Origin of the sequence: Pseudomonas sp. 14P_8.1_Bac3, assembly GCF_025466085.1 — a bacterium.
Lineage (GTDB): Bacteria > Pseudomonadota > Gammaproteobacteria > Pseudomonadales > Pseudomonadaceae > Aquipseudomonas.
The window spans coordinates 115,343-173,013 of the sequence record NZ_JANLOD010000078.1; the positions used below are offsets into that span (position 1 = coordinate 115,343).

The 57,671-nt window shown below is 61.2% G+C and carries 47 protein-coding genes (2 of these 47 running past the window's edge); 20 read left to right on the forward strand and 27 right to left on the reverse strand.

Translation table 11 applies throughout. The annotated features are described in order from the left end of the window. Both NTD84_RS29105 and NTD84_RS29110 read left to right on the forward strand, forming a co-directional pair. Positions 1–1,668: the 3' portion of a circularly permuted type 2 ATP-grasp protein gene (locus NTD84_RS29105; RefSeq protein ID WP_262172502.1), read on the forward strand. Its footprint begins 819 nt before the window's first position; 1,668 of the gene's 2,487 nt are visible here — the last part of the coding sequence; the start codon falls outside the window, past its left edge; the stop codon is at positions 1,666–1,668. After that, positions 1,668–2,558: a transglutaminase family protein gene (locus NTD84_RS29110; protein ID WP_262172503.1), complete on the forward strand. Its 891-nt coding sequence runs from the start codon at positions 1,668–1,670 to the stop codon at positions 2,556–2,558. Before NTD84_RS29105 ends, NTD84_RS29110 begins: the two co-directional genes overlap by 1 nt. 216 nt (positions 2,559–2,774) lie before the next feature. Here NTD84_RS29110 and NTD84_RS29115 read toward each other — a convergent pair whose 3' ends face one another. Beyond that, positions 2,775–2,966, reverse strand: a complete 192-nt coding sequence (locus NTD84_RS29115) for a hypothetical protein (RefSeq protein ID WP_017336270.1) — start codon at positions 2,964–2,966, stop codon at positions 2,775–2,777. A gap of 68 nt (positions 2,967–3,034) precedes the next feature. Beyond that, complete coding sequence (locus NTD84_RS29120; protein WP_262172504.1) at positions 3,035–3,622, reverse strand: TIGR00730 family Rossman fold protein; 588 nt, start codon at positions 3,620–3,622, stop codon at positions 3,035–3,037. A 342-nt stretch (positions 3,623–3,964) separates the two neighbouring features. On the opposite strand from NTD84_RS29120, the gene azu reads away from it, so the two are divergent. After that, positions 3,965–4,411 carry an azurin gene (azu, locus tag NTD84_RS29125; RefSeq protein WP_262172505.1) on the forward strand — a complete coding sequence of 149 codons (447 nt, stop codon included), beginning with the start codon at positions 3,965–3,967 and terminating at the stop codon, positions 4,409–4,411. A 162-nt stretch (positions 4,412–4,573) separates the two neighbouring features. Here the strand turns inward: azu and nadE are convergent, their stop codons facing one another. The 3 genes from nadE to NTD84_RS29140 all read right to left on the reverse strand — a co-directional run bounded on the left by nadE (position 4,574) and on the right by NTD84_RS29140 (position 7,635). Further along, positions 4,574–5,401 (reverse strand): ammonia-dependent NAD(+) synthetase, encoded by an 828-nt coding sequence (nadE, locus tag NTD84_RS29130; RefSeq protein ID WP_262172506.1) that lies wholly within the window; start codon positions 5,399–5,401, stop codon positions 4,574–4,576. Positions 5,402–5,405: 4 nt separating this feature from the next. Continuing rightward, positions 5,406–6,632 carry a nicotinate phosphoribosyltransferase gene (gene pncB / locus NTD84_RS29135; protein ID WP_262172507.1) on the reverse strand — a complete coding sequence of 409 codons (1,227 nt, stop codon included), beginning with the start codon at positions 6,630–6,632 and terminating at the stop codon, positions 5,406–5,408. A 91-nt stretch (positions 6,633–6,723) separates the two neighbouring features. Further along, positions 6,724–7,635 (reverse strand): LysR family transcriptional regulator, encoded by a 912-nt coding sequence (locus NTD84_RS29140; protein WP_262172508.1) that lies wholly within the window; start codon positions 7,633–7,635, stop codon positions 6,724–6,726. Between the two features lie 174 nt (positions 7,636–7,809). Here NTD84_RS29140 and NTD84_RS29145 point away from each other — a divergent pair, with 174 nt between their 5' ends. The 8 genes from NTD84_RS29145 (at position 7,810) to NTD84_RS29180 (ending at position 17,784) form a co-directional block, all read left to right on the forward strand. Then, positions 7,810–9,300, forward strand: a complete 1,491-nt coding sequence (locus tag NTD84_RS29145) for an aldehyde dehydrogenase family protein (RefSeq protein ID WP_262172509.1) — start codon at positions 7,810–7,812, stop codon at positions 9,298–9,300. 147 nt (positions 9,301–9,447) lie between these two features. Next, positions 9,448–10,731, forward strand: coding sequence for an NAD(P)/FAD-dependent oxidoreductase (locus NTD84_RS29150; RefSeq protein ID WP_262172510.1), 1,284 nt, complete (start codon positions 9,448–9,450; stop codon positions 10,729–10,731). Positions 10,732–11,094: 363 nt separating this feature from the next. Beyond that, positions 11,095–12,228, forward strand: coding sequence for an ABC transporter substrate-binding protein (locus tag NTD84_RS29155; protein WP_262172511.1), 1,134 nt, complete (start codon positions 11,095–11,097; stop codon positions 12,226–12,228). A 170-nt stretch (positions 12,229–12,398) separates the two neighbouring features. Beyond that, positions 12,399–13,313, forward strand: a complete 915-nt coding sequence (locus NTD84_RS29160; RefSeq protein WP_262172512.1) for an ABC transporter permease subunit — start codon at positions 12,399–12,401, stop codon at positions 13,311–13,313. A 3-nt stretch (positions 13,314–13,316) separates the two neighbouring features. Further along, positions 13,317–14,600: a high-affinity branched-chain amino acid ABC transporter permease LivM gene (gene livM, locus NTD84_RS29165; protein ID WP_262172513.1), complete on the forward strand. Its 1,284-nt coding sequence runs from the start codon at positions 13,317–13,319 to the stop codon at positions 14,598–14,600. Further along, a complete protein-coding gene (locus NTD84_RS29170) occupies positions 14,597–15,472 on the forward strand; it encodes an ATP-binding cassette domain-containing protein (RefSeq protein WP_262172514.1) in 876 nt (291 codons plus the stop codon). Before livM ends, NTD84_RS29170 begins: the two co-directional genes overlap by 4 nt. After that, on the forward strand, positions 15,469–16,185 hold the full coding sequence (locus NTD84_RS29175) for an ABC transporter ATP-binding protein (protein WP_262172515.1): 717 nt from the start codon (positions 15,469–15,471) through the stop codon (positions 16,183–16,185). The genes NTD84_RS29170 and NTD84_RS29175 overlap by 4 nt, the downstream gene beginning before the upstream one ends. Before the next feature lie 837 nt (positions 16,186–17,022). Beyond that, positions 17,023–17,784, forward strand: coding sequence for an SDR family oxidoreductase (locus NTD84_RS29180; protein WP_262172516.1), 762 nt, complete (start codon positions 17,023–17,025; stop codon positions 17,782–17,784). A gap of 89 nt (positions 17,785–17,873) precedes the next feature. Here NTD84_RS29180 and NTD84_RS29185 read toward each other — a convergent pair whose 3' ends face one another. The 7 genes from NTD84_RS29185 to NTD84_RS29215 all read right to left on the reverse strand — a co-directional run bounded on the left by NTD84_RS29185 (position 17,874) and on the right by NTD84_RS29215 (position 23,178). Further along, the gene (locus NTD84_RS29185; protein WP_262172517.1) at positions 17,874–19,001 is read right to left on the reverse strand and encodes an AGE family epimerase/isomerase; all 1,128 of its coding nucleotides are present in this window, start codon (positions 18,999–19,001) and stop codon (positions 17,874–17,876) included. A gap of 190 nt (positions 19,002–19,191) precedes the next feature. Then, positions 19,192–19,764: a HupE/UreJ family protein gene (locus tag NTD84_RS29190; RefSeq protein WP_262172518.1), complete on the reverse strand. Its 573-nt coding sequence runs from the start codon at positions 19,762–19,764 to the stop codon at positions 19,192–19,194. Between the two features lie 34 nt (positions 19,765–19,798). Further along, entirely contained in the window at positions 19,799–20,410 is a 612-nt protein-coding gene (ureG, locus tag NTD84_RS29195) for an urease accessory protein UreG (RefSeq protein WP_262172520.1), read from the reverse strand. 24 nt (positions 20,411–20,434) lie between these two features. Further along, complete coding sequence (locus tag NTD84_RS29200; protein ID WP_262172522.1) at positions 20,435–21,109, reverse strand: urease accessory protein UreF; 675 nt, start codon at positions 21,107–21,109, stop codon at positions 20,435–20,437. Further along, positions 21,106–21,606, reverse strand: a complete 501-nt coding sequence (gene ureE, locus NTD84_RS29205; RefSeq protein WP_262172524.1) for an urease accessory protein UreE — start codon at positions 21,604–21,606, stop codon at positions 21,106–21,108. The genes NTD84_RS29200 and ureE overlap by 4 nt, the downstream gene beginning before the upstream one ends. A 300-nt stretch (positions 21,607–21,906) precedes the next feature. Then, positions 21,907–22,539 carry a TetR family transcriptional regulator gene (locus NTD84_RS29210; RefSeq protein ID WP_262172659.1) on the reverse strand — a complete coding sequence of 211 codons (633 nt, stop codon included), beginning with the start codon at positions 22,537–22,539 and terminating at the stop codon, positions 21,907–21,909. Between the two features lie 168 nt (positions 22,540–22,707). After that, positions 22,708–23,178 (reverse strand): hypothetical protein, encoded by a 471-nt coding sequence (locus NTD84_RS29215; protein ID WP_262172525.1) that lies wholly within the window; start codon positions 23,176–23,178, stop codon positions 22,708–22,710. A 385-nt stretch (positions 23,179–23,563) separates the two neighbouring features. Here NTD84_RS29215 and NTD84_RS29220 point away from each other — a divergent pair, with 385 nt between their 5' ends. Further along, on the forward strand, positions 23,564–25,639 hold the full coding sequence (locus NTD84_RS29220) for an AsmA family protein (RefSeq protein WP_262172527.1): 2,076 nt from the start codon (positions 23,564–23,566) through the stop codon (positions 25,637–25,639). 91 nt (positions 25,640–25,730) lie between these two features. Here NTD84_RS29220 and NTD84_RS29225 read toward each other — a convergent pair whose 3' ends face one another. Continuing rightward, positions 25,731–26,261, reverse strand: a complete 531-nt coding sequence (locus NTD84_RS29225) for a bacterioferritin (RefSeq protein WP_262172528.1) — start codon at positions 26,259–26,261, stop codon at positions 25,731–25,733. A gap of 246 nt (positions 26,262–26,507) precedes the next feature. Here NTD84_RS29225 and NTD84_RS29230 point away from each other — a divergent pair, with 246 nt between their 5' ends. Further along, positions 26,508–27,398 carry an esterase/lipase family protein gene (locus NTD84_RS29230; RefSeq protein ID WP_262172529.1) on the forward strand — a complete coding sequence of 297 codons (891 nt, stop codon included), beginning with the start codon at positions 26,508–26,510 and terminating at the stop codon, positions 27,396–27,398. An 18-nt stretch (positions 27,399–27,416) separates the two neighbouring features. Here the strand turns inward: NTD84_RS29230 and NTD84_RS29235 are convergent, their stop codons facing one another. Then, on the reverse strand, positions 27,417–28,304 hold the full coding sequence (locus tag NTD84_RS29235; protein WP_262172530.1) for a DMT family transporter: 888 nt from the start codon (positions 28,302–28,304) through the stop codon (positions 27,417–27,419). Between the two features lie 96 nt (positions 28,305–28,400). On the opposite strand from NTD84_RS29235, the gene NTD84_RS29240 reads away from it, so the two are divergent. The 3 genes from NTD84_RS29240 (at position 28,401) to NTD84_RS29250 (ending at position 30,803) form a co-directional block, all read left to right on the forward strand. Next, the gene (locus NTD84_RS29240; RefSeq protein ID WP_262172531.1) at positions 28,401–29,195 is read left to right on the forward strand and encodes an AraC family transcriptional regulator; all 795 of its coding nucleotides are present in this window, start codon (positions 28,401–28,403) and stop codon (positions 29,193–29,195) included. A 65-nt stretch (positions 29,196–29,260) separates the two neighbouring features. Next, a complete protein-coding gene (locus NTD84_RS29245) occupies positions 29,261–29,566 on the forward strand; it encodes a PsiF family protein (protein ID WP_262172532.1) in 306 nt (101 codons plus the stop codon). A gap of 223 nt (positions 29,567–29,789) precedes the next feature. Next, positions 29,790–30,803, forward strand: coding sequence for an AI-2E family transporter (locus tag NTD84_RS29250; protein ID WP_262172533.1), 1,014 nt, complete (start codon positions 29,790–29,792; stop codon positions 30,801–30,803). Between the two features lie 153 nt (positions 30,804–30,956). Here the strand turns inward: NTD84_RS29250 and NTD84_RS29255 are convergent, their stop codons facing one another. Next, complete coding sequence (locus tag NTD84_RS29255) at positions 30,957–32,231, reverse strand: Hsp70 family protein (RefSeq protein WP_262172534.1); 1,275 nt, start codon at positions 32,229–32,231, stop codon at positions 30,957–30,959. A 297-nt stretch (positions 32,232–32,528) separates the two neighbouring features. Between NTD84_RS29255 and NTD84_RS29260 the strand changes: the two genes are divergently transcribed. Further along, positions 32,529–33,476 carry a DnaJ C-terminal domain-containing protein gene (locus NTD84_RS29260; protein ID WP_262172535.1) on the forward strand — a complete coding sequence of 316 codons (948 nt, stop codon included), beginning with the start codon at positions 32,529–32,531 and terminating at the stop codon, positions 33,474–33,476. A gap of 23 nt (positions 33,477–33,499) precedes the next feature. Further along, positions 33,500–33,805 carry a chaperone modulator CbpM gene (locus NTD84_RS29265; protein WP_262172536.1) on the forward strand — a complete coding sequence of 102 codons (306 nt, stop codon included), beginning with the start codon at positions 33,500–33,502 and terminating at the stop codon, positions 33,803–33,805. A gap of 21 nt (positions 33,806–33,826) precedes the next feature. Here the strand turns inward: NTD84_RS29265 and NTD84_RS29270 are convergent, their stop codons facing one another. Together NTD84_RS29270 and NTD84_RS29275 are read right to left on the reverse strand one after the other, a co-directional pair. Next, on the reverse strand, positions 33,827–34,744 hold the full coding sequence (locus tag NTD84_RS29270; protein ID WP_262172537.1) for an RHS repeat-associated core domain-containing protein: 918 nt from the start codon (positions 34,742–34,744) through the stop codon (positions 33,827–33,829). Between the two features lie 187 nt (positions 34,745–34,931). Beyond that, positions 34,932–36,059, reverse strand: coding sequence for a sensor histidine kinase (locus tag NTD84_RS29275; protein WP_262172538.1), 1,128 nt, complete (start codon positions 36,057–36,059; stop codon positions 34,932–34,934). A 215-nt stretch (positions 36,060–36,274) separates the two neighbouring features. Between NTD84_RS29275 and NTD84_RS29280 the strand changes: the two genes are divergently transcribed. After that, the gene (locus tag NTD84_RS29280; protein ID WP_262172539.1) at positions 36,275–43,219 is read left to right on the forward strand and encodes an NEL-type E3 ubiquitin ligase domain-containing protein; all 6,945 of its coding nucleotides are present in this window, start codon (positions 36,275–36,277) and stop codon (positions 43,217–43,219) included. 236 nt (positions 43,220–43,455) lie between these two features. Beyond that, positions 43,456–48,624 (forward strand): NEL-type E3 ubiquitin ligase domain-containing protein, encoded by a 5,169-nt coding sequence (locus tag NTD84_RS29285; protein WP_262172540.1) that lies wholly within the window; start codon positions 43,456–43,458, stop codon positions 48,622–48,624. Between the two features lie 123 nt (positions 48,625–48,747). On the opposite strand, the gene ureC is transcribed toward NTD84_RS29285, so the two are convergent. The 10 genes from ureC to urtB all read right to left on the reverse strand — a co-directional run. Then, positions 48,748–50,448 carry an urease subunit alpha gene (ureC, locus tag NTD84_RS29290; RefSeq protein WP_262172541.1) on the reverse strand — a complete coding sequence of 567 codons (1,701 nt, stop codon included), beginning with the start codon at positions 50,446–50,448 and terminating at the stop codon, positions 48,748–48,750. 122 nt (positions 50,449–50,570) lie between these two features. After that, the gene (locus NTD84_RS29295; protein ID WP_157714371.1) at positions 50,571–50,876 is read right to left on the reverse strand and encodes an urease subunit beta; all 306 of its coding nucleotides are present in this window, start codon (positions 50,874–50,876) and stop codon (positions 50,571–50,573) included. Next, the gene (locus NTD84_RS29300; RefSeq protein WP_262172542.1) at positions 50,876–51,409 is read right to left on the reverse strand and encodes a GNAT family N-acetyltransferase; all 534 of its coding nucleotides are present in this window, start codon (positions 51,407–51,409) and stop codon (positions 50,876–50,878) included. The genes NTD84_RS29295 and NTD84_RS29300 overlap by 1 nt, the downstream gene beginning before the upstream one ends. Positions 51,410–51,415: 6 nt before the next feature. Beyond that, on the reverse strand, positions 51,416–51,949 hold the full coding sequence (locus tag NTD84_RS29305; protein ID WP_262172544.1) for a GNAT family N-acetyltransferase: 534 nt from the start codon (positions 51,947–51,949) through the stop codon (positions 51,416–51,418). A gap of 9 nt (positions 51,950–51,958) precedes the next feature. Next, positions 51,959–52,261 carry an urease subunit gamma gene (ureA, locus tag NTD84_RS29310; protein WP_262172545.1) on the reverse strand — a complete coding sequence of 101 codons (303 nt, stop codon included), beginning with the start codon at positions 52,259–52,261 and terminating at the stop codon, positions 51,959–51,961. 157 nt (positions 52,262–52,418) lie between these two features. Further along, complete coding sequence (locus NTD84_RS29315; RefSeq protein ID WP_262172546.1) at positions 52,419–53,258, reverse strand: urease accessory protein UreD; 840 nt, start codon at positions 53,256–53,258, stop codon at positions 52,419–52,421. 150 nt (positions 53,259–53,408) lie between these two features. Then, the gene (gene urtE / locus NTD84_RS29320) at positions 53,409–54,107 is read right to left on the reverse strand and encodes an urea ABC transporter ATP-binding subunit UrtE (protein WP_262172547.1); all 699 of its coding nucleotides are present in this window, start codon (positions 54,105–54,107) and stop codon (positions 53,409–53,411) included. Positions 54,108–54,240: 133 nt separating this feature from the next. Further along, a complete protein-coding gene (gene urtD / locus NTD84_RS29325) occupies positions 54,241–55,110 on the reverse strand; it encodes an urea ABC transporter ATP-binding protein UrtD (protein WP_262172548.1) in 870 nt (289 codons plus the stop codon). Beyond that, complete coding sequence (urtC, locus tag NTD84_RS29330) at positions 55,107–56,186, reverse strand: urea ABC transporter permease subunit UrtC (protein ID WP_262172549.1); 1,080 nt, start codon at positions 56,184–56,186, stop codon at positions 55,107–55,109. The genes urtD and urtC overlap by 4 nt, the downstream gene beginning before the upstream one ends. Beyond that, on the reverse strand, positions 56,186–57,671 hold the 3' portion of the coding sequence (gene urtB, locus NTD84_RS29335; protein ID WP_262172550.1) for an urea ABC transporter permease subunit UrtB. 17 nt of this gene lie beyond the right edge of the window; 1,486 of the gene's 1,503 nt are visible here — the last part of the coding sequence; the start codon falls outside the window, past its right edge — the gene reads right to left on this strand; its stop codon occupies positions 56,186–56,188. Before urtB ends, urtC begins: the two co-directional genes overlap by 1 nt.

Consider the following 57,671-nt stretch of genomic DNA (forward strand, 5'->3'; position numbering starts at 1 on the left):
CGTCGGGTTCACGCGATCATGCGCCGGCTCGACGATGACTTCTGCGACCCGCTGGAATTGCGCACCGATTCAGCCCTTGGCGTGCCAGGCCTGCTTGAAGCCGTGCGGCAGGGGCGGGTGCTGGTAGCCAATGCGTTAGGCAGCGGTGTGCTGGAATCGCCGGGGCTGCTGGGCTTTCTACCGAGGATCAACCAATTCCTGTTTGGCGAAGAGCTGCTCTTGCCGTCCATCGCGACATGGTGGTGCGGTGAAGCACCGGTGCTGGCCCAAGCGCTGGAAAAACTGCCGGAACTGCTGATCAAACCGGCGTTTCCGTCGCAGAGCTTCGCACCGGTATTTGGCCGGGATTTGAGTGAAAAACAGCGCCAGAATCTCGCCGAGCGCATGCAGGCGCGTCCTTATGCCTACGTCGCGCAAGAACTGGCGCAATTGTCCCAGGCGCCGATCTGGCAGGCCGAGGACGGTCAGTTGCAGCCCCGGGCCATTGGCATGCGAATGTATGCGGTGGCCAGTCGTGACGGCTATCGCGTGTTGCCCGGTGGGTTGACCCGGGTGGCGGCGGAGGCGGATGCCGAAGTGGTGTCGATGCAGCGTGGCGGCGCGAGCAAGGACACCTGGGTGCTCGGTGATCGGCCGCCGAGCGGCGAACAATGGAAGGCCCAGCGCAACATCGGCGTACACGACCTGGTGCGACGCGATCCGTACCTGCCATCGCGGGTGGTGGAAAACCTGTTCTGGTTCGGTCGTTACTGCGAGCGCTGCGATGACAGTGCGCGTCTGCTGCGGATCATGCTCGCGCGCTACGTCGATGGCGACGACCCGCAGGCTCTGTCCGCGGCGGTCGACCTGGGTGAGCGGCTGATGCTGTTGCCCGATGAAGGGAAACTGCCAGAGCGGTTGCTCGCGGCGTTGCTCGGCGACGACTGGCCGTTCAGCCTGCGCTCCAACCTGCAGCGCTTGCAGTGGGCGGCGTCGCAAGTGCGCGGCAAGCTCTCGCGGGAAAACTGGCAGGCGCTGGTGGAGTTGCAGCGTGAGGCGATCGAGCTGGAAACCGAGGAGCCCGATTTCGGCGAGTTGTTGGATTTTCTCAACCGTCTGGTGATGTCGCTGGCGGCGCTGTCCGGTTTCGCCCTCGACGACATGACTCGCGACGAAGGCTGGCGCTTCCTGATGATCGGCCGGCGCATCGAACGCCTGCAATTTCTCAGCGGCAGCCTCGCGGCGTTCCTGCGCGGCAGCGGCGTGTTCGATCAGGCCGGGCTGGAATGGCTGCTGGAACTCGGTAACAGCAGCATCACCTACCGCTCGAGGTACCTGGCGGTGGCGCAGTTGATTCCAGTGCTCGACCTGTTGCTGCTCGACGAGCAGAACCCGCACGCGGTGTTGTTCCAGCTGAAACTGGTGACCCGCACGCTCAAACGGTTGAACGATGATTTTGGCGTCCCCCGCGAAGCCGGTCTGCCGCGGTTGGTGGAGCGTCTGGCGCGGTTCGATCTGGGCTGCCTGGAGAATTCGTTGTTCGGCGTGGCCAGCGTGCGTGCAGCCATCGAGGGGCTGGCCGATCTGCTGCAAGAAATCGCCGAGGCTAGCGGGCAGGTGTCGGATCGCCTGGCATTGCGCCATTTCGCTCACGTCGACGATGTCAGCCAGCGCACGGTGTCCGTCTGATGAGCGCCCGTTATCAGATTTTTCACGACACCCATTATCACTACGACAGCCCGGTGTCCCTCGCCCAGCAATTGGCGCATCTGTGGCCGCGCGCGTGTGCGTGGCAGCGCTGCACCGAGCAGCACTTGCAGATCAGTCCCGATCCGACTTCGCGCCGCGACGAGCTGGATGTGTTCGGCAATCCCCTCACGCGCCTGGCCTTCGAGCGACCCCACGATGAATTGCTGGTCAATGCCCGGCTCAGCGTTGAAGTGTTCGCCCGCCCCACACTGGATTTCAGTCAGTCCCCCGCCTGGGAAGATACTCGCGATGCGCTGACCTACAGCGGTCAGCCGCTGTCACTCGAGCGACTTGAGGCTTGCCGTTACCGTTTTGAATCGCCGTACGTGCATTTGAAACGCAACTTCGTCGAATTTTCGGAAAGCTGTTTCCCCCCAGGTCGGCCGCTGATGCTCGGCGTTCAGGCACTGATGGAGAAAATTTTCAGCGAGTTCACCTTCGATGCCGAAGCCACACAGGTGGCGACGCCGCTGGTAGAAGTGCTGGAGCGCCGCCGCGGCGTGTGCCAAGACTTCGCCCACCTGATGCTGGCTTGTGTGCGTTCCCGAGGACTGGCGGCGCGCTACATCAGCGGTTACCTGCTGACACAACCGCCCCCTGGCCAGCCGCGACTGATCGGTGCCGACGCTTCTCATGCCTGGGTTTCGGTATTTTGCCCGGTGCTGGGCTGGGTGGATTTCGATCCGACCAATAACGTGCAACCGGCACTTGAACACATCACCCTGGCCTGGGGCCGGGATTTTTCCGATGTGTCACCGTTGCGAGGGGTGATTCTGGGAGGGGGAAATCACGACCCCGAAGTCCAGGTCACTGTTATGCCACTGGATTGACGTAGACCCAAGCGGGCTCGCTCGCGAAGGCGGGTAAACATTCAACGTTGAGGGTGACTGACACACCGCCTTCGCGAACAAGCCCGCTCCCACAGGGGGCGCGCGGGGATTTCCGGACAGCGGTCTTTCCGATTGGCCTGTGAGGGTCAGCAGCGGAGCTGCTGACCCTGGACACAGATCCGGTGGGCCTGATCAGATCATCGGGCCCTGAGGGTCTCAGGCGTCAGGCGCCTGATCTTTCGGTGCTTCAACATCACTTTCTGCGGCCACTTCACCGTCTGTTTCCGGGTTCAGTGCGGCGGCTTCTTCTTCAGCTGTAGCTTTCTTGCGCTGAAGCTTTTCCTCTTTCTTCTGCTCCTTGGCCAAGTCTCTCTGACGTTTGGCGAAGGAATAATTAGGTTTAGCCATGGGCGATCCTCTTGGGTCGAAGGTGAGGTTGAGCGGCGCATATTCTGCCCTGTATCGGTGCCGAGCCGTTAGCTGGGTTTTTGCTCGTTCCACTTTGGCACGACGGTTGGCTGCCAGGCGTCCAGGGCATCGAGCAGGGTTTGCGGCGATTCGCTCACTTGCAGCATGTCACGGTGTGCTTCGCGAACGAAGCCTTCACCGACGATATGATCCAGAAAACCGGTCAATTTGCTGTAGAAACCGTTCACTTCGAGCAACCCCAGTGGTTTGCCGTGGTAGCCAAGCTGGCCCCAGGTCCACACTTCGAACAGTTCTTCCAGCGTGCCCAGGCCGCCGGGCAGCGCGATAAAGGCGTCGCTGAGCTCGGCCATTCGCGCTTTGCGCGCATGCATGCCGTCGACCACTTCCAGACGAGTCAGGCCGCTGTGGCCGATTTCCTTGTCCTTGAGACTTTGCGGAATGATGCCGATGACTTCACCGCCTGCCGCCAGCGCGGCATCGGCAACGATCCCCATCAAACCCACGGCGCCGCCGCCGTAGACCAGGGTCAAGTTGCGCTCGGCCAGCGCTCGCCCGAGGGCAACGGCTGCTTCACGATAAGCCGGGTGGGTGCCGGTGCTGGCGCCGCAAAATACACAAACGGATGCTAAAGACATGCCTTACTCCAGGGTCAGGATGGCTACAGAGTAAAGGCAGTGAGGCGGCGCTCCAAGGTCTAGACTTCGCCTCGGGACGTTTCACCGGTACCACTGGCGCCGCACGCGTAAGCGGCAAGCAAACTGCACAAAAAGCTGTTGATGAACATGACAGACGCTCCGGATAAAGGATGACGATCGCATGATAGGTCCGCCCTAGACGTCTGGCTGGTAGATTGTTTCGATAGGTGTCATAGCTCTAAAGTTGTATACAATTTTTGATTCAGGTCATAGGAACTTGCGAAGTTTTCAGGCAGTCTTCTGTCCATTCGCACTTTGTTAACCCTGCCTTGGAGATTCACCATGTTTGCCAAACTTGTTGCGGTATCCCTGCTGACGCTGGCCAGCAGCCAATTGATGGCTGCCGAGTGCAAGACGACCATCGACTCCACAGACCAAATGTCCTTCAACACCAAGGCCATTGAAATCGACAAAAGCTGCAAGACGTTCACCGTTGAATTGACCCACTCCGGCAGCCTGCCGAAAAACGTCATGGGCCATAACTGGGTGCTGAGCAAAGAGGCTGACATGCAGCCGATCGCCACCGATGGCCTGGCCGCCGGTATTGAAAAGAACTACCTGAAGGACGGTGATACCCGCATCATCGCGCACACCAAGATCATCGGCGCCAAGGAAACCGATTCGGTTACCTTCGACGTGTCGAAACTGGATGCTGCCGAGAAATACGGCTTCTTCTGCTCGTTCCCGGGCCACATATCGATGATGAAAGGCACGGTGACCCTGAAGTAAGCCACTCGCGCGTAAAAAAAGCGTCCACTTGGGACGCTTTTTTTGTGCCTGGCGTTTGACCACATCATCGTTCATCGCTAGCAGGCTAGCTCCCACAGGTGTTGCGCTGCCCTTGTGGGAGCTAGCCTGCTAGCGATGACGTCGGTCCAGACGCTGCCTCACTCACGGCGCAAACGGCATCACGCGCTTGTGATGGGTCTTCCTGTAGGTATCGCAGATGATCTTGAATGCTTCCTCACGCACCGGCTCGCCGTGCAAAAACGCATCGATCTCCGCATAGGTCACACCGTGGGACGCCTCGTCCGGTTTGCCTGGCGACAGGTCTTCAAGGTCCGCCGTCGGCACTTTTTCCACCAGCGATTCCGGCGCGCCAAAACTGCGGGCGATGGCCCGGACCTGGTTTTTCACCAGGCCGCTCAATGGCGCCAGGTCGCACGCACCGTCACCGAACTTGGTGAAGAACCCCATTACCGCCTCTGCCGCGTGGTCGGTGCCGATCACCAGGCCTTGGGCCGCGCCGGCAATGGTGTACTGGGCGACCATGCGCATCCGCGCCTTGGTATTGCCGAGGACGAAATCCACTGAAACCGCGTGCTTGCCTTCGAACGCGGCCACTTCGTTGGCCAGGGATTTCACCGCCGGGCCGATGTTCACGGTGTGACGCTCGTCTGGCTTGATAAAGTCCACCGACGCCTGGGCGTCGTGCTCATCGAACTGGGTTTCGTACGGCAGGCGCACGGCGATGAACTTGTAGTTGTCATCCCCGCTGCGGGTGCGCAATTCGCGCATGGCGCGCTGGGCCAGCAGGCCGGCGGTCAGAGAATCGACGCCGCCACTGATGCCCAGCACCAGGGTCTTGAGGCCGGAATTGACCAGGCAATCCTGAATGAAGGTGATACGCCGGGCGACTTCCGCCTCGAGGGCGGCCTTGTTGGCGAATGGCGGTTGAACCTTGAGCTGCTCAGCAATCTCACGCTGTACGGCTTGCATGAATTCACTCCTTGCTTGGTGAACTGGAAGGGGCGGCAGGTACTTTGAAAACGTGTCGCAAGTAAGCGACGAAATTCGGGTCTTTGCAGTGAGTCTTGCCAGGCTCGTCGGAGATCTTCGCCACCGGTTGGCCGTTGCAGGCCGCCATTTTAAGCACGATGCTCATCGGTTCGACACCCGGAATATCGCAGGTCAGGTTGGTGCCAATGCCGAAGCTGACATTGATCCGACCGCGCAACGCACGAAATATTTCCAGCGACTTGGGCAGCGTCAGGCTGTCGGAGAACACCAGCGTCTTGCTCATCGGGTCGATGCCAAGCTTGTAGTAATGGGCGATGGCTTTTTCCGCCCAGATCACCGGGTCCCCGGAGTCATGACGCAGGCCGTCGAAGAGCTTGGCGAAATACAGGTCGAAGTCGTTCAGGAAGGCATCGGTGGTGATGCAGTCGGTCAGGGCGATCCCCAGCAGCCCGCGGTACTCGCGAACCCAGCAATCAAGGGCGGCAATCTGGCTGTCGATCAGCCGCGGGCCGAGTTGCTGGTGGGCCATGATCCATTCGTGGGCCATGGTGCCCAGCGGCTTCATGTCCAGTTCCCGGGACAAATGCACGTTGCTGGTGCCGACGAAACGTCCGGGGAAGTCGTGCTTGAGCACGTTCACCACTTCCTCCTGCACGCGGTACGAAAAGCGACGGCGGGTGCCGAAATCGGCGACCTGCAATTCGGACAATTCGTCGCTGCTGGCGTTGGCGGTCAACCAGTCGAACTTGCGATAAAGCTGCTCGCGCGCCTGTTCCAGCACGATTTCCCGGTAGCGATAGCGGTTGCGCACTTCGCTGACGATCGACAGCAGCGGCACTTCGAACAGAATCACGTGCAACCATGGCCCGCGCAGGCGGATGAACAGCTCGCCGTTTTCGATACCGGTGTGGACGTAGCGCAGGTTGAAGCGAAACAGCCCGAGAAATCGCAGGAAGTCCGGCTTCATGAAGCTGATGCGCTCCATGAAACTCAACTGGTCGGCGCTCAGGCTCAACTCGGCCAGGCGCTCGATCTGGAAGCGAATCTCCGCCAGATAAGGGCGCAAGTCTTCGCTGTTACGGCAACGAAACTCCCATTCGACTTCCACGTTCGGGTAGTTGTGCAGCACTGCCTGCATCATCGTCAGTTTGTAGAAGTCGGTGTCGAGCAGGTTCTGCACGATGCGATCGCCGAATACGCTCTCGCTCATAACGGGGTTCTCCACTTTGAATACCGGTAGTGGCGCATATCGGTGGTGGTAATTGCCAGCGATTTTTCGACCACAGGTTCCGAGCGCACCCTTAACTCGACGGGGTATCCGGGTTATCAATCTGCTCCAGCATCCACTTCACGAAATCCCGTACCTTGGGCACTTCCGCCGAGTGTTCAGGGTAGGCCAGGTAATAGGCGTCGGAACTGGGCATCGCGTGCTGCCAGGGAATGACCAGTTTGCCGTCGGCCAATTCCTCTTCCACCAGGAACCGCGGCAACAGCGCCACACCGCAGCCGACCTGGGCGGCACGGATGCACATGTAAAAGGTTTCGAAACGCGGGCCGTGGTAGCTGTGCTCGGTGTGGTAACCCTGGCTGTCGAACCAGTCGTGCCAGGCCTGGGGCCGCGAGGCGTTCTGCAGCAGGACCAGATCGGCGAGTTGCGTCGGATCGGTCAACGGCGTGGCCGGCAGGCTGCCGGGTGAGCACACGGGGACCAGTTCTTCGCCGAACAGCTTCAGGCATTCGGTACGTGGCCGCGAGCCCTGGCCGAAGTAGAACGCCAGGTCGCTGCGACCTTGCAGCAAGTCGTCGGCTTCCTGCTCGCTGCACAGGTCCAGGTGGATCGACGGATGGCGCAAGCGCCAGCCTTTCAAGCGCGGCACCAGCCAGCGGGCGCCGAAGGTCGGAGGGGTCGAGACACGCAGGACTTCGGTTTCGCCGCCGTAGGAACGCAGGTAATGGGTCGACATTTCCACTTGGGTGAGGATTTTTCGTACTTCAACCAGGTACAGATCACCGGCCGGGGTCATTTGCAGGCGTCGCCGCACCCGGCGAAACAACAGGTGCTGCAGCAATTCTTCCAGTTGCGCGACCTGTTTGCTGACCGCGCTCTGGGTCAGGTTCAGCTCTTCGGCGGCCCGTGTGAAGCTCAAATGCCGGGTCACGGCCTCGAAACACTGCAGGGCGGTGATCGACGGCAGGTAGCGTTTATTCAGCATGGGTTGTCCTTTTTCTTGTTTCTTTCTGACCAGCAATTCGCAGCATGAATAAACGGAATGATATCTCTCTTAAAGGTCGTTTGTTGGGTAACCTCCGGCGAGCTAAAACTACAGGTCTGATCAGCCGCGAAAACCCGGCTGCACGTTTTCTGTTTTTTGCTCGAGGAGTGACCCATGGTTGCCGCATTGCTTGATCGTCTTGGTGTAAACCCGGCCCTGTACCAGAACGGCAAAGTGCCGGTGCATTCGCCGATCGATGGCAGCCAGATCGCCGCCGTGAACTGGGAAGGCGCTGCCGAAGTCGAGCAGCACATCAGTCGCGCAGATCATGCGTTCGAGCTGTGGCGCAAGGTCCCGGCCCCGCGCCGTGGCGAACTGGTGCGTCAACTGGGTGACATCCTCCGGGAATACAAGGCCGACCTCGGCGAGCTGGTGTCCTGGGAGGCGGGCAAGATCACTCAGGAAGGCCTGGGTGAAGTGCAGGAAATGATCGACATCTGCGATTTCGCTGTCGGCCTGTCTCGTCAGTTGTACGGCTTGACCATCGCCTCCGAGCGTCCGGGCCACCACATGCGCGAAACCTGGCATCCGCTGGGCATCGTCGGCGTGATCAGCGCGTTCAACTTCCCGGTCGCGGTCTGGGCCTGGAACACCACGCTGGCGCTGGTCTGCGGCAACCCGGTGATCTGGAAACCCTCGGAAAAAACCCCGCTGACTGCTCTGGCCTGCCAGGCACTGTTCGACCGCGTGCTGAAGAACTTCAGCGACGCGCCTCCGTACTTGAGCCAGGTGATCATCGGCGGCCGCGATGCCGGCGAGGCGCTGGTCGATGACCCGCGTGTCGCGCTGATCAGCGCCACCGGCAGTACCCGCATGGGGCGCGAAGTGGCGCCAAAAATTGCCGCACGTTTCGCCCGCAGCATTCTGGAACTGGGTGGCAACAACGCGATGATCCTTGGCCCAAGCGCCGACCTGGACATGGCCGTTCGCGCCATCCTGTTCAGCGCAGTCGGCACCGCCGGCCAGCGTTGCACCACTCTGCGTCGCCTGATTGCGCATGAATCGGTCAAAGAAGAAATCGTCACCCGCCTGAAAGCCGCGTACTCCAAAGTGCGCATCGGCAACCCGCTGGAAGGCAACCTGATCGGCCCGCTGATCGACAAGCACAGCTTCGACAACATGCAGGACGCGCTGGAACAAGCCTTGAGCGAAGGCGGCCGTGTATTCGGCGGCGAGCGTCAACTGGAGGACAAATACCCGAACGCTTACTACGTGTCGCCGGCCATCGTCGAAATGCCGGAGCAAAGCGACGTGGTCTGCCACGAAACCTTCGCGCCGATTCTGTATGTGGTCGGTTACACCGACTTCGCCGACGCCCTGCGCCTGAACAACGCCGTGCCACAAGGCCTGTCCTCGTGCATCTTTACTACCGACGTGCGTGAAGCCGAGCAGTTCATGTCGGATGTCGGCAGCGACTGCGGCATCGCCAACGTCAACATCGGCCCGAGCGGCGCGGAAATCGGTGGCGCGTTTGGTGGCGAGAAAGAAACCGGCGGTGGCCGTGAATCGGGCTCCGATGCATGGCGCGGGTACATGCGTCGCCAGACCAACACCGTGAACTATTCGCTGGAGTTGCCGTTGGCGCAGGGCATCACGTTCGACTGAGTCAAATGCGGTCCCCTGTGGGAGCGGGCTTGCTCGCGAAGGCGGTTAATCAGTCACATTGATGCTGGATGTGCCGACGCATTCGCGAGCAAGCCCGCTCCCACACTGATGTGTGTGGATTGGTTAGGTTTCTGCTGGAGTCTGGCAATGCCGTTACGCGAAGAGTGTCTGTGGGAAAAACTGACGCCGCAAAGGCCCGATAACGCGGCGCTCAAGGGCGAAGTAACGGTCGATGTCTGCATCATCGGCGCCGGTTTTACCGGTCTGTCGGCGGCGGTGCATTTGCTGGAACAAGGCAAGACCGTCTGTGTGCTGGAAGCCCATCGCGCCGGTCACGGCGGCTCGGGGCGCAACGTCGGGCTGGTCAATGCCGGGATGTGGATTGCGCCGGATGACATCGAAGCCGGGTTCGGCGAAGCGGTGGGGAGTCAGCTGAACCGTATGCTGGGGGCGGCGCCATCGCTGGTGTTCAGCCTGGTGGACAAATACAACATCGATTGCCAGTTGCGCCGCGAAGGCACCCTTCACATGGCGCATAACGCCCGTGGCGAAGCGGATCTGCGCAGTCGTGAAGAACAATGGAAACGTCGCGGTGCACCGGTCGAACTGCTGACCGGCCAGGCCTGCGAGCAAGCGACGGGCACGACCAAAATTGCCGCAGCCCTGCTCGACCGGCGTGCCGGCACGATCAACCCGATGGCCTACACCACGGGCCTGGCCAAGGCGGCCATCGGCCTCGGCGGCCAGCTGTTCGACCATTCCCCGGTAACCCGGCTCGAACGTCAGGGCCAGCGCTGGTCGGTGCAGACGGCGCAAGGCTCAGTGCTCGCTGAGCAGGTGGTCATCGCCTCCAATGCCTATACCGAAGGCGACTGGACCGAACTGCGGCGCAACTTCTTTCCTGGCTATTACTATCAGGTGGCCTCCGTGCCGCTCACCGATGAGGCTGCGCAGCGAATTCTTCCGGGCGGCCAGGGCTCCTGGGACACCCGTCAAGTGCTCAGCAGCATTCGTCGCGACAAGGACGGCCGCTTGTTGCTGGGCAGCCTTGGTAATGGCAATCAGAAACCGGCTTGGTTCCTCAAGGCCTGGGCCGACCGGGTTCAGCAGCACTATTTTCCGTACCTGAAACCGGTGGAGTGGGAATGCACCTGGACCGGTTGCATCGCCTTCACCCCCGATCATTTGATGCGCCTGTTCGAGCCGGCGCCCGGTTTGGTGGCAGTCACCGGATACAACGGTCGGGGTGTGACCACGGGAACGGTGGTCGGCAAGGCTTTTGCCGACTATTTGTGTAACGGAAATCCTCAGGCGCTGCCGATTCCTTTCGCGCCCATGCAGCCAGTGCCAGGGGCGGGATTGCGCAGTTGTCTATACGAGGCAGGGTTCTCGCTGTATCACGCAGGCCAGTGCTTGCGCATCGTGATTTGATTGTTGAAATATGTTGCGGAAAGCGGCGCTTTTCGGCATAGCGACTAGCCTGTAATGGTGCGGGTTGTAGCAGTACCGCACCACCGGTGTGCACTTCGGTGACGCACGTTGTTACAGGCTGGTTGCACGTCGTTTGGCGCTGCGGTTGCAATGATGGCGCACGAGGGTTGCGCCTTTGAAAATAAATGGTTTTACCTTCCGCGGTTTAGACGGTTGCACACCCAATGAAAATGGGATCGAAACGGTCAAAATAACAATAAAGCAGCGACTTTTTTAAGAATAAAAAACCGATGGCACGGCCCTTGCTCTGAGCATTCAGTGAAGTCGCAGTGCCAACTAAAAAAAACCTTGGAGCACCACCTCATGTCCCAGACGTTTTACAAAAAAGGCTTTTTGGCCCTCGCAGTGGCAACTGCGCTGGGTGTTTCTGCGTTTGCACAGGCTGACGTAAAAATCGGTGTGGCGGGTCCGATGACAGGCGCCAACGCGGCATTTGGCGAGCAGTACATGAAGGGTGCACAAGCTGCAGCCGACGCGGTGAACGCAGCGGGCGGCGTGAACGGGGAAAAAATCGTACTGGTCAAGGGCGATGACGCCTGCGAACCGAAACAGGCTGTGACGGTCGCCAAGGACCTGAGCAACCAGAAAGTCGCGGGTGTGGTGGGTCACTTCTGCTCCTCGTCGACCATCCCAGCCTCCGAGATCTACGACGAAGCAGGCATCATCGCCATCACGCCTGGCTCGACCAACCCACAAGTCACCGAACGCGGCCTGAGCGCCATGTTCCGCATGTGCGGTCGTGATGACCAGCAGGGCATCGTGGCCGGCGACTACATCGTGGACGTTCTCAAAGGCAAGAAAGTCGCGGTCATCCACGACAAGGACACCTACGGCCAGGGTCTGGCTGATGCCACCAAGGCGCAGTTGATCAAACGTGGCGTGACCCCGGTCATCTACGAAGGCCTGACCCGTGGCGAAAAAGACTTTAGCGCCCTGGTCACCAAGATCCGTGCGGCTGGCGCCGATGTCGTCTACTTCGGCGGTCTGCACCCGGAGGCTGGCCCACTGGTCAAACAACTGCGTACCGAAGGCCTGAAAGACGTGAAATTCATGTCTGATGACGGCATCGTGACCGACGAACTGGTCACCACCGCTGGCGGCCCGCAATACGTCGACGGCGTGCTGATGACGTTCGGCGCCGACCCGCGCCTGCTGCCTGACAGCAAAACCGTGGTAGATGCGTTCCGTAAGGCCGGCACCGAGCCAGAAGGCTACACCTTGTACGCCTATGCCTCGGTTCAGACCCTGGCTGCAGCCTTCAACGGCGCCAAGTCGAACAAAGGCGAAGACGCTGCTGCGTGGCTGAAGAAAAACCCGGTTAAGACCGTCATGGGCGAGAAAACCTGGGACAGCAAGGGCGACCTGAAAATCTCCGACTACGTGGTTTATCAGTGGGACAAGGATGGCAAATACCACCAACTGGAAAAACAGAAGTGATATGACCTGCTGATCGCCCGGCGCCTTGCGCGCCGGGCAATCCTAGAACATGTCCGTGCAGTACCTGTCTTTTCTCGTAGAGCTGCACACAACCGTGTTGCGCGGGTGGCTGAACCCCGGTCCGTTGCATCTGGCTTCTGTGCAGTCTCTCAAATGCGTGAGATTGCGTTATGGATGGTATTTTCCTGCAGCAACTGGTCAACGGCCTGACCCTCGGGTCGGTCTATGGCCTGATCGCCATCGGCTACACAATGGTCTATGGCATCATCGGCATGATCAACTTCGCCCACGGCGAGGTTTACATGATTTCCGCTTACCTCGCGGCAATCAGTCTGGCTCTGCTGGCATACTTCGGTATCGAATCCTTCCCTCTGCTGATGCTTGGCACCCTGATCTTCACCATCGTCGTCACGGCGGTCTATGGCTGGGTCATCGAGCGTGTCGCCTACAAACCCCTGCGTAACTCCACCCGACTGGCACCGCTGATCAGCGCCATCGGTATTTCGCTGATCCTGCAAAACTATGCACAAATCGCTCAGGGCGCCCGCCAGCAAGGCGTACCCACCCTGCTGACCGGTGCATGGCGCGTTGAAGTGGGCACCGGCTTCGTCCAGCTTACCTTCACCAAAGTCTTCATTCTGGTCGCCGCCTTCGTCGGTATGGGCTTGCTGACCTACATCATCAAGTACACCAAACTCGGGCGCATGTGCCGTGCGACCCAGCAAGACCGCAAGATGGCCTCGATCCTGGGGATCAACACCGACCGGGTGATTTCCTACGTATTCATCATCGGTGCAGCGATGGCGGCCCTGGCCGGCGTGCTGATCACCATGAACTACGGCACGTTCGACTTCTATGCCGGCTTCGTCATCGGCATCAAGGCGTTCACCGCGGCGGTACTTGGCGGGATCGGTTCGCTGCCTGGCGCGATGCTCGGCGGGATCATCCTCGGGATTTCCGAGTCGCTGTTCTCCGGCCTGGTCAACTCGGACTACAAAGACGTCTTCAGCTTCTCGCTGCTCGTTCTCGTTCTGGTCTTTCGGCCCCAAGGCCTGCTCGGCCGTCCTCTTGTGTCGAAGGTGTAAGCGATGTCTTCAACCACTAAAAAAACCATTGATCTCAAAAGAAGCCTGGTTGACGCGATTCTTGCCGGTCTGGTCGCCCTGATCGTGTTCGGCCCGATTGTCGGCGTAGTCCTCGACGGCTACGGCTTCAATCTGGAAACCACCCGCGTGGCGTGGATCGTCGCCATCGTCATGGCGGGCCGTTTTGCCCTGAGCCTGTTCCTGCAAACGCCCAAGGGCCTGAAGATCCTTGAAGGCTTCGAAAGTACCGGCTCCGGGGTGCATGTCCTGCCGCCCGACTACAAATCCCGGCTGCGCTGGATCATCCCGCTGATGATCGTCATTGCCGTGGTGTTCCCGTTCTTTTCCAACTCCTACCTGCTGGGCGTGGTCATCCTCGGGCTGATCTATGTGCTGCTCGGTCTTGGCCTGAACATCGTAGTCGGCCTGGCTGGCCTGCTGGACCTCGGTTACGTGGCGTTCTACGCCATCGGCGCCTATGGGCTGGCGCTCGGGTATCAGTACCTCGGACTGGGTTTCTGGACGGTGCTGCCACTGGCGGCAATCACCGCCGGGCTGGCCGGCTGCATCCTCGGTTTCCCGGTGTTGCGCCTGCACGGTGACTACCTGGCGATCGTGACCCTCGGGTTTGGTGAAATCATCCGGCTGGTCCTCAATAACTGGTTGAGCCTGACCGGTGGTCCTAACGGCATGCCAGCGCCGCTGCCGACGTTCTTCGGCCTCGAGTTCGGCAAGCGGGCGAAGGACGGCGGTGTTCCATTCCATGAGTTCTTCGGCATCGCCTACAACCCGGACGTGAAGTATTACTTCATCTACGCGGTGTTGTTCCTGGTGGTCCTGGCCGTGCTGTACATCAAGCATCGCCTGGTCAAGATGCCGGTCGGCCGCGCCTGGGAAGCCCTGCGTGAAGACGAAATCGCCTGCCGCTCCATGGGCTTGAACCACGTCCTGGTCAAGCTTTCGGCGTTCACCATTGGTGCATCGACCGCCGGTTTGGCCGGTGTGTTCTTCGCCACGTACCAGGGGTTCGTCAATCCGACCTCGTTCACCTTCTTCGAATCGGCCCTGATCCTCGCCATTGTGGTACTCGGCGGCATGGGTTCGACCATCGGCGTGGTCATCGCAGCCTTCGTGCTGACCGTGGCCCCGGAACTGCTGCGTGGCTTTGCGGAATACCGCGTGCTGCTGTTCGGCATCCTGATGGTGTTGATGATGATCTGGCGACCGCGCGGCCTGATTCGGATCAGCCGCACCGGTGTGACGCCGCGTAAAGGAGTAGCGCCATGAGCGAAGTCGTACTCTCGGTCGAGAAACTGATGATGCACTTCGGCGGCATCAAGGCGTTGAGCGATGTCAGTCTGAAAGTCCACCGTAACTCGATCTTCGCCCTGATCGGCCCCAACGGCGCCGGCAAAACCACAGTGTTCAACTGCCTGACCGGGTTCTACAAGGCCTCCGGCGGCAAGATCGAACTCAACGTGCGCGGCGAGCGGACCAACGTCATCCAGCTGTTGGGTGAGTCGTTCAAACCGACGGATTTCGTTTCGCCGAAGTCCTTCTTCAGTCGCCTGTATTACAAGATGTTCGGCGGCACCCATCTGGTAAATCGCGCGGGCCTGGCGCGGACGTTCCAGAACATTCGCCTGTTCAGGGAAATGTCGGTGCTGGAAAACCTGCTGGTGGCCCAACACATGTGGGTCAACCGCAACATGCTTGCCGGCATTCTCAACACCAAGGGCTACCGCAAGGCCGAAAGCGATGCGCTGGACCACGCGTTCTACTGGCTGGAAGTGGTGGACCTGGTGGATTGCGCCAACCGTCTGGCCGGTGAACTGTCCTACGGTCAGCAACGCCGTCTGGAAATCGCCCGGGCCATGTGCACCCGGCCGCAGATCATCTGCCTCGACGAACCGGCCGCCGGCCTCAACCCTCAGGAAACCGAAGCGCTCAGCGCGATGATCCGGCTGCTGCGCGACGAGCACGATCTGACCGTGGTGCTGATCGAACACGACATGGGCATGGTAATGAGCATTTCCGACCACATCGTGGTGCTGGACCACGGCATCGTCATCGCCGAGGGCGGGCCTGATGCGATACGCAACGATCCGAAAGTGATTGCGGCTTACCTGGGCGCGGATGAAGAGGAAGTGGCGCTATGAGTCAACCCATCCTCGAACTGAAGGATCTGGACGTGTTCTACGGGCCGATCCAGGCCCTGAAAAAAGTCTCGCTGCACATCAACGAAGGGGAAACCGTCAGCCTGATCGGCTCCAACGGTGCCGGCAAGTCGACCCTGCTGATGTCGATCTTCGGTCAGCCGCGGGCAGCGGGCGGGCAGATTATCTATCAGGGGGTGAACATCACCCAAAAGTCCTCGCACTACATCGCCTCCAACGGCATTGCGCAGTCGCCGGAAGGGCGGCGGGTTTTCCCCGACATGACTGTCGAGGAAAACCTGTTGATGGGCACCATTCCGATCGGTGACAAGTACGCCAAGGAAGACATGCAACGCATGTTCACGCTGTTTCCGCGGCTTGAAGAGCGGCGCAATCAGCGGGCCATGACCATGTCGGGTGGCGAACAGCAAATGCTTGCCATCGCCCGTGCGCTGATGAGCCGGCCGAAACTGCTGTTGCTCGATGAGCCGAGCCTGGGGTTGGCGCCGATTGTGGTGAAGCAGATCTTCGCCACCCTGCGTGAACTGGCAAAAACCGGCATGACTATCTTCCTGGTCGAGCAGAACGCCAACCATGCGCTGAAGTTGTCGGACCGCGCGTACGTGATGGTCAACGGCGAGATTCGTCTGACTGGCACTGGCAAGGAGCTGCTGGTGAACGAGGAAGTGCGTAACGCCTATCTTGGCGGGCATTGAGTTCGTCGCTGTAACGAGAAAGCCCCGGCGCGCAAACGCCGGGGCTTTTTTACACCCAGAATTCACCCAAATTCCCTGTAGGAGCGAGCTCGCTCGCGATAGCGGTGCTCCTGAAAAACCGACATTAATGTGCCGCCGCCATCGCCAGTAAGCGGGCTCTTACGAAGGGCAGGGGGTTCTCTTGGGAAATTGTGGAAAACAAATTTTCAAAGCTCTCAAAGCGCGACATAAAGCCGCTGCAAATAGTTGTTTTGTCACGGTTTTGACTTGTCCCCGTTTGCTGTGGAACTGGCTGTGAATAACGTGGGAGTAGCTGGCTGAGAGCCTTGTAAATCGTGGCTTGCAGAGATGTGGTTGTTTTTTGATCAGGCGTTTTTGCCAGGTCAAAGGCCGGTATTGTCAACCTTTTTATTAGTGAGGAAACCGTGTCGAAACGAGCGCGAACAGCCTGTGGATAAGTCTGTGATTAAACTCTGGAAAGACTCGGCTGAAGGCCGCAGCGACTGGCCTGGCGCCATCGTCGGTTCAACCGGTCAATCGTGCAAAATGCCTTGGGCTACACGGTGGCCACACCAGGGTCAAGCGAAAAACTTTGTAAACTCCCCGCAAAGCCTTGTGCACAGCGGCTTGGCGAGTTTTCACTTGCCCCCGGAAACTGTGGACGTGCCTGTGGATAACGTGCGCGTACATGGCTGCAAGCCAGGTGCGACAAAGCTTTCAATGGCTTGATCGTTTTTTGAGCAAGGAACGTGGTTGCCGCTAACCGCCGGTGCGGGCATGCTGCCAGCAGATTTTCTATTCCAATGGCTGTCCGTCAGCCGAAGCAAGGAGAACACGATGTCCAACACCCTGTTTATTACCGGCGCGACGTCCGGTTTTGGTGAAGCCTGTGCCCGTCGTTTTGCCGAGGCTGGCTGGAAACTGGTGCTGACAGGCCGTCGTGAAGAGCGCCTCAATGCCCTGTGCGCCGAGTTGTCGAAGCAGACCGAGGTCCATGGCCTGGTGCTCGACGTGCGTGATCGCAAGGCCATGGAGGAGGCGGTCGGCAACCTGCCGCCATCCTTCGCCAAGCTGCGCGGGCTGATCAATAACGCCGGCCTAGCGCTCGGTGTGGACCCTGCGCCGAAGTGCGACCTCGACGATTGGGACACCATGGTCGACACCAACGTCAAAGGCCTGATGTACGCCACGCGTCTGCTGTTGCCGCGCCTGATTGCCCACGGCCGTGGCGCCGGCATCGTCAACCTCGGTTCCGTTGCCGGCAACTATCCGTATCCGGGCAGCCACGTGTATGGCGCGACCAAGGCATTCGTCAAACAGTTCTCCCTGAACCTGCGCTGCGACCTGCAAGGCACGGGCGTGCGGGTCAGCAACATCGAGCCGGGCCTGTGCGAAAGCGAGTTTTCGCTGGTGCGTTTCGGCGGTGACCAGGAGCGTTACAACAAGACTTACGCCGGTGCCGAGCCGATCCAGCCGCAAGACATCGCCGACACGATTTTCTGGGTGCTGAATGCGCCGGCGCACATCAACATCAACAGCCTGGAGCTGATGCCAGTGAGCCAGTCGTGGAGTGGGTTTGCGATCGAGCGCAAGGCGTAAGACCGCGTAACGGCTATCGCCAGCAAGCTGGCTCCTACAGGTTCAGCGGCCTTGTAGGAGTCGGCTTGCCAGCGATGGCGATGGGTCAGTCAACGAAGGTATTCGACCAGCCCGCGATAGCAGGTCGCCAAATGATACGGCGTGGTCGACGGCATATCCCGGCGGCTGACCTCACCGTCCTCATCGCGACATTCATACCAGCCACCCGCATGCAGCGAACGCTGCTGCAGCGCCTGCAACTGTCGCAACACCGAGGCTTCGCTGTCCGGGCGCAAGGTCAATGCGCGCAAGTATTCTGCCTGAGCCCAGATCCGCTGCGTTGCGTCGCGAGAGCGGCCATCCAGGTCGAGCATCGCCTTCACGGCGCCCGTCTGCGGGTCGACGCCCAAGCGTTCGGTCAACGCAAAGGCGCGGTCCAGCGATGCGTGCAACGCCGAGCCGCGCAACAGGGGCGAGGATTCCAGCAGGAAATACCACTCGAATTGATGCCCCGGCTCAAACCAGTTATCCACAGCACCCAACGGTTTTTCCATCAACACGCCGTGTTGCGGATCGACGAAGCGTTGCTGCATGGCTGTGCATAACTCGACGAGCGTGTGCTGCACGGTGATGTCTTCACGGGCCGCCAGCGTGGCGAGGAAGGCTTCGGCCAGGTGCATCAGCGGATTCTGCAGGGGCCCGCTGTCCAGCGACGACCAGTCACGTTCGAGGCAGGCTTCATACAGGCCGTCGCCCGTGGCGAAACGCTGCGAAATCGTTTTCAACACATCGTCGAGTACCGACGCCACCCGCGGCTCGCGGACCTTGTCCCAGTAATGGGCGCAGGCGAACAGGATGAAGGCGTGGGTGTAGAGGTCCTTGCGCTGATCCAGCGGCGCGCCTTGTGCATCGATGCTGTAGAACCAGCCACCGTGCCGGGCGTCATGGAAATGTTTTTGCAGCGAATCGAACAGCGCGGCAGCGCGGTCTTCGGCGGCCGGTGTTTCTCCGATCAGGCTGGAAAACAGATACAGCTGTCGTGCGCAGGCCATGGCCCGGTAGCGTTGCGGTGGCAACGGCTGGTGTTCGGCGTCCAGCGCCTCGTAGGGCAGCGCCAGTTCGGCATTCCAGCCGGGGCCCTGCCAGAGCGGCACGATCACGTCCTGGAAATGCGCTTGCACCGTGGCAAACAGAGCGGTCAGTTCAGGCTGGGAGGCGGAGCGGGAAACAGGCGGCATTGGCTGGCGTCGTCACGGCAGGGTTGAATGCGCGACATGTTAGCAGGCCTGAGGCGTGTGTTGTCTGTCAGGCCGCCATCGCGGGCAAGCCCGCTCCCACAGTGTCCAGTGTTGAATCCGGACTTGTGAGCGACACAAATCCCTGTGGGAGCGGGCTTGCCCGCGATGAGTGCGGCCCGGACGCTGAAGATCAACCCGCCAACAACCAGACCCCGGTCGCCGCCGAAGCCGCCCCCGCCAATCGCACCAATGGCGCGGCAGCTTGCGGCAACACCCGCACCAGCGCATAACCCGCTGCATGCAACACCGCCGTCGCCGCCACGAACCCGGCGGCATAAGACCACGGGCTGGACATGTCCGGCAATTCCAGGCCATGCGCAACGCCATGGAACAGCGCAAACAGCGCGGTTGCCGCCACCGCCAGAGTCAATGGCGGACGCACCGCCAGTGCCACCGCCAGGCCCAACGCCAGCACCGACGCCGCGATCCCGCTTTCCAGCGCCGGCAGGTTCAGTCCTTCAAAACCCAACAACCCGCCGACCAGCATGGTGCCGACAAACGTGAACGGCAGCGCCCAGCGCGCCGCGCCTTTCTGTTGCGCCGCCCACAGCCCGACCGCCAGCATCGCCAGCAAGTGGTCGAGGCCGCCGATCGGGTGGCTGATGCCGGCGATCAAGCCGTTGTCGCCGTGACCGGGGTGGGCAAAGGCGATGGCCGGGGTCAGCAGCAGGGCCAGGGCGCCGAGAATGCGTTTGAGTGTCATGGAAAAGCTTCCTTGTTGATAAGTGTGAGCGTGATCAGGCCGCGGTCAGCAGGCCCTGGCGTTCGATGAAGGCGATGATCGCTTCCAGCCCCAGCCCGGTTTTCTGGTTGCTGAACACAAACGGCTTGCCGTTGCGCATGCGCTGGGTGTCGCTGTCCATCATCTCCAGCGACGCGCCCACCAGCGGCGCGAGGTCAATCTTGTTGATCACCAGCAGGTCGGATTTGCAGATCCCCGGGCCGCCCTTGCGCGGCAGCTTGTCGCCGGCGGAAACGTCGATCACGTAGATCGTCAGGTCCGACAGCTCCGGGCTGAAGGTTGCCGAGAGGTTGTCGCCACCGGACTCCACCAGGATCAGGTCCAGCCCCGGAAAGCGCCGGTTCAACTGGTCCACGGCTTCGAGGTTGATCGAAGCGTCCTCGCGGATCGCCGTGTGCGGGCAGCCGCCGGTTTCCACGCCGATGATCCGCTCCGGCGCGAGGGCCTGGTTGCGCACCAGGAAGTCGGCGTCCTCGCGGGTATAGATGTCGTTGGTGACGACCGCCAGGTTGTAGCGATCGCGCAGCGCCAGGCACAAGGCCAGCGTCAGGGCCGTTTTACCGGAACCGACCGGGCCGCCAATGCCGACGCGCAGAGGTTGTGTCATGTGATTCTCCAAAATAAACAGGCCCTAGGAACGGAACAGACGGCTGTACTGGCGCTCATGCGCCATGCACGCCAGGGACAGGCCGAACGCGGCGCTGCCCGTGTGTTCGGGGTTGATTCGAGTGGCGTCCTGCTGCGCTTGTTGCAGCAGCGGCACCAGTTCGCTGGTCAGGCGTTGCGCGGCTTGCTGGCCCAGCGGCAGGGTTTTCATCAAGACCGCGAGCTGGTTTTCCAGCCAGCTCCACAGCCAGGCGGCCAAGGCGTCTTGCGGGCTGATGTGCCAGGCGCGCGCCGCCAGTGCCCAGCCGAGGGCGAGGTGCGGTTCGGGGCGCTGGTCGAGAAACGCTCGGGCCGAAGCATCCAGTTCCGGCAAGCCGTTGAGCAATTGCTGCAAGGAGTAACCCATCTGCCGGCTCTCCTGATGCAGCTCACGGGTTTCCCGACTGGCGCGATGCTCTTCACAGCGTTGCAGCAACCCGGCCCAGTCTTCTTCAGCGGCGGCCACGCAATGGGCGAGCAGCAGCGGCGCTTCGAAGCGCGCCAGGTTCAGCAGCAGTTGGTCGCTGATCCAGCGTCGCGCGCTGCTGGCATCATTGACCCGGCCGCTATCCACCGCCATTTCCAGGCCTTGGGAATAGCTGTAGCCGCCAATCGGCAGCTGCGGGCTGGCCAGGCGCAACAGCGCCCAGGCCGGATTCACAGGCGTACGCCGAACTGGTGGAGTTTCGGCGGGTAATTGAAGTCTTCGTCGCCGTGCCGCGAATGGTGATGACCACCGCCATAGGCACCGTGCTCAGGCTGGAAAGGCGCTTCGATATTTTCGGTGCGAGCACCGAGTTGTTCGAGCATCGCCTTGAGCACGTAATCGTCGAGCAGGCGCAGCCAGCCGTCACCGACTTGCAAGGCAACGTGGCGATTGCCGAGGTGATAGGCCGCGCGGGTCAGTTCGAAGGCGTTGGCGCAGGTGACGTGCAACAACTGTTCGGGCCGGGCGCAAATGCGGACGATGCGACCGTCTTCCGCCTCCAGGCATTCGCCGTCATACAACGGCGGTTGGCCGCGCTCCAAAAACAACCCAACGTCTTCGCCCTCGGCACTGAAACAGCGCAAACGGCTTTTGCTCCGGGCTTCGAAGGTCAGGTGCAACTCGGCGGCCCAGGCGGGTTGAGGGTCGATTCTTCGATGAATCACCAGCATCGGAAAGCTTCCAGCAGTGGACGTTGCTGAGGTTAGAGCAAGGGGCTTGCCAATCGCGGCGAAGTGTAGGAAATGCCTGTCGGAATGAGGCTGGTGTTTCGAGTTGTTGCGGCAATTTGGTGCGCGGAGTAGACGTGCGCACCAAATGACGGCGCTGAGCGTGCTCCAGATTGGTTGCGCTTCTATAGGGCTGGTTTGCTGGTGATAGCGGTCGGGCAGTGGAATCTTTATCGAATGGCAGGACGCCATCGCCAGCAAGCTGGCTCCTACAGGGGATCGGGGGTGTTTATATAAGCGGGGTTATTCGGTGCTGCCCAGGCCTTGCCAGTGCTTGAGGCCGATAAAGATGAATCGCAGCTGCTGGGTAATCTTCGCCTGCGGGGTCAGATGCTCAGGCAGCGCTTCGGCGGGCGGGTCGATGATGTCGGGCAGGGTGGCGAACACGCTTTTGACGATCAGGTCGGCCATGACGTTCAGGCCGTCGATGTCGAGGTGTTGCAGTTTTGGCATCAGCGACAAGTCGGACGCCAGGTCCGAGCTGATGTCTTCGCGCAAGCGGCCAATGGCCAGGCGCACCGGCAGCGATCCGCCGTACTGTTCGCGGGCGAGAAAGAGGAATTGCGAGCGCTTGGCCGACACCACATCAAGAAAAATCCGCACCGAGGCGTCGATGATGCCGCCCATCACGAATTCGTTGTGGCGCACCAGGCGGATGGTTTCGCGGAAGGTCTGGCCGACTTCACTGACCAGCACCAGGCCCAGTTCATCCATGTCGGCGAAATGCCGGTAGAAACCGGTGGGAACGATCCCGGCGGTCTTCGCCACTTCGCGCAGACTCAGGCTGCCGAATCCTCGGCCGCATTCCATCAAATGGCGAGCAGCGTCCATCAAGGCATTGCGGGTTTGTTGTTTCTGTTCGGCGCGGGGCAGCATCGCAAGGGTGTTTTTCTGGACAGGACAGCGGCGCACTCTAGCAAATCGGCTTTGCCGGCGTCGAACGACTATTGAGGGAGGGAGCAGCGGGAGGGGGGACTTCTATGGCTTCTGGAAAATCAAAAGCCCAATCCGGGGATTGGGCTTTTTTTCAGGGCGGCCATGGGCTTAGCTCAGAGCGCTGTTGCGTTCGATGACGCGGTCACCACCACCTTCAGCCAGGGTTTGGCCTTGTGGAGTGCGATCGGAACCGTCGGAGGCCAGGGTTTGGCCTTGTGGAGTGCGATCGGAACCGTCGGAGGCCAGGGTTTGGCCTTGTGGAGTGCGATCGGAACCGTCGGAGGCCAGGGTTTGACCTTGTGGGGTGCGATCGGAACCGTCCGCAGCCAGGGTTTGACCTTGTGGCGTGCGATCAGAACCGTCCTGGGTGATCAGGCCTTTCTCTTTCAGGCGATCGTTACCGCCTTCGGCCAGTGTCTGGCCTTGTGGCGTGCGATCCGAACCATCAGCAGCCACGGTTTGGCTGAACACCGAGTGGTTCGATTTGACTTGCGGGGTGGCCTGGTCTGCAGCTGGCAGAGCGAAAGCGGTGCTGGCCAGCATGGAGAGGGTAAGGCTAAGCATTAATTGGCGTTTCATGATTGGGTGCTCCGTAGGAGGGCGATAAAGTGGGTACGAGGTCAATGCTACTCTCGATAAGTCGATATAAAAGTTCATAAACGCAATGGTAATAATCAACGGAATTGATTGTTCGATGCGAAGGCTCTAGACCGGGCCTTTCCGGCGGACGTTTTCGCACTGAAGTGGGTATTTTCGACTCACTCGCGCCGCGCAAAAGTGCGGGGTCGGTAACGTCGAATGCGAGAGCAGGGTGTCCCCGACCGATTATTTGAACGTTAAGCGGTATTTCGGTTAAACCTGCGCGCGGTTTTTCAGTCGTAGTTTTCATGGCAGGCCGTTTGGCCTAACGTTTCACACGTGCGTCGCAGTCAGGGCGCTCAGTCGTATTCAGGAGCCCTGTGCAATGACGCGCACCCCGAAAATTTTTGCCTGGACCTTCGCCAGTCTGGTTGTCCTGCTGGCGATTCTGGTTCTGATCATCGTGTTCTTCGATTGGAACCGGATCAAACCGACCATCAATGAAAAAGTATCCGCAGAGCTGCACCGACCGTTTGCCATCAATGGCAACCTCGCGGTGGTCTGGCGCCGCGAGCTCGATGAGGGCGGCTGGCGCTCGTGGGTGCCATGGCCGCATGTGGTGGCGGAGGACCTGAGCCTCGGTAACCCGGATTGGTCGAAGCAGCCGCAGATGGTCACGCTCAAACGCGTCGAACTGCGTATTTCGCCGCTGGCTTTGCTGGCGCAACGGGTGACGATCCCGCGTATTGACCTGACCGAGCCGAATGCCGACCTCCAGCGCCTGGCCGATGGCCGGGCGAACTGGACGTTCAAGTTCGATCCGAAAGACCCGAATGCGGAGCCTTCGAACTGGGTCGTGGACATCGGTGCCATAGGTTTCGACAAGGGCCACGTCACCCTTGACGACCAGACCCTGAAAACCCAGCTCGACCTGATCATCGACCCGTTGGGCAAACCGATCCCCTTCACCGACATCGTCGGCGACAAAGCGGCGAAGGCCGCGCAGGAAAAGGGCGCCGCACCGCAGGACTACGCGTTCGCGCTGAAGGTCAAAGGCCAGTACCACGGCCAGAAACTCGCCGGAGACGGCAAGATCGGCGGCCTGTTGGCCTTGCAGGATGCCACTCGACCGTTCCCGTTGCAGGCCCAGGCCAGGATTGCCGACACCAGCGTCGAACTGGCCGGCACGCTCACCGATCCGCTCAACCTCGGCGCACTGGACCTGCGCCTGAAACTGGCCGGCAGCAGCCTCGGCAATCTTTACCCGCTGACTGGCGTGACCCTGCCGGACACTCCACCCTACGCCACCGACGGCCACTTGATCGCCAAGCTGCATGAAGCCGGCGGTGCGGTGTTCCGCTATGAAGCGTTCAACGGCAAGATCGGCGACAGCGACATACATGGCAGCCTGGCCTACGTCGCCAGCCAGCCGCGGCCGAAACTCAGTGGCGAGCTGGTCTCCAACCAACTGCTGTTCGCCGACCTCGCGCCGCTGATTGGCGCTGACTCCAACGCCAAGCAAAAGGCTCGGGGCGGCGAAAGCAAGCAGCCGACGGACAAGGTGTTGCCGGTCGAAGAGTTCAAGACCGAGCGCTGGCGTGACATGGACGCGGACGTCGAATTCACCGGCAAGCGCATTGTCCACAGCGAAAAACTGCCGTTCACCGATCTCTACACGCATGTGGTGCTGACCGATGGCTCACTGAGCCTTGAGCCGCTGCGCTTTGGCGTGGCTGGCGGCAAGCTGGATGCGCAGATTCGCCTGAACGGGCGAACCGAACCGCTGGAAGGCAATGCCAAACTCACCGCGCGCGGGTTCAAGCTCAAGCAGCTGTTCCCGACGTTCGAACCGATGAAGACCAGTTTCGGCGAACTCAATGGCGACGCCGACATCAGCGGTCGCGGCAATTCGGTGGCGACCCTGCTGGGCACGGCCAACGGCAACCTGAAAATGCTGATCAATGACGGTGCGATCAGTCGCGAGCTGATGGAACTGGCCGGCCTCAATGTGGGCAACTACGTGGTCGGCAAGATCTTTGGCGACAAGGAAGTGAAGATCAACTGCGCCGCGGCCGACTTCGACATCAAGACCGGTCTGGCGGCCACCCGGTTGTTTGTCTTCGATACCGAGAACGCCATCATCTACATCGATGGCACGGCGAACATGGCGACCGAGCAACTGGACCTTACGGTCACCCCGGAATCCAAAGGCTGGCGTTTGATCTCGCTGCGCTCGCCCCTATACGTGCGGGGCAAGTTCATCAAGCCCGATGCCGGCGTGAAGGCCGTGCCGCTGATGTTGCGCGGCGCAGGCATGGTGGCGTTGGGCGTGATCGCGGCGCCGGCGGCGGGGTTGCTGGCGTTGGTGGCGCCGAGTGGCGGTGAGCCGAACCAGTGTGCACCGCTGTTGCAGCAGATGAAGGCGGGGAAGGCGCCGGTGACCGTCAAGCCCACAAAATAACGGGGCGCCCAATCGCGAGCAGGCTCGCTCCCACAAGGATTGAATCGAAACTGTGGGGGCGAGCCTGCTCGCGAAAGCGCTCGGTCAGGTATTACAGGTCTTTCAGAATGTCGGCCATATCATCCGCGTGCTCTTCTTCCTGAGCCAGGATGTCTTCGAAGATGCGCCGGGTGGTCGGGTCTTTTTCGCCGATGTACTGAATGATCTCGCGGTAGCTGTCGATGGCGATTCGCTCGGCGACCAGGTCTTCGTAGACCATTTCTTTAAGCGAATTACCGGCCACGTATTGCGCATGGGAGTTCTTCGACAGCAGGTCCGGATTGAATTCCGGCTCGCCGCCCAGTTGCACGATGCGCTCGGCCAGGCGGTCGGCGTGTTCGCCTTCCTGTTTGGCGTGTTCGAGGAATTCGTCCGCCGCGACGTGGGCTTTCAGGCCGTTGGCCATGAAGTAGTGACGTTTATAGCGCAACACGCAGACCAGTTCAGTGGCCAACGATTCGTTGAGCAGACGCAGCACTTCGTCAATATCGGCGCTGTAGCTTTCGGTTACTGCGCCATTTTCGACGTTCTGGCGGGCACGGGCGCGAAGGGTTGTTACATCAGACAAATGCATGTCACTCATCTCGTTCTCCTGGAGGCTAATCCGGTTTTGCGTCACTTTCTACGGAAGCGATCGCTACTTAGGTGGGAGTCACGGGAAGCGGGAAAAGTTTGATGCAATTTGCCAATGGCAATCGCCGACGGCGTGCACTGACACTACCGGGAATTTCCTAGACGAGTCGTCGAGTTGTCATTTTTGATGCCGATGCTTGGCTGATGTCTTGCATCCAGCCTGGCGTCACCTCACCGATCACAAGGATGTCCGCCCATGTCGCAAGGTTCCGCCACGCGTTATCCGTTGGTGCTGGTCCCGGGAATGCTCGGGTTTATCCGTCTGGTGCTCTATCCGTACTGGTACGGAATCGTGGCGGCGTTGCGCCGGGGTGGTGCGACGGTGATCCCGGTGCAGGTGTCGCCGCTGCATTCGACCGAAGTACGCGGCGAGCAGTTGTTGGCGCGGATCGACGAGATTCTGCGAGAAACCGGGGCGCAGAAGGTCAACCTGATCGGTCACAGCCAGGGCTCGCTGACGGCTCGTTACGCGGCGGCGAAACGCCCGGACCGCGTGGCGTCGGTCACGTCGGTGGCCGGGCCGAATCATGGCTCGGAGCTGGCGGATTATCTGCACACGCATTACCCGGCGGACAGCGCCAAAGGCCGGCTGCTCGCGTTTTTACTGCGGATGATCGGCGCCCTCATGAGCCTGCTCGAAACCGGTTACCGCGGGCCGAAATTGCCGGTGGACATCCACGCTTCCCATGAGTCCCTGACGACCGCTGGGGTGGCGCTATTCAATCAACGCTATCCACAGGGCTTGCCAGAGACCTGGGGCGGGCATGGACCGGAGGAGGTCAATGGCGTGCGCTATTACTCGTGGTCCGGGACCTTGCAGCCGGGCAAGACCGATCGCGGGCGCAACCTGTTTGACGGGACCAACCGCAGTTGCCGGTTGTTTGCCCGGACTTTCGTGCGCGAATCCGGGCATTGCGACGGGATGGTCGGGCGCTACAGCTCGCATCTGGGGACGGTGATTGGCGATGAGTATCCGCTGGATCATTTCGACATCGTCAATCAGTCGCTGGGGTTGGTGGGGAAGGGCGCGGAGCCGATCCGGTTGTTTGTCGAGCATGCGGCGCGGTTGAAGGCGGCGGGGGTTTAGCCGCCAGACCGCGTCCGCTCAGGTCACGCTAATCTTGCGCCCCAACACCGTGGTCCACCGCTCCGAAAGAATCACCCCACCCAACGTCAACACTCCACCCACCAGGTGATACATCGCCAGCTGCTCATGCAACACCCCCGCCGCAATCAGTGCCGTTATCACCGGCAGCAAATTGAAAAACAGCGTGGTCCGGCTCGGTCCCAGCCGCACCACTGCCTGCATCCAGGCCAGCGGCGCAATCATCGAGGCCAGCAAGCAGGCGTACAGCACCAACGGAATGTTGTGCACGGTCAGGCCGGTTTTCGGCGACAGGACAAACAGCGGAAACAGCACCACTACCGCCACCAGCACCTGCAGATACAACAACACCAGCGGCGGCAAACGCAGCTGCCATTTTTTCAGCAGCGTGCTGTAGATCGCGTAGGCCAGGGTGGCGATCAGCATCATCGCGTCGCCCAGGTTCACCCCATGCTCGATCAGTACGGCCAGGCTGCCGGACGACACCACCACCAACACCCCGGCGAACGACAGCACGGCACCGGCCAGCGCGCCCGCGGTCAGGCGCTGGCCGAGACTGACGATGGCCATGGTCAGCGACATCAACGGCATCAGCGACAGGATGATCCCCATGTTGGTCGCCGAGGTCAGGCCCGCGGCGAAATACGCCAGGCTCTGATAGACCGCCATGCCCAGCACGCCGAGGATGAAAATCTTCCCCAGGTTCGGCCGAATCGCCGACCAGTGGGCGATGACCGGTTTGAGCATGAAAGGCGTGAACAGCAATCCGGCCAGCAGCCAGCGATAAAAACCGATCTCGGCCGGGAAGATCGCCCCGGCGGACATCTTGGTGATCACGGTGTTGCCGGCCCAGATGAAAATGGCCAGCAGGGGGTAAGCGTATTGCATCGGAAACAACCAGAACGTTAATGAGCGCCGATTATCGCCTGTCTGGATGAAAGCCTATACTTCAATCCGGACAACCGGCCCCGGATGACGGACAGCATGAACAGCAAACACATCGACCTGCTGGATTTCAGCGAACTGCCGTCGCCGGTGTACTTCCGTTATGCCGACTTCGACAGCCACGAATACGCCTCGGCCCACCGCCACCCGTGGGGGACGCTGGAGTATTCGGCCAACGGCGTCCTGCACATGGAAATCGGCAGCAGCCGGTTCATGTCGCCGCCGCAATACGCCGTGTGGGTGCCGCCGCACGTCGAGCACAGTTTCTACAGCCATCAACCGATCAACTACCGGGCGGTGTGCCTCGCGCCGGCGCTGTGCCGCCAATTACCGCAAGAGGCCTGCACCCTGGCGATCAGCGACATCCTCAAGGCGATCCTCAAGGATTTCGCCGCCCGCGACGTGAAGATTCCTGAATATGACGCGGACCAGCGCCTGGCCCAAGTGCTGGTGGATCAGCTGCAACAGGCGCCCGTCCATGAGTGCTATTTGCCCTACGCCAGCAGCGCCAGGTTGCTCGGCATTCTCGAGGCCTTGCAAGCCGAACCCGGGGATAACCGGCCGCTGTCGGCGTGGGCGCAACAGATCCACGTCAGCGAGCGGACGTTGGCGCGGCAGTTCGTGCGCGAACTGGGCATGAGTTTCGGCGAGTGGAGGCTGCGCCTGCGTTTTCTGGCGGCGATCGAAGCGCTCGACAGTCGGCGCAGCATTCAGGAGATCGCCTTCGACATGGGCTATAGCACCGGTTCGGCGTTTATCGCGATGTTCCAGCGCCAGGCCGGTTGCACGCCGGAGCAGTATCGCCGCAGCCACTTCGAGAGCAGGAATGTGTAACAGCCTTTGTCTACACTCCAGAGCGAGGCCGCGCTCCTCGGTGCGGCGACAAGGAGAAAAACTCCATGAAGATGTTGCGTGCCCCTTTGTTGATGATCGGCTTGCTGCTCTGCTCCCAGGGCTTCGCCGCCACCGCCCAACAGAACAAGATGACCACTTGCAACGCCGACGCTACGACCAAAAGCCTCAAGGGCGATGAGCGCAAAGCCTTCATGAGCACCTGCCTCAAGGCAGCCCCGGCGGCCAACGACGCCAAGGCCCTGACACCGCAGCAGGAGAAGATGAAGACCTGTAATGCCGATGCGGCGAGCAAGGCACTGAAGGGCGATGCGCGCAAGACCTTCATGAGTGATTGCCTGAAGAAGAAATAACACGGGGACTTGTGCGGGTTGTGCCGGCCCCTTCGCGAGCAAGCCCGCTCCCACAGTAGATCGGTGTGCACATGTGGGAGCGGGCTTGCTCGCGAAAGGGCCGGTAAGAACACTGCAAAAAGCTAACCGGACCCCGACCAAGGTCGCCCCACACAATCCCTAGTGCTGGCACCCGAACGCTGGCAGACTGCCAATCCTTTTACGCTGTTCGTTTTGAGGCTGTATGCCAACGTTTTCTCAACGCCAAGTCTTGTTGCTGATCAGTTGGGTCATCATTTTTGGTGGTTTGCTATTGGTAATTCCGTTGCGCTTGCTGCCAAGCCTGCTGGCCGGTCTGCTGGTGTTCGAACTGGTCAACATGCTCACCCCGCAATTGCAGCGCCTGATCGAAGGTCGGCGTGCGCGCTGGCTGGCAGTGGCGTTGCTAGGGACGTTAGTGGTGAGTGTGCTGGCGCTGATTTTTGCCGGCGCCATCAGCTTCCTGTTGCACGAAGCGGAAAACCCCGGCGCTTCCCTCGACAAATTCATGCACGTGGTCGATCGCGCGCGCGGGCAATTGCCGCCGTTCATCGACGCCTACCTGCCCGCCAGCGCTGCCGAATTCCGCGTGGCGATTGGCGAATGGATGAGCAAACACCTCAGCGAATTGCAGCTGGTCGGTAAAGACGCCGCGCACATGTTCGTGACGCTGTTGATCGGCATGGTGCTGGGGGCGATCATCGCCTTGCAGCGCGTGCCGGACGTGACCAAGCGCAAACCTTTGGCCGCTGCGCTGTTCGATCGCTTGCACCTGCTGGTCCAGGCGTTTCGCAACATCGTGTTCGCGCAGATCAAGATTTCCCTGCTCAACACCTTCTTCACCGGGATTTTCCTGGCGGTGATCCTGCCTATGTTCGGCATCAAGCTGCCGCTGACGAAAACCCTGATTGTCCTGACCTTCCTGCTCGGCTTGCTGCCGGTGATCGGCAACCTGATGTCGAACACGCTGATCACCATCGTCGGCCTGTCGCTGTCGATCTGGGTGGCGCTGGCGGCGCTGGGCTATCTGATTTTTATCCACAAGCTCGAATACTTCCTCAACGCGCGCATCGTCGGCGGGCAGATCAGCGCCAAGTCGTGGGAGTTGCTGTTGGCAATGCTGGTGTTCGAGGCCGCATTCGGCCTGCCGGGGGTGGTGGCGGGACCGATTTACTATGCGTATCTGAAGAGTGAGTTGAAGCTGGTGGGGATGGTTTGATCAGGCAGATTTGTATTGCCTGATCTGACGCCTTCGCTAGCAGGCTAGCTCCCACAGGGGGTTGTGCACACATTGTGGAAGCTAGCCCCCACAGTGGGGGGGCACACATTGTGGGAGCTAGCCTGCTAGCGATAAGGGCGACTCGGTGCCGGATCAGTCCATCGGCCCATAACGCTTGGCCGCCTCGATCGCCAACCCGCTGCCAATGCTGCCAAAGATGTTCCCTTCCACATGCCGCGCATTCGGCAACATCGCCGACACGCTGTTGCGCAGTGCCGGAATCCCGCTCGATCCACCGGTGAAGAACACCGTATCCACCTGATCGACCCGCACGTGGGCGTCGTTCAGCAGCTGGGTCACGCTGTTGCGCACGCGCTCCAGCAGGCTGTCGATGGCCGATTCGAACAGCGCCCGGCTCAGTTCCACGCTCAGGCCCGGCTCGATGCGGTCCAGCGGCACATGGCGACTCTCGGCGTGGGTCAGCTGGATCTTGGTTTCTTCCACTTCCATCGCCAGCCAGTGCCCGGCGCGTTGCTCGATCAGCTTGAACAGACGGTCGATGCCACCGGTGTCCTCGATGTCGTAACGCATGCTGCCGAGGGCCAGGGTCGACTTCTGCGAGTACACCGAGTTGATGGTGTGCCAGGTCGCCAGGTTCATGTGGTGGCTGGTCGGCATGTAGGCGCCACTCTTCATGCGGCTGCCGTAGCCGAACAGCGGCATCAGGCCTTGCAGGCTCAGTTGCTTGTCGAAATCGGTGCCGCCGATGTGCACGCCGCCGGTGGCGAGGATGTCATCGTGACGGTTGTCGTGGGTGCGGCGTTCCGGCGACAGGCGCACCAGGGAGAAGTCGGACGTACCGCCGCCGATGTCGACGATCAGCACCAATTCTTCCTTTTCGATGGTCGACTCATAGTCGAACGCCGCCGCAATCGGTTCGTACTGGAACGACACATCCTTGAAGCCAATGGCGCGGGCCACGTCCACCAACGTGTTTTCCGCTTCCTGGTCGGCCATTTCGTCGTCATCGACGAAAAACACCGGGCGACCCAGCACCACTTCCTCGAACTCCCGACCGGCGGTGTTCTCGGCACGCTTCTTCAACTGGCCGATAAACAGCCCCAGCAAGTCCTTGAATGGCATCGCCGTGCCGAGCACGCTGGTGTCGTGCTTGATCAGCTTGGAGCCCAGCAGGCTCTTGAGCGAGCGCATCAGCCGGCCTTCGTAGCCTTCGAGGTACTCGTGCAGCGCCAGCCGGCCGTACACCGGGCGGCGCTCTTCGAGGTTGAAGAACACCACCGACGGCAGGGTGATCTTGTCGTCCTCCAGCGCGATCAGCGTTTCCATGCCGGGGCGCAGCCAGCCGACGGTGGAGTTGGACGTGCCGAAGTCGATACCACAGGCACGGGCTGGAGATGCGTTTTTCATGACGTTCAGGTTCCGGTTAAAAAACGGCCGCGCAGTGTATGTCAGTGCGGCGCAGATTCGAAGGCCGACTATCCGCTAAATCTCGGTCAATAGCGCCTTGATAAGCAGGCCGAATGCCCCAAACTTGTCTGCATTGAGCCTGGCAGCCATCGGACGGTCGCAAGAACCGCCCACCGCTGCCGATAAACTTCTGATGCGCTACCCGGTCACACTCTTGAGATCGGTCAACCCGGCGCCTGGAAATACGCGCAGACTGCCGGTGACGGCGCGATATCGATAACGGATGGTGATCCTTAGATGGACTTCAAAGACTATTACAAGATTCTCGGTGTGGAACCGACCGCAGACGATAAGACGATCAAGGCGGCTTATCGCAAACTTGCGCGCAAATACCACCCCGACGTCAGCAAGGAAAAGGACGCCGAGGCCAAGTTCAAGGACGCCTCGGAAGCTTATGAAGCACTGAAAAGTGCCGATAAGCGCGCCGAATACGACGACTTGCGCAAATACGGCCAGCACGGCCAGCCGTTCCAGGGCCCGCCAGGTTGGCAGGGGCGTGGCGGCGGTGGTTTCGGTGGCGGCCAGGACACCGGCGATTTCTCGGACTTCTTCAGTTCGATCTTCGGCAACCGTGGGCCGGGCTTTGGTGGTGGACAGTCGGGCCGCAGCGCCGGACGTCGAGGGCAAGACGTGGAAATGGAATTAGCGATTTTCCTGGAAGAAACCCTCTCGAACGAATCGAAGAAGGTCACTTTCCAGGTGCCGCAGTACAACGCTGCCGGCCAGCATGTCAGCAACACCACGAAAAGCCTGAACGTGAAAATCCCGGCCGGTGTCACCGACGGCGAGCGCATCCGCCTCAAGGGGCAGGGCGCACCGGGCGTCGGCGGCGGGGCCAATGGCGACCTGTTCCTGATCATTCGCTTCGCGCCGCACCCCAAGTTCGACGTCGAAGGCGAAAACCTGATCATCACCTTGCCGCTGGCGCCGTGGGAATTGGCGCTGGGCGCCGAAGTTGCTGTGCCGACCCTGACCGGCAAGATCAACCTCAAGGTCCCGGCCGGCAGCCAGAACGGCCAGCGCATGCGCGCCAAGGGCCACGGCTTGCTGAACAAGGCAGGTGAGCGTGGTTATCTGTTCGTTCAGTTGAAGGCGGTCATGCCTAAGACAACGAGCGACGAGGTCAAGGCGCTGTGGCAGGAACTGGCGCAAAAAGCCGCGTTCGACCCAAGAGAAAACTTCTGATCCACGAACCGGAGTAGCCCATTATGAGCAACCCCCTGATCGTTCACCTGGACATGGCAGAATTCTGTGAGGCGACCGACCTGTCGGACGTCTACGTGATCGAAATCGTCGAACACGGCATCCTCGAACCTCAGGGCACGCAGCCCCAGGACTGGCGTTTCAACGATTACGAGCTGGCCCTGGCCAAACGTGCCGCCAAGCTGCGGCACGACCTGGAGCTGGAGTGGGAAGGCGTCGCCCTGGCGCTGGACCTGTTGGAAGAGGTTCAGCAACTGCGGGCGGAGAACCGGATGTTGAAGCAGCGGTTGGGGCGGTTGGTGGTGGAGTAGCCTGCGAAGCGCTTTGATCTTTTACACATTCCCAGGCTCTCTGATTGCACCCTGGCGTGGTGGAAGAGACTTTAACCTACGACTTTCTAAAGTGAGGCGACCAGCGTACCGAGTCATAGAGTATTGGAGCTTTACTCCGTCGGGTCGTGTCCTTGTCGCTGGAAGAGGAGGGTCACCAGTAGGGAATTCAAATGGTTTTCTGACCAAGACTTCTCCTTTGTGGTCTGTCACCTGCCCACCGGTATCATTGAATTTTGGGTTGCCGACCATTGTTTTGGACGGCCTCTGCTGAGGCGTTGCGGGCCAAGGTCCGTAATCAATGGTCCTCTGGTCGCTCGTGGCAACCGACGCATCCCAGTTTCTGACATGGTTTCGGGTCTCAATATGAGGAGGCGCACGCTTCCCCCTTCGAAAACCATTTAGAGCAACCGTTACCTCAGTTTTTATGTAGGTCGCAGACACAGTCTCGGTCACCGTCTTCCTGGTGAGTGCCGGTAGGGTTTGTTGTAGAGCATTTTGTGAACTCGATGCCATTGGCGCCGCATTGGAAATAAGCGCCACGCTGCTACCTGTTCTGGGGAGATTTTGAAATCCTAGGAGCTTTGGAATATTGAGTTTCCCCGTCGGATCCAAAAAATTCAACGGATCCCCCCGGCAATACATATACGCATTCAACCCACCCTTTCCAAACGGGCTCAACCGGTCGGGCTTGAGAAAGCGCATCAATACCGGGTTGTAAGCGCGGTAGCCTTTGCCCAATAAATACCAGCCGATCTGCCGCTCGCTTAGTTCACCGTTGAAACCCAGGTGTGAAGCAATCGCTCGTGGCGCGGATTGTCCGCCGTAAGCGGAATAGGCGAGCGAATTGGGTTCTCCTCCGCCAAGTTCGACAAGGATTGAATTGCCGGTGTCGGCAGCCAGCAAAAGCGTTCGGGCCATGTCCGGGTCATCCTTGATGAAAGGGTCGACTTTGATCAACGCCCCCAGTCTGACGTCGTGGCCGGATTTCGGGTACTAGCAGAACTGATAGTCAGGCGTTGCGCCGGGAATCAACCGTACCGCTTGAAGAAACCCGACCATGGGAGCGAGCCTGTTCGCGAAGAACGATAACGCGGTTGCAGAGGCATCACACCTTTCTGGGCAACACCACGGTGAACAGCGTTCCGTTCGCCTCGCTGGAACTGACCTCGATCGTCCCGCCATGGGCGTTCACCACTTCCTTGACGATGAACAACCCTAACCCAAGGCTGGTCGTCGGCTGGCCGAGTTCTTCGTCGGCGCTGCGCACCAGTGGATCGAAGATGGTGCCGATGGTGTCTTCGGGGATCGGTTGACCGTAGTTGTGCACTGTCAGGCGGACAACCTCGGGTTCGCCGGTAAGCGTCACGGTCACGTCGCGCTTATTCAGACCGTGCTGCAGCGCGTTTCCGATCAGGTTCTGCAACAGTTGATCGAGGCGCCCGGCGTCCCAGACGCCTTGGGTATCGCCCAGTATGTTCACGGTCGGGTCGCATTCCGGGTTGCCGGCGCAGGCTTCGGCAATCGCCCGGTGGGTCACGTCGGCCAGGTCCATGGGCGCCGGCTCGATCGGCAGGCTCTTGCCCAGGCGACTGCGCACCAGTTCCAGCAAGTCGCCGACCATCACCGCCATGTGCCGCGCGCCGCGCTTGATGTTGATCGCGCAGGTCAGCGCATCGCCTTCGAGGGTCGCTTTGCGCATCAGCAGTTCGGTGGACATGCTCACGGCTTGCAGTGGCGCGCGCAGGTCGTGGCCGAGGATCGCCAGGAAAATGTCCCTTGAATGGTTGACCTGTTCGGCATAGGCAGCGGTCGATTCGGCGAGGGCTTCGTCGATCGCTTCGTTGAAGCGGATCATGTCCTGGAAGTAAGCCAGGTCCGGGGATTCCAGGCTGGCGACCCACATCCGAATGACACAGGCACGCAGGTGGCGAAATTCGCTGGTCATCTGCACCAGGTCGAAGCCCACGGTATGCCGCAACTCGCCGTGGCTGGCGCCGGCCTGGTCCAGGCTCGGGGTTTTCTCCGGGCCCTCACCCTTGGCCTTGGCCATTTGCTCGCTGGCGGTTTGCGCGGTGCTCATGTCCCGCGCGGCGGCCAGCAGGATGGCCTTGGCGTGATCGCGCAAGGCCGCCTGATCCATATTCTCTGCCGCCGGTGTGATGGTTCTGGCGAACTGCTCCCATTCATCGACGATTCGGTCTACCTGTTGCCTGATGAAATCGGAAAGGCGCATGACCGGTTCCTGGGGTTTGCAAACGAGACGTGTCGCATAGTAGCGCCTTTAAGCTGGAAAAAAACCTCCGGTGGGGCGGCGGCACGATGCACCTTTATCGGGGCGAAACACAGGTGCATTTGCACCATCGCCTGCCCGTCACTCTATAACTATGTACCGCCGATGCAGTCGCCCGAAATGGTGTCCTAGCGCTCCACTTAACAGGAGCGACGCTCATGTCTGACACCCCTGCAACAACTCCGGCCGCTACCGCGAGTATCCACGGCCTGTTCCTCGAGAAAGCCATTCCCGACTGGCTGGTCAAGGCCACCCCGGAACGCCGCGCGGCCTTGAAAAACACCGCGACGACCACGCCGGACTGGCACACAACCACCTCCCGCGCCCAACGCGACGCCCTGGGCTTTCGCGCCACCGCCAGCCTCGCCGCACAGACCCGCCTGGACAACGTCATGTCGACCTTCCAGGACATCGATACTTTCGCCAGACCCCTGCTGGTCAAGGCCTTGGAAGACCGGTTCAAGGTGGAACTGGACGTCGATAAAACCCTGATTTGCCTCAAGCAACCGCTGGAATGGGGCATCCTCGGCATCGATATCGGTACGTTCGAGGTGTTGAAACTGCCGCTGCTGCAAGCGGCTCTGCATAACTTCGAAGCCTCGGAAACCGAGGACGGTGCGTTTCATTCGTCCTCGGGCTTCCTGGTGGAAAACGCCACGCCCGGCACGTTCAGCGCCGTCAGCACCTCCCTGACCGTGACGCAATTTACCGGGCTGTGCCGCTCGCTGGACATCGGCGCGAAATATCAGGTGTACCTCAAGGCGTTTTTCAAAACCTCGGACGCCGAAGCGGAAAAAGCGCTACGCCTGCCCTTCATCGACGCCCAGAAAACCGCGTTGCGCGCCGCGACAGACCTGGCACTGCTGAAAAAGGACATCACGCCGGCGGATTACACCATGATTGTGTCGGTCATCGACGGCGAAGTGCACCCCTGGATGGGCAAGAAACAGGTGTGGTTCCGTGACCTGTGCTTGATGAACCTGACCATGACCGGGTGCGTGGTGTTCTACATCTGTGAAAAATACCGCTACGGCGGCGAGATGATCGTTTACATCCCTAACGATCCGGAGCAACCGCTCAAGCGCTACCTCTATGAAGACCTGACGGCGATGTTCAAGCGCCGTTTCACCGCCCGCGCCCCCGCGCAACCCAGGGACGGCAGCCCGACCGCCTATCAACGGTTTTTCAGCCAGTTCGTCGCGTATGGCGATCTTCCGCGCTACTTCAGCGAGTTCACCCAGAATGCTTCGGGCGCCCCCCTGAGCCAGAAGCTCAGCCCCTATGTGTCGATCCTCAACACGCTGTTGCGGGGGATCAATCCGTTTGCCGGTCTCGACAAGCTGCCGCCCACCACGATCAATCAGGAGCCAAATGACGACCCCTTTCTCGCCCCTCGGGTTCAGGTGCAGAAGGGCCGGGGGCTGTGGAGCGAGAACAGCGATCTGTGGGGTTATCTCTACGAGCAGCATCGCGACAAGGTCCTGGCCGACGCGCGTAGCCACGCGGTGCCCACGGCGGATGTCGATGCTCGCGTCCGTTCCGAGAAATTCGCCTTTCTGCTGAATATCGGCCTGCTGGTGCTGACCACCGTGACGATGTTCATCCCGGTACTGGGCGAGGCCATGATGGTGGTGATCGCCGGCCAGCTGATGTACGAAACCTTCGAAGCCTCGATCGAATGGAGCGAGGGTGATCGCAAGGCGGCCAAGGCTCACCTGATCGACGTGGCGGAAAACCTGGCGTTTTTCGCGGTGGCCGCCGGCGTCGGCAAAGGCCTGGCCAAATTGACCGCGGTCAAGGCCGAGCCGGTGATCGAACAACTGGACCCGGTCACGCTGCCCAATGGCGACACCCGCTTGTGGAAGGCTGACTTGAAGGGCTACGAACGCGCCGTTTCCGTGGACCGCGACGTGCCGGCCAATGACCTCGGGCAATTCGAGTTCGACAACAAGACCCACGTCCGACTCGATGACAAGTTCTACGAAAAGACCTATGACGCGTCGCTGAAACGCTGGCGTATCAAGCGCCCGGGCGACCCTCACGCCTATCAGCCACCGCTGGCTCACAACGGCACCGGGGCCTGGCGTCATACCCTTGAGCGCCCACAGACCTGGGACCGCCTGACCCTGCTGCGGCGCATGGGGCCGCTGACCGATACGTTCTCCGACGAGCAACTGCTGCGGATCGCCGACGTCAGTGGCGTCAGCGACGATGCCTTGCGCAAGATGCACCTGGACAACGCGCCGCCACCGCCCGAACTGGCCGATGCCATGCGCCTGTTCGAGGCCGACCATGGCGTGGCGCAAGTCATCGAACAGATCGAGACCGGGCGTGCCATCGATGATCGCTACCTGTTTACCCTGCCCCTGATCACCGAACTGCCACGCTGGCCGGCCGGGCGCTTGCTGAAAGTGTTTGAAGGCCCCGAATTGTCGGGGGAGTCGATCAACTATGGCGCCGAGCGCCTGTCGGCGGGCGTCAAGCGCAAGAAATCGATCCGCATCACCCGAGCCGATGCCCTGAGCGGCAATCTGCCGGCGCTGATTCTGGCGGCGCTGGATGAATCGGAAATCACCCGTCTGCTGGGAGGCGAACCGGCCCGGGTGACGGCGTTGCGGCCGCAGGAGTTCAGCAAGCAGATCGCCGATCTGGCCCGCACCCGCCAGCCGGCGCTGTTCGAAAGCCTCTACAAAGGCGCGACCCCGGTGGACCCTCAGGTCGCCAGGCTGCAGCGGCTCTGCCCCGGGCTCAGCGAGACGGCGGCACACACCGTGCTGATCGACGCCACGGCCGAGGAGCTGACCCGGCTTGAGACCAGCGCCCGCGTGCCGCTGCGCCTGCTGGAGCAAGCGCGCTGGTATGTGCAGCAGGGACGTCTGACCCAGGCCTTTGCCGGTCTGCATATGGAAAACCTGGTGTCGGTGGACAGCAAGCGTGTAGCGCTGCATACCCTGGCGAAACTGCCGGGCTGGAAAGGTGACGTGCGCCTGGAAATACGCGAGGGCGGGATTGAAGGCGACCTGCTCGATGGCATCGGCAACGAAAACAGCAGTACCCGAAAGTACGTGGTGAAAAAGGGGCCGGTCTACCAGGCGTTCAATGACCGGGGAGAAACCCTTAACAGCCTGCCCCGCGAGGGCGACAACTTTTACGCCTCCATCCTGCACGCCTTGCCCGATGACGCACGGCTGTCGCTGGGCATCCCCGGCGTGGCGCAACGCTCCGATCTGCGGCGCGCGATTATCGACTATGCCACCACGCATCCCACGGAGTCGGCGCAACTGTTGCGCGACAAAACCGTGGCCAGACCACCGCGGCGCATTTCAGAGAAGCTGCTCGGCTATCCAGCGAGTGGCCGAGGCGCGGACGTGACCGGCGAGCTGATCAGCCGGGTGCAGGATGTTTACCCGGGCCTGTCCGATGTCGAGGCCCTCAAGTTCCTTCTCGAGCAGTGGGGGCTTGGCCAGTCCAACCAGCAGATTTTCCACCTGCTGAGCAACCGTCTGCGCGAGTGGCAGGCGCTGGAGGCGACCCTTGACCAATGGGTGGGCGGGGACAGCTCGCTGCGCGCCATGCTGGACGGCAAACGCCCGGCGGCGGAGGCGATCAGGTCCGCCTGGAAAAACTCGCCCAAAGCCGGGGTAAACCCGACGTATGCGCGGCTGGAATTGAACTGCCACGATTCGTTGCCGCCGCTGTCGGCGGATTTTTCCCATATCAGGGAACTGACGATCGGTGGCGTGGGCATGACCGGCGCTTCCATCGAAGGGCTGTTGGGCTCTTTTCAGCAGCTCGAAAAACTGTCGATCACCGGCATCGCCATGCAGTTGCGCACGGTTCCTCGGGCGCTGGACGGCATGAAGCAACTCACCGATCTGAGCTTGGCTTCGAACTTCCCCTACAGTGCGGCGGAAATCGCCAGGCTCGAGAACCTGGTCAGGCTCGAACGTCTGGAACTGCGTGGGGTACTGCAGAAGGCCGAAGACCTTGATGTGAGCCGCCTGAGCAACCTGCGCGACCTGACCATCACGAACGCCTCCGCACAGGCCTGGCCGGTGGGTGTGCTCGAGCTGCCTCACCTCGAGCGTCTGAACATGCGCGGCAGCTTCGTCTACCAGTTGCCCGGCAGACTGTTCGAGGGCGGGCATGACCGGTTGTTGTCCGGGCTCTCCCTGGACTGGTCCTGGCTCACGCGCGAAACGTTCAAGGTGGCTTACGACTATGTAAGAAGCCAGCCTGTGCACTTGATCGACCTGGAGGAAATGGTCGCGGATCACTGCAGAGGACAGTTGCGACAGTTTGGCACGGTTGGCGCGACGTCGAACGCGCCGGGGCCGCGGGGCGAGCCTTACGACTTTTTGTTTCAGTCGTTTCTCCAGCGCTGGGAGGGCGCCGAGGCCAGGTTCAACGCCATCGAAGCATTGGGCGACCGGTACGACGCGTTCTATCGTCAGCTCCATGCGTGGCTATCCAAGTTGTTTGTGCTTCAGGTGGAAAAAAGTTGGGAGATTGGGGCCGCCCTCAAACGTAGCTGGCACAGTGGACTGCTGCGCCGCTACGGCTCAACGGCCTACTCGACGCGTCTGGAACTGAACCTGATGTCGATCAGCCAACTTCCGGAACTGGCCGCCCGGGACTTTGATCATGTAGAGACCCTGATCCTGCGCGGGAGCGGTGCGTCTCTCGAGGAGACCCATCGTTTTGTCAGCGGTTTCAATCGGGTGCAAAACCTCGACCTGAGTGGCAGCCGCTTCGCCGATGTCGGCACCTCGTCAGTGGGCCTGGATGTCAGCGCCATGAGCGAGCTCGAGGCCTTGAACCTGAACGGGAGCAATCTGCAGGCGTGGCCAACGGGCGCCGAGAGCCTGGCTGAACTGACCTGGCTGGACCTGGGCGGTAGCGCAATTACCACATTGCCGGACACCGCCCTGGCCCGCGACGAAATAGTGATCGGTACCCATCTGACCGGTTTGCCTTTGACGCCTGAGGCCTGGCAGGCGCTAAGCGCCGCGCGGGCTAGGGTCGAGCAGGCCAGGGGCTTGCTGCCGGGCACCCTCGAACGGTTCGCCCTCGAACCGGTGCCCCTCAACTTCCCGCCCGCCGAGACCGGCGCATCGATTGCCGAGAACCTGTTGCCGTTGCCCGCGCAAGTGCCGGCGGGCGAAGGCACGGCCTGGCTCGCCCAGCGTCTGAAAGCCGTCCGGTGGTTGGCGGACGATGAACCCTTGCAAACCATCGAAAAACTGCGCAAGGAAGGCCTGGGCAGCACGGAAATCAGCGAGCGCATCGACGGTTGGCATCAGACCCTGGAAGACCTGACCCGCCGCTTGAACAGCTGGCTGTTCACCCGTGAAACCCATGGGTTGGGTTGGCAGATATCGGCGCACTCACGCCGATTGGCTGCCTTGCGCATCATCGAGTGTTGGCAGGAAGGCCTGATTGGCTGGAATGGCGTCGCCGACCGTAGCCTCAACCTCAACGGTTTGCAACTGGGCGATCTGCCTGGGTTGCCGGTGCAGTTCCCTCATGTGGGCGACTTGAACCTGACCGGGGTTCGGCTGACCGGGCAAGGTTCCAACGGGTTCCTGCGTGCCTTTCCCAACGTCAACAGCCTGGCGCTGGGCGGCCAGCCGCTACAGGTGTTACCGCAGGCGATCGAATCGATGCGCGGGCTGGAACGGCTGGACTTGTCGGCGACTGCCCTGCTGGATCCCGAGCTTCTCTATCCCGTGCTGGGCTCGCTTGAACAGCTGCGGATACTCGACCTGGGTCACAACAACCTGCGGGCGTTCAACGTTGGATCACTGGAGCGACTTGAAGAGCTGGATTTGCGTAACAACCGAATCGAGGAGTGGCCCGCGGGTGTGCTGCAGGCCGATCACCTGCGGGTGCTGGATCTCAGTGGCAACCGCATCACGGCGATTCCCAACGAGGCGCTGGACGGTACTCACGATGCGTTGATGGCGAACACGGACGTGTCCGACAACAGCTTCTCGCACCGCGAGCTGGAGCAGATCAGGGACTATGCGCGCAATGTCGAGCCGAACGCCTGGCTGGGTTATTCGCCCGATCGCCTTGATGAACTGATCGATGATTTGGCCAGCGACGATGAGGACGAAGGGGGGGCCATCGTACCGGTCCCCGTCGTACCGGATGAGGTCATCAATGAGGTCGAGGCCGAACCTGCACAGTTGCAGCCATGGCTGGACAATCTCGAACCCGCGGTGTCGATCACACGCCGTACGCAATGGAACCAGTTGGCCGCCGAGCTGAACAACGGTGCGTTTTTTCACCTGTTGGCGATGCTGCGACTGACGCCGGAGTTCAAACTGGCCCGCGCCGATTTGACACGTCGGGTGTGGGAGGTGATCAGCGCGGCGACCGAGGACAGTGAGCTCAGGGACGTTTTATTCGGCATGTCCGGGACCCATGGCACGTGTGTCGACGGGCGGATCCTGACGTTCAGTGACCTAGAGGTGAAGGTCTTCGAGCGCAATGTCCTGCAAGGGATTGCGCCGGGTCAAACGGACGCGCGAGGCAGCGCATTGCTGAGGCTGGGCCGACAACTGTTTCGTCTGAATAAAGTCGAGGACCTGGCGAAGAAGGCGACGCGCCAACACGCCGATCCGGCGGAAGTGCGCCTGGAATACCGGATTGGCCTGACCCGGGGCTGGAGCGACGGGCTGGAACTGCCGGGGCAACCCAGAAACATGCAATTTGGCCGGCCCATCAGCGGCACCGTGCTCAGTACCGCGCGCGCCACCATCGAGGCGCTGGAAAAAACCGACGCGTTCTATGAAAACCTGATCGGTCGAGACTTCTGGGAGCAATTCCTGCGGGAAAAATACCCTGAAGAATTCAGCGTCCTTGACCAGAACGTCATTGATCGACAAAGCCGATTCGAGGATGAGCACGCCCATGAAAATGTGGGCAGCGCCGAGTACAAGGCCGCTGTGGAAATGCTGAACATCGAGCGCAGCATCGAGATCAATCAGAAGCTGATTGAACTGTCTCGAAGGGTCATCGGCGAAATGCCTCCACCCGTTCCCGCAGAGCCGCCACCCGGCACCTCGCGAGACCTGATGGGGCAGCCTCCGCGCTGATCCCAATGTGGGAGCGGGCTTGCTCGCGAAGAGGCCATCACATTCAACATTGATGCTGACTGATACCCTGCCATCGCCAGCAAGCCGGCTCCTACAGTGGATCGGCGGCGTGCCCCAATCCTGTGGCCACCCAAGATCCCCAGCAGAAGATCCTGCTACTGCGGTACATATTTAAGCTTTTCCCCCGAAGTCGTTCGATAGGCTGAAGACTTTCAGTCAATCATGGATGACCTGTAATGCCCGATTCAATTACCCCCGTTACCCTCCCCGAAGGCGCGTTCAACGCTGACCTGCGCGGCGTTCACTACGACTTCCTCAAAAACCGCATCCCGAGCTGGTTTACCCAGGCGAGCAAGCAACGACAGCACGAACTCGGCAACCACGAACTGCAACTCCCGAGCTGGTACCGCAACGCCACGCCCGAGCAGAAGAAAGCGCTGGCGGACAGCCACGCGCGCTATCGCGAGACGCTGAACACCATCGACGCCAGACTCGGCCTGATCAAGGACGTGTTCGAGTTTGCCGAGCAGCCACTCAAGGACGCGATCCAGGCGCGGTTCAGGCAGTATGTGGATGTCAGAAATATTCAGTTCTTCCGCAAATACGGACGCAAGAGCCGTGACGATTTATACGGATTTTTCGTGTTTGAGCAGACGCTGGATCCACGCCTGACCACCGAGTACCGAGGGACCTCCCTGCTCGAAGCGGCCCTGGCCAACTTCGAGCCCGATGAAGAAAAGCCCCTGCCCTGCAACGACTGCCAGATCATCACCCGTTGGCGCACTGAGCATGATGAAGTCATGCCCTCGTTTGAAATGCTGGAGGCCGACGCCTGGCCCATGGAAACCCAGGAATTCGCCAAGCTCTGCCGCACCCTCGACCTGGGCGCGAAGTACCAGCAACACATCAAGGAAATCGTGCAGCCTGAGGACGAGAGCGAGCGCAAGGCACTTGAGCAGGCACTGGAAGAACACCTGCGACAACAGCTGGCGGTGGCCATCGAAATTGGCCACCAGCAATTGGCAATCGGGGCGAATGGCGGAATCGAGGCCGGCATCGGTGGTGGCGTCTACCGGATGCTCCAGCAAGCCCTTGCCAACAGCGGCAGCGCCACCCTGGATGGGCGGCCGGTGACCTACTCGGCATTGACGATATTCGGTATCGAATTGGTGGGCCCGTTGCTGATCGGGCCGACCCGCAAAAACGCGGATCGGGTCGAGCGCCTGGCGGTGTACCTGCCCAACGACCCGCAGCAACCGATCAAGGAATACGCCACTAGTGGCGACTTCATGGCGGACCTGCGAACCCGTTTGCACAGTGCCGCGTATCGACGTTACTTCAGCCAGTTTGTGCCGCTTCGTCAGCAAGGCATTTTCATCACTCAACTGAGCGAGTTGTACAACACAAAAAATGTCGGCATCCAGTGGGATTATCCGCTGGGAGCAAAACCCGTGAACCTGCCGATGGGGGAAGTGCCGATCGAGGGCGACCTGTGGACGCAACTGCGGCAGAACACGATCAACAAAATCTACAACAATGCCCGCGCCGTTGCGGTGCCCACCGAGGATGAGGACAGTCAGGCGCGCCTGGAAAGGCTGCAGAGCTACTACGATGCCGCCAACAGCGTGTTCAACCTGGCCGCGTTTGTCGTGCCGGTGCTGGGGCCGGTCATGCTGACCGTGGGCGCCGCGCAAATGTGCGATGAAGTGTTTGAAGGCATCGAAGCGTACGAAAGGGGCGACACGAAGGAAATGTGGGCGCACTTTTCCGGCGTCGCGTTGAACGCGGCGTTCGTCGGCACGGGCGCGGCGGTGCTGCCGAAGATTCAGGTGTCGAGCGTGGTGGATTCGCTTAAACAGGTCACCCTGGCCGACGGCAAACAGAAACTGTGGAAGCCGGATCTGTCGCAATACAAGACCACCGTCACCTTGCCGCCCGACGCCGTACCCGATGAGCTGGGCACGTACTCACACGAAGGGAAAAAGGTGCTGCCCCTGGGCGGCGACCACTATCTGATCGAGCCAGACGCAACCGGCGAGCATTATCGGATCAAGCACCCGACCCGTGCCGGGGCCTACTCGCCTGAACTCGCGCATAACGGCGAAGGCGCCTGGCACCATGAGGCGGAACGTCCGCACACCTGGGAAGGCGCAACCCTGATGCGTCGGCTCGGCCCGGTGGCGGACGGTTTCAGCGACGCCGAACTGGAGCAGGCCCGGCGCGCCAGCGGGGTCGACGACGATGTGCTGCGCCGGGTGCATGCGAACGGCGAGCCGGTCCCGGCGATCCTGCTGGAAGCCCTGAAGAAATTCAGGGCCCATGGTGAAGCGGTAAAGGTCGCCACGGGTATCGACCAAAGCCCGTACTCGGTTTACGCAGCGCCCCTGGCTGTCGAGTTGCCGGGTTGGCCGGCGCACAAGGCGATCGAGGCTTTTTCGCAGGATCGCTTGAGTGGACCTTCAACCAAGTACGGCAACCTAGAGGCCTCGCCGCAAAATACCCTCAAGGTCACGCTGTCTGACGTGATGAGCGGCCGCTTGCTTGAACGCCTCATCGCGTTCTTGAGCGAAGACGACATCAAGGCACTGTTTCCCACCTACACGCCCGTCACACCCGAGCAGCGGATCGCTGCCTTGCGTGACCGCTTACAAGAACAAGCGATCAAGGCCAGGGCGCGGATTACCGAGAGCCGCTACACCGAGCGCCAACCGCCAGTCGATCAGGCCGTCGCCGTGGTGCAGGGGCAATTCAAAAGTTTGCCGGCCTCGATGATTCAAGAGTTGCTGTCCGACGCCACCTCCGCCGAACTGACTCGATTGAATAACGAAAAACGCGTGCCCTTGCGCATCGCCGAGGGCGCCCGTCGGTTGCAACAGCAAGTGCGCCTGACCCGCGCCGCCGAGGGCCTGTCCCTCGAAGCCATGGCCAATAAGGACACTGAAGTTCTCGCACTCAATACGCTGCCCGCGCTACCGGGCTGGGTGAACGATCTGCGCATCGAAATTCGCGAGGGTGACCTTGAGGGCGAGCTGCGCGCCAGTGTCGGTCCCGACAACGCCAGCGAGCGCAAAGTGCTGGTGCGCCGCGGCGACGGCCGCTACGAGGCGCGCACCGACCGCGACGAGCACCTGCACGGTATCGATGATCTGTTCAGCTCGCTGCAGCACGCTTTGCCCGACCGCCATCGCCAAGCCATTGGCCTGCCTGATGTATCTCAAGGCGCGCAATTGAAAGCGAAAATCATCGAGCATCAGTTGGGTTCGGATCGGCTACGTCCGCTACTGAAAATGCGTCCGCGGAACAATCCGTTCTTCAAGGCGCCGATGCGGTTGTCGGGAGATCGTATGGGTTATCCGCTGAGTGATCACCCTGATGTTTCGCAGTGGCGGCAAATTGTCGAAGAACGGATTCGCACGTTGTATCGCACCATCTCCAGGGAGGAGATGGATGAGTTTATTGCGAGCATGGAAGGGCAGGAAGAAACGATCCTGAGGCAGCTTGAACTCGAGTTCAAACAGCTTAAGCACACCTTGCAAACCTGGTACCGGGCTCCCCTTGAGGGCGCGACCGAGGAAGAGCGGCAGAGCCCTGAGTTTATTGGGAAACGGGAGGCGAGACGAGAAATCGGGCGGGCCCTGCTTCAGGCCTGGCGCAGAGAGGGCAGGGTGGACCGGGATTATACCGGCGAGCCGCAGGGACAAGTCATCAAGCTGGCTGACCTTGATCTGCACGGTCAGCTTGACGAGCTGCCGCCGCTGTCGGCGAATTTCAACCATGTCACCAGTTTGAATCTATCCAACACCGGCATCCCCGGTTACGCCGATGCGTTTCTGGAAAATTTCAGCGGATTGCGCAAGTTGAATCTGAGCGATAACGAGTTGGCGGAGCTGCCCGAATCCCTGGGGCGAATGGTGCACATGACGGAGCTGGACCTGTCCGGCAACCTGCTCAAGCTCGATGCCCAGGCGGTCGCCCGACTCAGGGGGTTGACGCGCCTGAAATTTCTGGCGCTCGACGATAATCCGTTGTTGGAATTACCCCCCGACATCAGCCAGATGCCCAGCCTGGAAACCGTACTGTTGGCCCAGACCGGCATCAACACCTGGCCCGTCGGCGTATTCGATCAGCCGAGGCCGCGCACGTTCTACCTGGATTTGCAGGCCAATCACCTGCAAGTCATTCCTGAGGTGGAGCCAGGGTCGGCGCAGGCGGAAATTGTGGCGCGTACTGTTATCAGTCATGAGCCGGATTCCATTTCCGCGCAGAACCTGCAACGGGTCCGGGACTATCGACAGTCGGTGAGGTTCGAGCCGGATCGTCCGTATCCAGCGCGGGGCATCCTCGACAGTGGTTTGTGGAAAGAAGGGCTGACGGAGGAGCAATGGCTGGCCAAACAGGACACCTGGGCCGACCTCGAGCGTGAGCCGGGATCGGAGCCCTTTTTTCGTGAGATCAGGAAGCTGTCACAGTCCGCCGATGCACGTTCCGGCAGCGCGGAAGCGCGGATTGAGTTGTGCGACAAGGTCTGGCAAATGGTCGAGGCCGCCCACGCCAACACCGCCTTGCGGGAAACACTGTTTCGTATGGCCACTGCCCCGACGACCTGTGTCGACGCCAACTCGCTGTTGTTCAATTCCATGGGCGTCGAGGTCCTGACCAAGCGCGCGTATGAGCTGGGCGCCCATGAGCTGATAGAAACCGAGCTGATCGAGCTGGCCAGAGGCAAGTGGCGCCTGGACGAGTTGGGCAGGATTGCGGCTGAACGGGTCGATGAATTATTGGCTGAGGGGCGCCAGTTTCTCGAGTTCAATCACAACGGCAACCTGATTCCTCATTTCGATGCACAGGGCAACCAGATCAATGATATCGATCAGGTGGAAATCCATATGATCTACCCCACTCAGTTGGCCACACGCCTGGATCTGCCGTGGCAATCCCGGCACATGATGTTCGGCGTGCCCGAAGTCACTGCGCAGATGGTGAATGATGCTTATGCGCGGGTGCGAAGCAAGGAACAGGGGTCGTTGTTGCAAACACAACTGATCGAACAGGGATTCTGGGTGGACTTTATACGACGAGCCTACTCAACGGAGTTCAAGGCTTGGCGGATTAAGGGCGAGCGCCTGTTGGACCTGCAGACTGCGCAGCAGCAATGGCTGGCCGCCGATTCCGCGGTGATGAAAATTCATTGGCGTGCCGAAATCACGCGGCTGGCGAAACTGCTCGGCAAGGCGGACAGCGAGGTCAAGCCCGGCACGGTTCTGAGTAATGACGAGTACTACGCCCAGATGGCCGATCTCGGGGAACAGGAAAAAACGTTCATCGCCAAAACCACCGCTGACGCTATCCGGCGCGCCGGACTGCAGCGTGTGGAAGCGGAAGGCGTCGCCCATAACCAGGCCTGACGCCGTCGCCCCCTGTTAGCGCGAGCATGCTCGCCAAGAACGTGCGGGCAACGCGAGGATTCAGACGTCCCGCCTCATCGTTGACGTCCATCGCGAGCAAGCTCGCTCCTACAGGGGGCTTGCTCAGAACAGGAAATAACGCTGTGCCATCGGCAGGGTCTCGGCCGGTTCACACCACAGCAGCACGCCGTCGGCCTTGACCTGATAGGTCTGCGGGTCGACGTCGATGCTCGGCAGGTAATCGTTGTGGATCAGGTCGGTTTTCTGCACCTCGCGGCAACCCTTGACCACGGCGATTTTTTTCTTCAAGCCCAACGCTGCAGGAAGGCCGGCGTCGTGCGCTGCCTGGCTGATGAACGTCATGCTGGTGGCATGCAGCGAGCCGCCGTAACTGGCGAACATCGGTCGGTAATGCACCGGCTGCGGCGTCGGAATCGAGGCGTTGGCATCGCCCATCAGGCTTGCCGCAATGGCGCCGCCTTTCAGAATCAGCGTCGGCTTGACCCCGAAAAACGCCGGTCGCCACAGCACCAGATCCGCCCATTTCCCCACCTCCACCGAGCCCACTTCGTGGCTGATGCCATGGGTGATCGCCGGGTTGATGGTGTACTTGGCGATGTAGCGTTTGGCGCGGAAGTTGTCGTTGCCCGCGCCGTCACCGGGCAATGGGCCGCGCTGTTTTTTCATCTTGTCGGCGGTCTGCCAGGTGCGGGTGATCACTTCGCCGACCCGACCCATGGCCTGGCTGTCGGAACTGATCATCGAGAACGCGCCGAGGTCGTGCAGGATGTCTTCGGCGGCAATCGTCTCGCGGCGGATGCGGCTTTCGGCGAAGGCCACGTCTTCGGCAATGCTCGGGTCCAGGTGGTGGCAGACCATCAGCATGTCGAGGTGTTCGTCGATGGTGTTGCGGGTGAACGGCCGCGTCGGGTTGGTCGAACTCGGCAACACGTTGGCGAAGCCGCAGGCCTTGATGATGTCCGGCGCATGACCGCCGCCCGCGCCCTCGGTGTGATAGGTGTGGATGGTGCGGCCCTTGAACGCGGCGAGGGTGGTTTCGACGAAACCGGATTCGTTGAGCGTGTCGGTGTGAATGGCGACCTGCACGTCGTACTGGTCGGCGACGCTCAGGCAGTTGTCGATGCTCGCCGGCGTGGTGCCCCAGTCTTCGTGCAACTTCAGGCCGATCGCGCCGGCCTTGACCTGTTCGATCAACGGTTCCGGCAGGCTGGCGTTGCCCTTGCCGGTGAGGCCGATGTTCATCGGGAACGCGTCGGCGGCCTGAAGCATGCGCGCCAGGTGCCACGGTCCGGACGTGCAGGTGGTGGCGTTGGTGCCGGTGGCGGGGCCGGTGCCGCCGCCGATCATGGTGGTGACGCCGCTCATCAGGGCTTCTTCGATCTGCTGCGGGCAGATGAAATGGATGTGTGTGTCGATGCCACCGGCGGTGAGGATCATGCCCTCACCGGCGATGACTTCGGTGCTGGCGCCGATGGCGATGGTCACGTTCGGTTGCACGTCCGGATTGCCCGCCTTGCCGATGCCGGCGACGCGGCCGTCCTTGAGGCCGACGTCGGCCTTGACGATGCCCCAATGGTCGACGATCAACGCGTTGGTGATGACCGTGTCGACCACTTCAGCGGCGAGCAACTGGCTCTGGCCCTGGCCGTCACGGATGACTTTGCCGCCGCCGAATTTCACTTCTTCGCCGTAGGTGGTGAAGTCCTGTTCCACTTCGATCCACAGTTCGGTGTCCGCCAGCCGGACCTTGTCGCCGACGGTGGGGCCGAACATGTCGGCGTAGGCTTGACGGGAAATCTTCATTCGTTTGCCTTGAGGTTCAATTGATGGTGAAACCATCGCGAGCAGGCTCGCTCCCACAGGTAAGGTGTGCTCTGTGTGGGAGCGAGCCTGCTCGCGATTGGCCAGTTCAGACAGCACACAACCTAGAGGTCACCCATGATCCTGCCGGCAAACCCGAACACCCGCCGATGCCCGGCCAGGTCCACCAGCTCGACCTCGCGGCTCTGCCCCGGCTCGAAGCGCACGGCGGTGCCGGCGGGGATGTTCAGGCGCATGCCGCGGCTGGCGGCGCGGTCGAAGGTGAGGGCGTCGTTGGTTTCGAAAAAATGGTAATGCGAGCCGACCTGGATCGGCCGGTCACCGCTGTTGGCCACCTTCAGGCTGACGGTGCGGCGGCCGGCGTTGAGTTCGATGTCGCCGGGCTGGATCTGGTATTCACCGGGAATCATCAATGGGCTCCCTGGAGGATCTTGTAGTAGAGGGCGGTCGGCTTGTAGCGGCCGCTCGGGTCGCAGGCATAGTCCGGGATTTCACCGGCGCGGGTGTAACCCAGCGCCTGGTAGAAATCCTCGGCGGGGGAGCCGGCCTCGGTGTCGAGGTAGAGCATGCCGCGCTTGTGCTGAAGTGCCGCCTGTTCCAGCGCGCTCATCAATTGTTGGCCCAGCCCGCGGCGGCGCGCCTGTTCGCGCACCAGCAATTTCTGCACCTCGGCACGGTTCAGCCCATTGGCTTTCTGGCACAAGGTCAGTTGCACGCTGGCCTGCACCTGCTCGTCCTTGACCACCACCCACAGCAGCACGTTGCCCTTGTTCAGATTGTCCTGAACCTCATCGAAATAGGCACGGGCCTGGGTGGCGTCGAGGTCAGCCATGAAACCGACGCTGGCGCCATAACCGACGGCGTCGAGCAGCAACTCAATCAAACCCTGGCGATAGTGCGCAAAGCTTTCAACATTGACGCGGCGCAGTTGGGCGGCGTTCATCGGGGCTTACTCCTTGCTGGCGGGCGGCGGTGCGGCGCCAGGATTGAGGGTCAGTTGCATGAAGGTCAGGTCCAGCCAGCGGCCGAACTTGGTGCCCACCTGAGGCATCTGCCCGGTGGTGACGAAACCGATGCGCTCGTGCAGGTGGATGGAAGCGGCGTTGCCGCTTTCGATGGCAGCGACCATCACGTGCTTGTCGCAGCCCCGGGCGCGCTCGATCAGCACGTCCATCAAGCGTGGGCCCAGACCGTTGCCGCGCTGATCGCTGCGCACGTAGACCGAGTGCTCGACGGTGTGGCGAAAACCATCGAACGGTCGCCAGTCACCAAATGAAGCGTAGCCCAGTACGCTGTTATCGCCGTCGACGATCACCAGGATCGGATAGCCCTGGGATTGCCGGGCGCTGAACCAGGCCTGACGGTTGCCCAGGTCAACGGCCTGTTCGTTCCAGATCGCCGTGGTGTTGAGCACGGCGTCGTTGTAGATGTCGCGGATCGCCGGCAGGTCGGCGTGCAGCGCATCGCGGATGCGGTAAGTCATGGTGCGGCCTCAGGCGATCGGTTGGTGGACGGTGACCAGTTTGGTGCCGTCGGGGAAGGTGGCTTCGACCTGGATCTCCGGGATCATCTCCGGGATGCCGTCCATCACTTGTTCGCGGCTGAGCAGGGTGGTGCCGAAGTGCATCAGCTCGGCAACGGTTCGGCCGTCCCGAGCGCCTTCGAGCAGCGCCGCGGAAATGTAGGCCATCGCCTCCGGGTAATTGAGTTTCACGCCGCGGGCCAAACGCCGCTCGGCCACGAGGCCGGCGGTGAAGATCAGCAGCTTGTCTTTTTCGCGTGGGGTCAGGTCCATTGCGGGAATCCATCTGGGCAGATTAAAAATGTTGTATCTGTAAACTCATCACCCTGTGGGAGCGGGCTTGCTCGCGAATGCGGACGTATATTCAACATTGACGTTTGCTGACACACCGCCTTCGCGAGCAAGCCCGCTCCCACCTTCGGAGCGTGTTTCAGGTGCTCCATATTCGGGGCGGGACGGCTTCCCGGCCGAGTAATGCCGGCCTGAGCAATCGCCATAATTCGATCAGCCAGCCGCGGGCCAGCAGCGCCTCGCTGGCCAGGCACCGCGCTACCAGCAGCCCCGGCAGTTGGGTCAAATCTGCGCGTACATCGTGAATCAACGAGCGGCAACGCTCCAGCAGTTCGCTGTCGATTTCACCGGTCACCAGCAACGTCGCAAACACCGGTTGCCCGTCCAGACCGATCGGCGAATCGAGCAGACCGTCAGCGCCGACAATGCGCTGGCGCTCGTGCCAGAGCAACTGGCCGTCGCGGCGGATGTCCAGCCGCGCCTGAAAATGCCCGAGGTCGAAGCGTTCGCCGCTGGCCGGGCGACCCAGTGCAACGACGTCCCAGTAGAACAGCCGCGCATCGCCGTGCAGCTCGATGGTGGTGCTGAGCTCGGCCTGGGCGGCGCTGAAAATGATCGTTTCCTGTGGCAGCCATTCCAGCGTCGCGCCGTGAGCCACGTTCAACGCAAGCGTCTGATAAGCCGGACCGGCCGCGCGATACCACTTGGCCGCGCCGGGGCTGGTGATTTGCGCCCAGGCGTCGCTGCCGACGCTGGCCGCGATGTCCAGCCGATCACCGCCGGCAATCCCGCCTGGGGGGTGGACGATGATGTGCTGGCACACCTCGGGCCCCTCGGCGTACAGATGCTTCTGTACCCGCAACGGGCCTTGGTGCCGGCGCATGACCGGGCGCGTGCTGTCACCGAATCGGGCATAGCCCAGTTCGAGTTCGGCGTGCCAACGAGGGGTAAACAAGGCGCCGGTAGCGGGAAGCGTCATAGTCAGTGCTTGTCGTGAGGTTGTCATGACGGTTGCAAAGGCTGTGCCGCCGGGCATTGCGGGCAGATCGGGGTTCGGAGCGTGCGCTGCGCACCAATACAGTGCGCGTCACGAAACGCTGCGCGACAAATTGGTGCCGCGTGTGCAGCTTCAGATCGTGACGAGCCCGCGCACACCCTCGACTTCCATGTGTTCGCCACGACCCTGCTGGACGATTTCGCCTCGGGACATCACCAGGTAATGATCGGCCAGTTCGGCGGCGAAATCGTAGAACTGTTCCACCAGCAGAATGGCCATGTCACCGCGCGCCGCGAGTTTTTTGATCACGGCGCCGATCTCCTTGATCACCGAGGGCTGGATGCCTTCGGTGGGCTCGTCGAGGATCAGCAACCGCGGGCGGCTGGCCAGGGCACGACCGATGGCCAACTGCTGTTGCTGACCACCGGACAGGTCGCCGCCGCGGCGTTGCTTCATTTGCAGCAGCACCGGGAACAGCTCGTAGATGAAGGCCGGGACTTCCCTGGCTTCGCTGCCGGGAAAGCGCGACAGGCCCATCAGCAGGTTTTCTTCGACGGTCAGGCGACCGAAGATTTCCCGGCCCTGGGGCACGTAGGCGATGCCGGCATGCACCCGTTGATGGGGCTTGAAGGTGGTGATCGGCTTGCCTTCCCAATGGACCGCGCCTTCTTTTGCAGGCAGCAGCCCCATCAGGCATTTGAGCAGGGTGGTCTTGCCCACGCCGTTGCGGCCGAGCAGGCAGGTGACTTCGCCGACCTTCACGTCAAACGTCAGGCCGCGCAAGATGTGGCTACCGCCGTAGTACTGGTGCAGCTTGTCGACTTGCAGCATGTCTTCTGTTCTCCTCACGCCCCTGTGGGAGCGGGCTTGCTCGCGAAAGCGGTGTGCCAGGCAACTTCTATGTTGAATGTGCCGACGTATTCGCGAGCAAGCCCGCCCCCACAGTGGGCAGGTGTTCGCAGGGCTAGCGACCGAGATAAACCTCGATCACCCGCTCGTTCTCCTGCACTTGCGCCAGCGAGCCTTCGGCCAGCACGCTGCCCTGGTGCAGTACGGTCACATGGTCGGCGATGGAGCCGACAAACCCCATGTCATGCTCCACCACCATCAGCGAATGCTTGCCCGCCAGACGCTTGAACAACTCAGCGGTGAATTCGGTTTCGGCGTCGGTCATGCCGGCCACCGGTTCATCGAGCAGCAGCAATTGCGGGTCCTGCATCAGCAGCATGCCGATTTCCAGAAACTGCTTTTGACCGTGAGACAACAGGCCGGCCGGGCGATTGACCGACGACGTCAGGCGAATGGTCTCCAGTACTTCGCTGATGCGATCTTTCTGTTCGCCACTCAAACGCGCCCGCAGGCTGGCCCACACCGACTTGTCGGTTTTCTGCGCCAGCTCGAGGTTTTCGAACACGCTCAGGGCTTCGAACACCGTCGGTTTCTGGAACTTGCGGCCAATGCCGGCCTGGGCGATCTGCACTTCGCTCATCTGCGTCAGGTCGAGGGTTTCGCCGAACCAGGCCTTGCCGTGACTCGGCCGGGTCTTGCCGGTGATGACGTCCATCAGCGTGGTTTTGCCCGCGCCGTTGGGGCCGATGATGCAGCGCAATTCGCCGACGCCGATGTACAGATTCAGCGCGTTCAGTGCCTTGAAACCATCGAAGCTGACGCTGATGTCTTCCAGGGTCAGGATCGTGCCGTGGCGCGTGTTCAGGCCGGGGCCGACACGCTGGCCGAGGCCGATCGCGTCGCGGCTGCTGCCGGCGTCCTTGTTTGGGTGCAGTGGATAAAACGCCGGTTCGAGCATGAATTCAGCCGTGGCAGTCACTCTCATGATTCACCCCTTTTCTTCAGCAGGCCGATCACGCCTTTGGGCAGGTACAAGGTCACGACGATGAACAGCGCGCCGAGGAAAAACAGCCAGTATTCCGGGAACGCCACGGTGAACCAGCTCTTCATGCCGTTGACCACGCCCGCGCCCAGCAGCGGCCCGATCAGCGTGCCGCGACCGCCCAGCGCCACCCAGACTGCCGCTTCGATCGAATTGGTCGGCGACATCTCGCTCGGGTTGATGATGCCGACCTGCGGCACGTACAACGCGCCGGCCAGACCGCACAGCACCGCGCTCAAGACCCAGACGAACAGCTTGAAACCGCGCGGGTCATAGCCGCAGAACATCAGGCGGTTTTCCGCATCGCGCAGGGCGGTCAGCACCCGGCCAAACTTGCTTTGCGCCAGGCGCCAACCGATGAACAGGCTCGCCACCAGCAACAGCACCGTGGCGAAAAACAGCACCGCGCGGGTTCCCGGTTCGGTGATGCCAAAGCCGAGAATGCTGCGGAAATTAGTGAAGCCGTTGTTACCGCCGAAGCCGGTTTCGTTGCGGAAGAACAGCAGCATGCCGGCGAAGGTCAGGGCCTGGGTCATGATCGAGAAATACACGCCCTTGATCCGCGAGCGGAAGGCGAAAAAGCCGAACACCAACGCCAGCAAGCCGGGGGCCAAAACCACCAGGCACATGGACCAGAGGAAGCTGCTGGTGCCGGTCCAGTACCACGGCAATTCGGTCCACGACAGGAAGGTCATGAACGCCGGCAATCCATCGCCCGAGGCCTGACGCATCAGGTACATGCCCATCGCATAACCGCCCAGGGCGAAGAACAAACCATGACCGAGCGACAGCAGGCCGGCGTATCCCCAGACCAGGTCCAGCGCCAGGGCGACGATGGCGTAGCAAAGAATCTTGCCGACCAGGGTCAGCGTGTACGCGGACACGTGAAACACGCTGACCGGCGATAACAGCGACAGCAGCGGCAACGCCAGCAACAGAAAGAGAATCACCGCACCGACGGTGATCGTGACCTTGGGGCCGGCCTTTTGCGTGGCCGTGACTAACAGAGGCTGGTTCATCAGTCGATCACCCGTCCTTTCAGTGCGAAGAGGCCTTGCGGACGTTTCTGTATGAACAGAATGATCAGCGCGAGGATCAGGATCTTGCCGAGCACCGCACCGATCTGCGGTTCAAGAATCTTGTTGGCGATGCCCAGGCCGAAGGCGGCCAGGACGCTACCGGCCAACTGCCCGACACCACCGAGCACCACCACCAGGAACGAGTCGATGATGTAGCTCTGGCCGAGGTCGGGGCCGACGTTGCCGATCTGGCTCAGCGCCACGCCACCGAGCCCGGCAATGCCCGAGCCGAGGCCGAAGGCGAGCATGTCGACCCGCCCGGTGGGCACGCCGCAGCAGGCGGCCATGTTGCGGTTCTGGGTGACGGCGCGCACGTTCAGGCCGAGGCGGGTCTTGTTCAGCAGCAACCAGGTGAGCACGACCACAAACAGCGCGAAGGCGATGATGACGATGCGGTTGTACGGCAGCACCAGGTTCGGCAGCACTTGAATCCCGCCAGACAGCCAGGCCGGGTTGGCGACTTCGACGTTCTGTGCACCGAACACCAAGCGGACCAGTTGAATCAGCATCAGGCTGATGCCCCAGGTGGCGAGCAGGGTTTCCAGCGGGCGGCCGTAGAGGTGACGAATCACCGTACGTTCCAGCGCCATGCCGATGGCGGCGGTGACGAAAAACGCCACCGGCAGTGCGATCAGTGGATAGAACTCGATGGCCTGCGGAGCGAAGCGTTGGAACATCAACTGCACGACATACGTCGAGTAGGCGCCGAGCATCAGCATCTCGCCGTGGGCCATGTTGATCACTCCAAGCAAGCCGAAGGTGATTGCCAGGCCGAGCGCCGCGAGCAACAGGATCGAGCCGAGCGACATGCCGCTGAACGCCTGGCCGAGCATCTCGCCGATCAGCAGTTTGCGTTTGACCTGGGCGAGGCTGGTTTCGGCGGCGGTGCTGACGCCGGCGTCCGTTTCGACACCCGGTTGCAGCAGGCTTTCGAGGCGGGTGCGGGCCAGTGGGTCGCCGGTTTCACCGAGCAGGCGCACCGCCGCGAGGCGAACGGCGGGGTCGCTGTCCACCAGTTGCAGGTTGGCCAGCGCCAGGCTCAGCGCGGCGCGTACGCTTTCGTCCTGTTCGCCGGCCAGTTGCTGGTCGAGGAATTTCAGCTGCGCCGGTTTGGCGCTTTTTTGCAGTTGTTGCGCGGCGGCCAGACGGATTTTCGCGTCGGTGGCGAGCAGTTGATGGCTGGCCAGGGCGGTGTCGATCAGACCCCGCAGGCGATTGTTCAGGCGCAGGGTTTTCGCTTGGCCGTCGACGCTCAACTCGCCTTGTTGCAGGGCGTTGATCAATTCGACACGGGCCGGATCGGGCTGCGCGGCCCAGGCTTCCAGAAGTTTGGCTTGCTGCACGGGATTGGCGGCGACGAAGTCTTCGGCATCACCGGCATGGGCGGCCATCGGCAACAGCAGCGCGAGGGCCAGAAGCAATCGG

What these genes read in the sequence shown, in the direction of transcription:
- NTD84_RS29140 (WP_262172508.1), bottom strand. Translation starts at nt 7,635, where the DNA reads ATGCTGAATAAACGCTACCTGCCGTCGATCACCGCCCTGCAGTGTTTC.
- NTD84_RS29235 (WP_262172530.1), bottom strand. Translation starts at nt 28,304, where the DNA reads ATGCAATACGCTTACCCCCTGCTGGCCATTTTCATCTGGGCCGGCAAC.
- NTD84_RS29150 (WP_262172510.1), top strand. Translation starts at nt 9,448, where the DNA reads ATGCCGTTACGCGAAGAGTGTCTGTGGGAAAAACTGACGCCGCAAAGG.
- NTD84_RS29275 (WP_262172538.1), bottom strand. Translation starts at nt 36,059, where the DNA reads ATGCGCCTTTCCGATTTCATCAGGCAACAGGTAGACCGAATCGTCGAT.
- urtE (WP_262172547.1), bottom strand. Translation starts at nt 54,107, where the DNA reads ATGCTGCAAGTCGACAAGCTGCACCAGTACTACGGCGGTAGCCACATC.
- NTD84_RS29145 (WP_262172509.1), top strand. Translation starts at nt 7,810, where the DNA reads ATGGTTGCCGCATTGCTTGATCGTCTTGGTGTAAACCCGGCCCTGTAC.
- NTD84_RS29315 (WP_262172546.1), bottom strand. Translation starts at nt 53,258, where the DNA reads ATGACGCTTCCCGCTACCGGCGCCTTGTTTACCCCTCGTTGGCACGCC.
- NTD84_RS29250 (WP_262172533.1), top strand. Translation starts at nt 29,790, where the DNA reads ATGCCAACGTTTTCTCAACGCCAAGTCTTGTTGCTGATCAGTTGGGTC.
- pncB (WP_262172507.1), bottom strand. Translation starts at nt 6,632, where the DNA reads ATGAGCGAGAGCGTATTCGGCGATCGCATCGTGCAGAACCTGCTCGAC.
- NTD84_RS29270 (WP_262172537.1), bottom strand. Translation starts at nt 34,744, where the DNA reads ATGGCCCGAACGCTTTTGCTGGCTGCCGACACCGGCAATTCAATCCTT.
- NTD84_RS29155 (WP_262172511.1), top strand. Translation starts at nt 11,095, where the DNA reads ATGTCCCAGACGTTTTACAAAAAAGGCTTTTTGGCCCTCGCAGTGGCA.
- NTD84_RS29240 (WP_262172531.1), top strand. Translation starts at nt 28,401, where the DNA reads ATGAACAGCAAACACATCGACCTGCTGGATTTCAGCGAACTGCCGTCG.
- NTD84_RS29300 (WP_262172542.1), bottom strand. Translation starts at nt 51,409, where the DNA reads ATGAACGCCGCCCAACTGCGCCGCGTCAATGTTGAAAGCTTTGCGCAC.
- NTD84_RS29215 (WP_262172525.1), bottom strand. Translation starts at nt 23,178, where the DNA reads ATGAAACGCCAATTAATGCTTAGCCTTACCCTCTCCATGCTGGCCAGC.
- NTD84_RS29255 (WP_262172534.1), bottom strand. Translation starts at nt 32,231, where the DNA reads ATGAAAAACGCATCTCCAGCCCGTGCCTGTGGTATCGACTTCGGCACG.
- ureE (WP_262172524.1), bottom strand. Translation starts at nt 21,606, where the DNA reads ATGCTGGTGATTCATCGAAGAATCGACCCTCAACCCGCCTGGGCCGCC.
- livM (WP_262172513.1), top strand. Translation starts at nt 13,317, where the DNA reads ATGTCTTCAACCACTAAAAAAACCATTGATCTCAAAAGAAGCCTGGTT.
- NTD84_RS29185 (WP_262172517.1), bottom strand. Translation starts at nt 19,001, where the DNA reads ATGCCGCCTGTTTCCCGCTCCGCCTCCCAGCCTGAACTGACCGCTCTG.
- NTD84_RS29115 (WP_017336270.1), bottom strand. Translation starts at nt 2,966, where the DNA reads ATGGCTAAACCTAATTATTCCTTCGCCAAACGTCAGAGAGACTTGGCC.
- urtD (WP_262172548.1), bottom strand. Translation starts at nt 55,110, where the DNA reads ATGAGAGTGACTGCCACGGCTGAATTCATGCTCGAACCGGCGTTTTAT.
- NTD84_RS29110 (WP_262172503.1), top strand. Translation starts at nt 1,668, where the DNA reads ATGAGCGCCCGTTATCAGATTTTTCACGACACCCATTATCACTACGAC.
- NTD84_RS29180 (WP_262172516.1), top strand. Translation starts at nt 17,023, where the DNA reads ATGTCCAACACCCTGTTTATTACCGGCGCGACGTCCGGTTTTGGTGAA.
- NTD84_RS29280 (WP_262172539.1), top strand. Translation starts at nt 36,275, where the DNA reads ATGTCTGACACCCCTGCAACAACTCCGGCCGCTACCGCGAGTATCCAC.
- ureG (WP_262172520.1), bottom strand. Translation starts at nt 20,410, where the DNA reads ATGACACAACCTCTGCGCGTCGGCATTGGCGGCCCGGTCGGTTCCGGT.
- urtC (WP_262172549.1), bottom strand. Translation starts at nt 56,186, where the DNA reads ATGAACCAGCCTCTGTTAGTCACGGCCACGCAAAAGGCCGGCCCCAAG.
- NTD84_RS29210 (WP_262172659.1), bottom strand. Translation starts at nt 22,539, where the DNA reads ATGCTGCCCCGCGCCGAACAGAAACAACAAACCCGCAATGCCTTGATG.
- NTD84_RS29265 (WP_262172536.1), top strand. Translation starts at nt 33,500, where the DNA reads ATGAGCAACCCCCTGATCGTTCACCTGGACATGGCAGAATTCTGTGAG.
- azu (WP_262172505.1), top strand. Translation starts at nt 3,965, where the DNA reads ATGTTTGCCAAACTTGTTGCGGTATCCCTGCTGACGCTGGCCAGCAGC.
- NTD84_RS29160 (WP_262172512.1), top strand. Translation starts at nt 12,399, where the DNA reads ATGGATGGTATTTTCCTGCAGCAACTGGTCAACGGCCTGACCCTCGGG.
- NTD84_RS29220 (WP_262172527.1), top strand. Translation starts at nt 23,564, where the DNA reads ATGACGCGCACCCCGAAAATTTTTGCCTGGACCTTCGCCAGTCTGGTT.
- NTD84_RS29190 (WP_262172518.1), bottom strand. Translation starts at nt 19,764, where the DNA reads ATGACACTCAAACGCATTCTCGGCGCCCTGGCCCTGCTGCTGACCCCG.
- NTD84_RS29260 (WP_262172535.1), top strand. Translation starts at nt 32,529, where the DNA reads ATGGACTTCAAAGACTATTACAAGATTCTCGGTGTGGAACCGACCGCA.
- NTD84_RS29120 (WP_262172504.1), bottom strand. Translation starts at nt 3,622, where the DNA reads ATGTCTTTAGCATCCGTTTGTGTATTTTGCGGCGCCAGCACCGGCACC.
- NTD84_RS29175 (WP_262172515.1), top strand. Translation starts at nt 15,469, where the DNA reads ATGAGTCAACCCATCCTCGAACTGAAGGATCTGGACGTGTTCTACGGG.
- NTD84_RS29295 (WP_157714371.1), bottom strand. Translation starts at nt 50,876, where the DNA reads ATGATTCCCGGTGAATACCAGATCCAGCCCGGCGACATCGAACTCAAC.
- ureA (WP_262172545.1), bottom strand. Translation starts at nt 52,261, where the DNA reads ATGGACCTGACCCCACGCGAAAAAGACAAGCTGCTGATCTTCACCGCC.
- ureC (WP_262172541.1), bottom strand. Translation starts at nt 50,448, where the DNA reads ATGAAGATTTCCCGTCAAGCCTACGCCGACATGTTCGGCCCCACCGTC.
- NTD84_RS29285 (WP_262172540.1), top strand. Translation starts at nt 43,456, where the DNA reads ATGCCCGATTCAATTACCCCCGTTACCCTCCCCGAAGGCGCGTTCAAC.
- NTD84_RS29305 (WP_262172544.1), bottom strand. Translation starts at nt 51,949, where the DNA reads ATGACTTACCGCATCCGCGATGCGCTGCACGCCGACCTGCCGGCGATC.
- NTD84_RS29230 (WP_262172529.1), top strand. Translation starts at nt 26,508, where the DNA reads ATGTCGCAAGGTTCCGCCACGCGTTATCCGTTGGTGCTGGTCCCGGGA.
- NTD84_RS29245 (WP_262172532.1), top strand. Translation starts at nt 29,261, where the DNA reads ATGAAGATGTTGCGTGCCCCTTTGTTGATGATCGGCTTGCTGCTCTGC.
- NTD84_RS29170 (WP_262172514.1), top strand. Translation starts at nt 14,597, where the DNA reads ATGAGCGAAGTCGTACTCTCGGTCGAGAAACTGATGATGCACTTCGGC.
- nadE (WP_262172506.1), bottom strand. Translation starts at nt 5,401, where the DNA reads ATGCAAGCCGTACAGCGTGAGATTGCTGAGCAGCTCAAGGTTCAACCG.
- NTD84_RS29225 (WP_262172528.1), bottom strand. Translation starts at nt 26,261, where the DNA reads ATGAGTGACATGCATTTGTCTGATGTAACAACCCTTCGCGCCCGTGCC.